This window comes from Paenibacillus illinoisensis NBRC 15959 (genome assembly GCF_004000925.1).
GTDB classification, from domain to species: Bacteria; Bacillota; Bacilli; order Paenibacillales; family Paenibacillaceae; genus Paenibacillus; species Paenibacillus illinoisensis.
Window position 1 is genome coordinate 288,358 of the sequence record NZ_BIME01000002.1, and the last position, 57,671, is coordinate 346,028.

Consider the following 57,671-nt stretch of genomic DNA (forward strand, 5'->3'; position numbering starts at 1 on the left):
TGCTTCAGGCCGTTTCCCTGACGTTGTCAAAGTAAACCCATACCAGCTCAGGCAGTTAAGCAATGCCGGATTAATTGAAGACCTAACCGAAGTGTACCAGACGCAAGCCACTCCTCTTACCAAAAAAATATTGGAGGCTGAGGGTAGAGGTGCGTTCGACGCTGCTACCATAAACGGTAGACTGATGGCCATCCCTGAATCGTCATCTTCCATTGAAACGGCGCAGTATCTGTGGATCAGAAAGGATTGGCTCGAAAAACTGGATCTACAGCCCCCAAGAACGATGGAGGAGGTCCTGATCATATCGGAAGCGTTCACACAAGGAGACCCCGATGGTAACGGGCAAAACGACACCTACGGAATGGCGATGACGAGTTATTTGTGGGATCCCGTCATGGGTGTATCCGGGTTCATGGCCGGTTACGAAGCTTATCCGAATATCTGGATCAAGGATAAGAAGGGGAATCTCGTTTACGGTGGCATACAACCGGAGGTCAAACAAGCGCTTGAAATGCTGCGAAACTTATACCTTAATGGCCAGGTTGATCCCGAGTTTGCCTACAAAAACGGAAGTAAGGAGTATCGACTGGTTCAGGACGGTAAAATAGGCATGCTGTATGGTGAACAGTGGACCCCATTCATGCTGCAGACTACGCGTGATACGGACCCCGCCGCAGAGTGGCAAGCCTACCCTCTTGTGGCCGAGTCTGGAAAAGACATACGGGTCCCGCTGCGTTCCAATACAGGACAATATTTTGCCGTAAAAAAGGGATTTGCGCATCCTGAGGTCATCGTCAAGCTTATGAATCTGCATCTGGACAAAAACTGGGGTGAACAAGCTGAGTATGAAAAGTACTACAATGATGACTCACGCGCCGTCTGGAAGCTTTCACCAGTAACACCGTTTCCAGGAACCAAAAACATAGATGCCTACAGAGATATTCGTGACGCCACAGAAAAAGGGGATTACTCCAGCTTGGAGAGTGAAGCACTAGCGATCCACAAACGAATGGTTGCTTATGACTCCGAAGGCATAAAGAGTGGATGGGGATGGAAACAGACCTATGGCCCTTCGGGTGCTTTTAGCATTGCCGATGCCTATGACTTGAACGGGCAGCTGATGTACGACGAATATACCGGGGGGATAACCGAAACCATGGTAGACCGGCAAATTATTCTTCGAGATCTCCAGCTTGAAGCCTATATGAATATTATCCTTGGCTCGCCCCTCGAAGAGTTTGATCGGTTCGTCGACGATTGGTACAAGCTGGGTGGGGAAGAAATTACATCGGAGGTGAATGCGTGGTTCAGAACCAATGGTGGAGGGGATCACGGCTCGTTGGCATCTTCGAATTAATTCACAATCCTTTCGTGGTTTGGCTTACAGGAGGTGAAAGGGTTGTTTAGGATCCCTGCCCAGTCGTGGCTCAACAGCATATTTGCAAGACTAATCATGACTTATCTGGCTTTTGTCATTCCGCTGATTCTTCTTGGCGTATATCTATATCACTGGAGTTACGATACGGCAAGCCAGGAAATATCCTTGTCGACTGATCGGCGTTTGAACCAATTTGCCATGGAGCTGAACAGGGAGATCGAATGGATGGAACTGCAGCAGTTCGACATCGCGGAAGACCGCAAACTGAACCGGCTTGCCATTCTATGGAACATGATGGATCAAGTGGAGCGACGTGAAACGTTGAATTATTTATCGGAACGATTGGCTGCTTTCAAAAACAGCAGTGCTTACATCAGGAACGTTTACGTACATATCCCTTCAGTCAACAAGAGTGTATCGGCCGTGCAGGGCATTGATGACTTTGATCAGGAATCCTTTAGCTACTTTAGCTCAACCCGAGAAGAAAAAGGGATTCGCTTTACTGTGAAAGGTGACAACCTGAATCTTAGCGCTGTAAGACTAACTGGTCAAAGAGGTGAGGATCCGCTGTTTGTTGTCCAAGTGGAACTGGATAACGCGGAAGTTCAGAATGAATTGTCACAGCTGAATCTTTATCCCGAGAGCACAACATTGCTGGTTGAGGACAAAACGGGGCTTGCCATCTCGGACCAGCGGCGTGATGCCATTCTGTCCAGTCACCGCAAGTCCAGTCCTACAAATTCGCAAAGCAACTTTCAGGTGAGTGTGGACGATACCGTGTATCATGTGAACCAGCTTCATATAAGTACGCTGGGCTTGTCCGTAGCCACCTATTTGCCGGAGGAAATCGTAACCAAACCCCTCAGCAGATTTGTTCAATGGGCCTGGATTTTTGCCATCACTTCATTCATCGCCATTGCGGCGTATCTGTATTCCAGCTACAAGCTGATCCACATGCCGCTGCTGCTGCTTGTCAAAAGGTTCAAGAAAATGGAGGGAGGCGTGCTGGACATCCCAATTAACCATCATCGAAAAGACGAATTCGGTTTCTTGTACAGCCGTTTCAATCTTATGATCGAAAATCTTCAGCAGCTGATTGACCGTGATTTCAAAATGACCATGATGATGCAGCGGGCAGAATTAAGACAGCTTCAATCCCAGATTAATCCGCATTTTCTGTACAATAGCTTCTTTATTTTAAATTCCCTCGCCAGAACAGGAGATACGGATCGCATTGAACAATTTACGAACATGCTTGGCGAGTATTTTCGCTTCATCACCCGAAACGGGACAGATCATGTTCCCATAAAGGAGGAAGTGGAGCATTCGAGAATCTATACGGAAATTCAGCAGCTGCGATTCTCCAGACGTATCAAGGTGGACTTCGGGCAGGTACCCCTGGAGATGGAACAGATTCAGGTGCCCAGGCTGATTATTCAGCCGATTATTGAGAATGCTTACGAGCATAGTCTTGAAAAAAATACAGATATGGGTCTCTTGCGCGTACATTTCTATATGGAGGAATCCTTTATCGAATTTGTCGTGGAAGACAACGGAAACGAGCTGCGCATGGAAGATATTGAGCTCCTCCAGGAACGGCTGCTGAATGAAACAAGTACAGATGAAATGACCGGATTAATGAATATACACCGGCGCCTTAGACTGACCTATGGGGAAAAAAGTGGTCTTTTTCTCTCCAGGAGTGAGCTGCAGGGGCTAAGGGTCGCTGTTCGGATTCAGGCGGAAGGAAGGGGAGTCGAATAACGAATGTATAGACTTTTGATCGTGGACGATGAGGAGATTATCACGGATAGTCTGTATGAGACGTTTGCCAGATATATGCCAGACAATCTTGACGTGTGCAAAGCCTATTCTGCTGCGGAGGCGTTATCTTGGATGCGGCGCTCCAGGATAGACATTGTACTGACGGATATCCGTATGCCGGGAACGAGCGGCCTGGAGCTGACCGAGGAGATTAAGGCCCGATGGCCGCAATGCCGCGTTATTTTCTTGACGGGACACAGTGATTTTGATTACGCCTACAAGGCTTTTCAAATGGGCAACGTAAGGTATCTACTCAAAACGGAGGGCTATGACAAAGTAATGACCGTCGTCGAACAGGTAATCGAAGAGATTCGGCAAAGTCATACCATGAATGAAGTGCTGGAACAGTCTGATGAGATTACTTCCAGATTAGCCGCGCTGCAGCAGGAGGAATATGTGCGTAAGCTTCTTCAGCAGTGTAAGCCGGCCGGTTCAGCAGATGAGATCCAAGCTGAGCTGACCCGAAGAAACATTGAATTGCAAGCCGATTCCCCGGTGTTCCTGGTGCTTGGACGATTCAACACGATGCCTGTAAACCCGGCTGATCTCGAACATGTTCAAGCATCCATTCGAGTGATCGGCTCTTCGCTTATTCGTGAACATGCGATATCTGCCAGCGTAACCGATCATTATGGCGATGCGGTCTGGCTGATTCAACCGAATAGAGAGAAAGTCAGCTCGGACGATCATTTTGTCACCTATGTCGAAGGGACATTGGAACTTGTACAAGAAGCTTGCCAGTCCTCATTAGGTGTATCCATTGCATTCGCATTAAGCGGACAGGGCTGTCCATGGTCCCAAATTCCAAGACAATACGAACGTTTGCGTCTCCTGCAGTGGATGAAGATCGGGGACGGGATATCCATGGTGTTAACAGATAAAACCGAAGAACCTGCAGTAGGGGCTTCCAAGGATTATTTGCGCATTTCAAGCCGGATCGAAATAATGATCGGTTATTTGGAAACCGGCAGGTTCCAGTCTTTTTATGACGTCTTTGAAGAGCTGATCAATGAATTGCTGCATCAGGACATGATCATGGAGCGAGCGATGGAGACGTACTATCACTTGGCACTGATGCTGTACACCACATTCAATCGTTGGGGGCTTCCGCATGAGATCCCTGATCAGCGAAGCCTTCTTCATCTCGGAGATTACCGAAGTATACGGGAGGCCGTACACAACCTGTACCAGGCAGCTGATCAGTTGGTTCAATTCAAACAGGCCAATGAAGCGGAACGGGCTAATTTGGTAACCCAAACGATATGCACATACATCAAAAATAATCTGGAGAAGGATTTATCCTTGGTCCGACTGGCTGAATTGAATCATTTCAACCCATCCTATCTCTCCCGATTCTTCAAGCAGGAAACCGGGATCAACTTATCCGAGTTTATTGACGATTGCCGCATTCGAAGAGCCAAGGAGCTGCTGGCCCATACGGATCTTATGGTACGGGAGATCGCGCTGCAAGTTGGTTATGAAGCAGCTCATTCGTTTACTCGTCTGTTCAAGAAGCTGACAGGTATGACGCCGCAGGAATATCGCGAATCCTTGCTGGTTCGATAGGGGAATGCAATAAAACAGAAATAATTGGCTGACACAGGTTACATGAGTCAAGTATGCTTCCGTACATTTACGATAGGTAAACTGTCTTCATCAGATGTTAAAAGAATCCGGATATGATAAAAACGCAGGAGCAGATGCTCCTGCGTTTTTGGTTTGACTGGAAGAGTTCCAAATAGCAAACAGATTCATTCATCCTATGCCGTATGGGTTTTCTGTCTCCGGTAGGCATTGGGACTTGAACCGGTATACGATTTGAACTTTTTGTAAAACCAATCAATATCCTTATAACCGACCTCTATAGCTATCTCGTATATTCGCAAACGGGTTGAGGATAGAAGCTGCTTGGCTTTTTCCATACGCTGTTGAAGCAAGTAATCCGTGAAAGACATACTTTCCTCCAGCTTGAACTTCTGGCCCAGGTAGGCGCAATTGAAATGCAGCATATCGGAAATTTTCCTTAACGTGATTTCATCCCCCAGATGATCCCGGATATAGGCTTTGACAAGGCGGATGACATGACTCGAGTTCATTGCTTTTCCGTAGATTGGAATAGGGGATTTACTAGGCATACTTTGTTTGACTGGTTCAGAGCTCAGCCTGCTCTGCATTCCAAGTAAACTGTTCAGCAGATCCGAGGGACGGACTGGACCAGACAAATAGTCATTTACCTGATAAGCCAGTGCTTTCCGCACAAGTCGGTAGTGATCTCTTCCACCCAGTAGAAGGATTGGAATATCACTGGTTTTCCGTATGTGGTGACATAACCACAGCCCAGCCGTATCATACTGCTCCGTAAATACAACAACAATGGCAAATAGCCTTTCAGACAAAGCAGTCAGGGCTGCAGGAGCAGAATGGACACATTCACCGATCACATACTGCGATTTGTTATGGTTCAGCAGATGCTGAAGTTCTCTGGACCAACGGCGACTGTAATCGACAAGCAGCATATTGTACAAGAAGCATGACCTCACCTTCCTGAATTTCGTTCGGGCGGTTCATCTCTGGATAAAGGCATATTTTTATTATGGGAATAAAAGAAAGCGCATACAATGTGCAACTTTTTTCAGACAGTGCATTTCTTTACCAATTCACATTAAAAAGAAAGCGTATCTCTTCAAAAGCCTGCCTTTCTATAATTTGACAGGGTAAATATCTAAGTTTCATCAGGTTGTTTGCGCTTTCATCCGAGAGATACACTGTGGGAGCAAACGACAATCAGGGGGGAAGACGATGAGAAAAAACAAGTTTATGCTGCTGAGTCTGGTATTCGCGGTCATGCTACTAATTGCTGCATGCAGTTCTACGCCAACCGCGCAACCTGAACCGGAGAAACCGGCACCTCAGGAGGAACAACAACCTGCCGAAACGGAGCCCGAGAATGCAAACTCCACGCCGGAGATGGATTTTGATATGGGCGGCCGGACCATCAAAGTGGTTGCTTGGTGGGATATGGAGATTCAGGACAATAACCCGGACAATATTCAGCGCCTCGAAAATCTGGAAGCACTGAAGAAAAAACACAACTTTAACATCGAATATATTTCCATCGACTTTGGTGAGTATCAGGAGAAAGTGGTGGCTTCCCTGATGGCAGGTGAACCGCTTGGGGACTTTGTAAGGCTCGGTAAGGATTACGCCATCCCCGCATTGACCAAACAGGATCTTTTGTGGCCAGTGGATGACTATATCAAAAACGACAAGGTATTCAACCAGAAAACGACCAAGGAATACATGCAGTACGAAGGCAAGGGCTACGGGTTTACCGAAGATCAATCTTCATTTATTAACGGCATTTTCTACAATCGGACCCTTATGCAGGAACTGGGCTTGAAGCCATTGCAGGAATATGTGGATGCCGATGAATGGAACTGGGATACATTCCTTAGCGTCGCAAAAGAAGCAAACAAGGATCGAAACAATGATGGCAAGCTGGATACGTGGGGACTTGCTCAGACAGGTCTTCTTGAACCCGTTTTGTATTCCAACGAAGCTTCTCTGACCAAAGAAGATAAGCAGAACCTGGAAGATCCGAAGACCAAAGAAGCGCTGAACTTCCTGTCCAAAATGGCAACCGAGAAAGTCGGCAGAGCTTCAGAAGGCGGCGACTGGACAGAACCATCCACCTTCTTCCGTCAAGGTAATACACTGATGTACGCAGGAGCAATGTACGAGGTGGAAGGCATTATGACGGATATGAAGGATTATGATATCGGCTTTGTACCTTTTCCCAAAGGACCAAGTGCTTCGGCGTATCACTCCGGTGAATCACGCTACCAGGCAATTACAATTCCTAAAGCGGTGGAGAATCCGGAACAACTGATGTACATCTGGGAGAAAATTAACGAGATTGATTCGATCTACGAGTATCCCGGCCAATCCACGCTGGAGACACACCTGACGGATGAGGCGGACATCAATAACGCTAGAGAGGTTGCAGAGGGCATGCTTGTACTCGACCATAATACATTCCCGTCCTTGCCATTCTGGGACTTTGATGCAGAGCTTAAAGAGGGCGTATCCGTATCTACGCTGATTGAGAAATACAAGGCTCCCTTCCAGGCAGCGATTGATGAGGTATATAAATAAGCACCTACACTATTCACGGGCAGAACGCATCCGTATCGGTGCGGTCTGTCCGGGTTAGTTAGTCAACCGTTTTATGGTCGCTACGCTTACAGGAAAGGGGATACATTCGAACATGCGGTCACGTAAGAAAATGGGGCTGATTCTGGTGCTTGTCCTGGCCTTAGTGTTCTCGATCTGGACGATCTATCCATCGCGTGATCAAAGCACAGGAACGGTACATGCGCTCGAAGATTTTGAAGCGGTCTCGAACACGGACGATGAAAGCAGCTATGAACATTATCTGAGTATGCATGCCAGCAGCGCCAAGCCGGATAACGTCATACGAATTGAAGGCGAATCTTATGTTCAGGCGGAAGGCGGGGCGTTCGAAGTTGTACAGGGATATGAAGGATTGGATGGCAAAGCCGTCATTACACCTGAAACCGGAAGCATTCGCTGGGATGTGCCCGTACAAGCGAGTGGTCTGTACCATGTCCGCATCCACTATTATCCCGTTGAAGGCAAGAGTTCAGGGATTGAACGCAGGCTGGAGTTAAACGGGCAGGTTCCATTCAGGGGTGCTGATGTCCTGCTGTTCGACAGGGTGTGGGGCAATCGGGAAGAAGACATCAGGCGGGATGACCGCGGCAACGATCTCAGGCCGAGACAGGTGGAACAGCCCGAGTGGCAGCTCGCTTCCTTCAGGGATAGCGCAGGTTACTTCGAGGAGCCGTTCCAATTTTATTTTGAAAAGGGTACACAGGATCTAACGCTCACCTCGCTAAGAGAGAGCATGGCCATTGATTATTTCGAACTGTATCAGGAAGAGGACGTCCCTTCCTATGCGGATTTGCAGGCAAGTTATGAGACACGTGGCTTGAAGCCGGCTGAGCCTGTCATGTTGAAGGTTCAGGCAGAGCAGGCAGTGAGCAAGTCGTCGCCGACACTGTCACCCATCTCGGATCGATCCAGTCCTTCACTGGAGCCATATCACGTTTCGAAGATTCGGATTAATGCCATTGGAGGGATAAACTGGAAGCTGCCTGGTGAATGGATTGAGTGGGAGGTTGACGTGCCGGAAGACGGGTTATATCAGATCGCGCTGAAGGTGAAGCAGGACCAACTGCGCGGCATTTATGCCACCCGCAGTCTGACCATTGACGGCAAGGTACCGTTCAAGGAAATGAAACGCATTCGTTTTAATTACAGTCCTTCCTGGCAAACGCAAGTCCTTGGAGCCGGAGAAGAACAGCCCTATCAGTTCCATCTTGATAAAGGGAAACACCGCATTCGGATGACGGTCACACTGGGTGATATCGCTCCGCTGCTTCGTACGGTGGAGTCCAGCGTGCTGGAACTGAACGAGATGTACCGCAAAATATTAATGATCACCTCGAACCAGCCCGATCCGCTGCGGGACTATCAGCTCGAACGGCGTATTCCGGAGATGACCGAGGTGTTTGAACGACAGGCGGATACACTTAGCTCGGTAGCAGCCTATCTGGAGCAGGCCACGGGTGAGCAGAGCGATAAAGTTGCGATTCTGAATGCAATGGTCGTTCAGCTTAAGGATATGGTGGCCAGACCCGAGACGGTACCGAAACGATTGGATACATTCAAGATTAACGTGGGCGGACTTGGCACCTGGATTCTGACCGTGCGAGAGCAGCCCATTACGATGGATTACCTTGTCGTATCCCAGCCAGGTGGTTCGCTGCCGGATGCAAATTCTTCGGCCATCCAGCAAGTAAAGCATGAACTGGGTGCCTATGTGGCTTCCTATACGGAAGATTACGACAGTATCGGCAACGTGGAGCAAAAGAAAGACGCAATTACCGTCTGGATTACAACTGGACGGGATCAGGCACAGGTGCTTAAGGGTCTGATCGATGATTCGTTTACCCCGGATACCGATGTCTCTGTACAATTGCGCCTTGTTCCGCCCAACATTCTGCTGCCTGCAACGCTTTCGGGGGAAGGACCGGACGTGGCCATGCAGATGGGTGAGGACATTCCCGTGAACTATGCGATGAGAAATGCAGCAGCGGATCTGAGCAAGTTCCCGGACTTCGAAGAGATTTCCGGTCGGTTCCGTGAAAGCGGACTGACGCCTTACCGTTACAATGACGGGGTCTACGCGTTGCCGGAGCAGCAGCACTTCCCGATGCTTTTTTACCGTAAAGATATCCTGAATGAGCTGGGCCTTGAACCGCCGAAGACATGGCAGGACGTCTATAACGCCATCGCGGTGCTGCAAAAACACAACATGGAGTTCTATCTGCCGATCGAGGATACGCTGAACAATGCAAACCTTGTACCGAATTCCACTTTTGCCATGCTGTTGTATCAGAATGATGGCACCTTCTATACGGAAGATCAGAAGAAGAGTGCACTGGATTCGGAGATTTCAATGGATGCATTTAAACGCTGGACCCAGTTCTATACCAATTACAAATTTCCGCTCAAGGCAGACTTTCCAAACCGGTTCCGTACTGGGGAAATGCCGATTGGCATCGCCGATTATACCACGTACAACATGCTGACGGTTATGGCACCGGAAATTCGCAACCTCTGGGATTTTACCATTGTTCCGGGTACGGAGCTTCCGGACGGTACTATACGGCATGAGGTAGCCAGTGCGACCAGCGCCGTAATGATGCTCGAAAATGCAGGCAACAAGGAAGCTGCATGGAAGTTCATGAAATGGTGGACCGATGAGCAGACCCAGATCGAATACGGAAGAGAAATGGAAGGCCTGATGGGGGCAGCTGCCCGCTATCCGACGGCCAATATTAAGGCACTTCAGCAGCTGCCTTGGCCCGTGAAGGATTATCAAAATCTGGAGAAACAATGGAAATGGGTACAGGGTATCCCGCAGCTGCCGGGAGGTTATTTCACAGGCAGGCATCTGGACAATGCATTCCGTAAAGTAGTCAACGCCAACGAAAACCCGCGTGAGGCCCTGTCGGACTATGTCCTGTATATCGATGATGAAATCGAGTTGAAGCGCAAGGAATTCAATCTGAAGTAGAAGGAAGGGAGGGTAACGGTTGCAAGCCAAAACAGCCAAGACAGCAGCCGCTCCTGCCATCCATACGCGTCCAGCGGGCAGGTGGTCCCTTTTGAAAAGGGATCTGTATCTCAGCAGACACTATTACGTATTGATGGCACCGTTTATGTTGATCTTTTTCATGTTCACTGTCATACCGGTCGGCATTTCGCTTGGGCTCAGCTTTTTCCACTTTAATATGCTGGAGCTGCCGCGTTTTATCGGCTGGCAAAACTATTCACGCCTGTTCCTGGGGGACGATGTCTTTTTAATTGCTCTGAAAAATACGCTACTGTTTGCCGTTATCACCGGCCCAGTCAGTTATATTGCCTGCTTTTTGTTTGCCTGGATCATCAATGAACTGTCTCCCAAAATCCGGGCGGTCATGACGCTGGTATTCTACGCTCCATCCATATCCGGTAACGTGTTTTTCATCTGGCTGATCATCTTCTCCGGTGACAGCTACGGGTACATGAATGGTTTCCTGATGCGCCTGGGCGTCACTCTGGAACCCATCCAATGGCTCGCAGATGAGAGATACGTGCTGGCCATCGTCATTATCGTTCAGCTATGGCTCAGTCTTGGAACCAGCTTCCTGGCTTTTATCGCAGGTCTGCAGACGATTGACCGCTCCCTGGTGGAAGCCGGTACCGTGGATGGGATCAAAAATCGCTGGCAGGAGCTCTGGTATATTACCCTGCCATCGATGAGACCCCAACTCATGTTTGGCGCGGTCATGCAAATTACGGCTTCGTTTGCTGTAGCCGAAATTTCGATTGCCTTGGCCGGTTTCCCAAGTGTTAACTATGCAGCGCATACGGTCGTTACCCACTTGATGGACTTCGGCAACATTCGCTTCGAGATGGGATATGCCTCGGCCATTGCAACGGTGCTGTTTGCACTGATGCTTGGTACGAACGTCTTGACGCAAAAAATGCTGAGAAAGATAGGTGAATGACAATGACCAGCAAAGTACGTGCCGTGTTCGGCATGCCCAAAAGACTGAATCGGTCATTTACCGTCAGCCTGATGCTGTTTGCCCTGCTGGCCGTGTTTGGATCATTTATGGTATTACCTCTCATCTATGCTGTTAACAACGCATTTAAGCCGCTGGATGAATTATTTATTTTTCCACCGCGCTTCTGGGTGAACAATCCGACAACGGAGAATTTCGCGGATCTGATCAATCTGATGGGCAATTCGTGGGTACCGTTATCCCGCTATATTGCCAATACATTGCTCATTACGATCCTGGGAACAGCAGGACATATCCTTCTGGCCTCTGCGGCGGCTTATCCACTGGCGAAATATCGTTTTCCCGGTTCTAAGGTATTGTTCACGATTGTCATTCTGTCCCTCATGTTTTCGCCGCATGTCACTGCCATCCCGAACTACATGGTGATGTCCTGGCTCGGCTGGATTAACAGTCATGCTTCGATTATCGTGCCATCCCTAGCGTTCTCCTTGGGACTGTTCCTGATGAAACAGTTCATGGAACAGATCCCAGATGCACTGCTGGAGGCAGCGAAGATTGATGGCGCGAATGAATACCGGATTTTCTGGAGTATTGTGATGCCTAATGTGAAGCCGGCTTGGCTTACTCTGATGATTTTGCAGTTTCCGGCCCTCTGGGGAACAGACGGTGGAAGTTTTATTTACAGTGAGAATCTTAAAACATTGCATTACGCGCTCAGCCAGATTGTTCAGGGAGGAATAGCGAGAGCGGGGGTTGGTGCAGCGGTTGCACTGCTGCTTATGATCGTACCGATCACCTTGTTCATCATCTCCCAGAGCAGCGTCATGCAGACGATGGCTACTTCGGGCATGAAAGAGTAGAAAGGAGGCAGCGAGGTGCGGATAAGCACATGGAACAAGCAGGGCTGGATCATCATGGGCATGGTCTGCCTCCTGTGGTTCAGCCAGGAGGCAGCACCCGTGAGTGCAGATGGCAAGCAGGATGCTTACCAATATTCCTACTGGGGCGATTCCGTTCCGGCTCCTGCAGCATACGAGGCCACGTCCATCATTACGGGAAAAAAAGTGAACGCTGGTGCATTCAAAGAACCAAGTGACATGCATGTCACAGCGGATCAGCGAGTGTTCGTACTGGATTCCGGCAATGGTCGCATTGTGGAAATGGATCGTAATTTGAAGCTGGTCCGGACGATTGATTCCTTTGAACGTGAGGGAAAGAAGGAGCAATTCAATAATCCACAAGGGCTGTATGTAAGTGAAAAAGGGGATCTTCTCATTGCGGATACCGACAATCAACGGGTCGTTCATCTGAATGAACAAGGCCAATTGGTCAAGGTTGTGGCTGAACCGAAATCGGATCTGTTACAAGCGGATTTTCAATTCAAACCCGTTCGGGTTGTCATGGATAAAGGAGACCGTATTTACGTCATGGCAGCGGGTGTATTTGACGGATACATGGAGTTTAGTGCCGACGGTACATTTTCCTCCTTTATCGGAGCGAACAGGGTTCAAGTTGACCCGGTAGAGTATTTGTGGAAACGGTTTGCCACGCGCGAGCAGCGCAGTCAGATGGTCATGTTCACACCGACGGAATTCACCAACCTGGATATGGATGAAGAGGGATTCATCTATGCCACAAGCGGTGACCGCGGCAAAGATCCAATCAAGAAGCTGAATGCCCAGGGGACCGATATCTTGCGCAGACAAGGCTATCATTACCCACAAGGTGATCTGATGTACACGAATGAAGCAGGGCCATCGCGCCTGATTGATGTAGACGTGGGAGATAGTGACATGTATTCGGTGCTTGACTCCAGCAGAGGGAGAATATTCACCTATAACGGGGATGGGTACCTGCTCCATATTTTTGGGGGGATAGGCAATCGGTTGGGACAGTTTAACACACCAGTTGCACTGGAACGTGCAGGAGACCGAATGCTTGTGCTGGATAAGGCGCTCGGTGAGATTACGGTATTCGAGATCACGGAATACGGGCGCACGCTGCACGAAGCGGTGCGCAGTTATTACAACGGGGATGAAGATCAATCCTCGGTGCTGTTCGCCAAGGCCGCCGAGATGAATGCGAACCTGGAGTATGCCTATGCGGGTATTGGCAAGTCGCTGCTTCGCCAGAAGGATTATGCCGAATCTGCGCAATATTTCAAACGGAGCATGGAGCGGCAGGGTTACTCCAAAGCTTTTCTCTTGTTCCGCAAGGAGCTGATGCGCGAGCATTTTTCTTGGATGATGTCCGGTCTATTCCTTGCTGTTGCTGCGTTTGTTACCGTCGTCATCGTTCGCAGGCAGAAAAGGAGGACAACAAATGCAAGCGCCAAGTAAGCAGCTTTACCAGTATCCGATGCACCTCATCTTTCACCCGTTTGATGGGTACTGGGAACTGAAATATGAACGTAATCAACGAACGACATTGCTGATTGCCTGTATGATTATGCTGCTGCTGACAGTTACCAAGATTTTGCATGCCCAGTACAGCGGATTTCTCATTAATTTTAACAATCCCAAGTATCTGAACAGCCTGCTTGAAGTATTGTATGTCATGATCCCGGTACTGTTCTGGTGTGTGGCCAACTGGTCGTTAACGACCCTGATGGATGGAGAAGGCAAGTTTTCGGAGATTTTCATGTCGACGTGTTTTGCACTGGTGCCGCTGCTCCTGATTCATTTCCCGTGGATCTGGCTGAGTCTGGTCATTTCCGCGCAGGAGACAGCCTTTTATTATTTCTCCAATGCACTTACTGTGGCTTGGACGGTGTATCTGTTATTCGTGGGCAACATGACCGTTCATCAGTACACACCGGCTAAGACAGTGCTTACGATGCTGCTTACCCTCGTAGCCATGGCTTTTATGGCTTTTCTGTGCTTGCTTTTCTTCAGTCTTGTGCAGCAGATCGTATCGTTTGTCGTAACCATCTATCAAGAAATCGTGCTTCGGGGCTAAGGAAGGAGGACATCCAGTGAAATATGCTGTAGCAAAAAAAATAACCGGAATGCTGCTGATTGGCAGTCTGCTTCTAAGTGGCTGCCAGTTCTCGCTATCACCGCAAGCTCGTGAGGCAGCAGCAGCTGTAGATCAGGCCGATCTTCCCTCCCTGCCTCCCGGAGAACAACTGAAATCTTCTTTCAGCAATCCTCGCCTGCAAGGCATGATTGGTATTGCCCGGAATGAAGCCTTGCAGCTGTTTATCGATGAAAAGACGGCAGAGATTGCTGTCCTGGACAGAAAGAGCGGACAGATCTGGCGCAGCAATCCGGCAGATCGAGAGCAGGACGGGATTGCGGCCGGGATTAACAAAGATCTTCTGTCATCCCAGGCCAGACTTAGCTTTTTCAACAGCCAGGGTCAGAGCAGTACGGTGAACTCTTATACGGATAGCATCGGTCACAAGCAGGTTAGCTATGAGGCTATGCCAAGCGGGGTCCGGGTTCACTATCAGTTCGGGAGCACCGAGCGCTCCATTGAAGATTTGCCGGTCAAAATCAGCAAGGAACGATTTGAGCAAAAGTTGTTAGCACAGCTCGACAAGGCAGGAGAACGCGCCTTGAAGATCGGGTATACCGAAGATAAAGATGAGGGTGTCTATGTTCGAATTGACAAGGCCCTGCAGGGACTCCAGTTGTCCCGTGCCCTGAAGGCATTTGACACGGCTGGTTATACGGAAGAAGACCTGGCACAGGATCATGCCGAACACGGGATTGATCAGGAGCGCAGTGGACCGCGGCTCTTCATGATGACTTTGGAATATGAATTGGATGGAGAGAATCTGCTGGTGCGTGTTCCAGCATCCGGCATTCATTTTCCGGAAGAATATCCGATCAACACCATTTCCGTACTGGAATATTTCGGAGCCGGAGGGATGAATGAAGAGGGGGCGATATTTGTACCGGACGGCTCGGGAGCACTGATCCATTTTAACAATGGCAAGCTCCAATATCCAGGGTATCAACAAGATATTTATGGCCCGGATTTGACGATGAAGCTGCGGGAAGCCGGATCGGCGGAAGCCAAAGCCCGGTTTCCAGTCTTTGGTCTAATTCGCAAAGAGGGAGCTTTCCTTGGCATTATCGAGGAAGGGGACGCTGTGGCAGTGGTGAATGCGGATATCAGCGGCAAGCTGAACAGCTATAACAACGTATATCCAAGCTTCTATGTTATGAATAAAAGCGATGTAACGCTTCAGGCAAGTGACATGGTGCGAACACTTCCCAAATTCCAGAAAAAACCGACAGCGTCAGACTTTGTTGTCCGTTACGCCTTTGTCGGCGGGGAGAAGGCTTCCTATTCAGGGCTGGCCGAACTCTATCGGAATTACCTGTTACATACCGGCGGACTGCCCGAGCAGCAAGCGGGTAAAGAACAGGCCGGCATTCCATTTTATCTGAAATTGTTCGGCGGGATGACAACCAGGCAGCATATGCTGGGGATTCCTTATGATTCGACAGAGGCGCTTACGACCTTTGAGGAAGCCAAGCAGATTCTGTCCACGCTGACGGAGAAAAATGTATCCAACATTCAGGTTCGCTACGCCGGATGGTTCAATGATGGACTGCACCATCGGCTGCCGGATTCCATTTCGGTGGACGGAGCCATTGGCGGCAAGAAAGGTATGCGTGACTTTAGTGATTACGCACGGGAAGCGGGTATCGGATTTTATCCGGATATAGCTCTGCTGAATGTGCAGTCGAAGAAAGGATTCAAACCGAATAAAGAGGCTTCACGAACGTTAACCCAGGAACCGGCTGTTGTGTATCCGATGAATCAAGCCTTACAGCGCCGTGACCGGGAAAGGTCACCATCCTATGTACTTTCGCCCAACAAGCTGGATCAGGTTACAACAGAGATGCTGGATGAGATGAAGTCTATTTCAAAAGAAGAGCAAGCGCAATCACTGAGCCTGAAGGATCTGGCTGAACAGCTGAACAGCGACATGAATCCCAAGAAGCAGCTGGATCGAACGGAAGCGTTGGGCGTGGTCACCAAAGCCCTCGAACAGATCAAACAGCAGGCAGGCTCCGTTGTGGTCGAAGGTGGAAATGGCTACGCGCTGCCGTATGTTACCGGACTGACGGATGCTCCAATGAGCAGCAGCCAGTTCAAACTGGAGGATGAGGAAATTCCATTTTTCCAATTGGTGGTTCATGGAAATATTAGTTACACGGGATCTCCATACAATCTTTCGACGTATACGAACCCGAGACAATATGTGCTGAAGCTGATCGAATACGGTGCAAGTCCGTACTTTGCCTGGTTTAATGCGCCTAATCATGTAGTCAAACAGACCGATTATGACGATCTGTACGCGGCAAATTACAAGCAGTGGGTAGATCTGGCTGCCGAGATGTACAACGAGGTCAATCAGACCAACCTTCCATTTGCCGGGCGTTCCATGACGTCGCATGAAGCATTGGCGGAAGGTGTGTACCGAACAACCTATGATGGCGGTGGCTTCGTGATCGTGAATTATAATGATTTTCCTGTAGAGGTTGAGGGCCAATCCGTGGAAGCCCAAGGTTATGTGACTGGTGGTGAGCAGCTCTGAAGACACTCCTGAAATGGAAATCGGGAAGTCGTACGTACGCTCAGCAGAAAGCCATGTGGGGCGTCATCTACGTGCTTCCATGGCTGGTTGGATTTGTATTATTTTTCTTCATCCCGCTGCTCGCGTCGCTGCGTTACAGCATGAGCACGATTCAGGCCAATGCGGAAGGTATTGCCATTCAATTCACCGGGGTTGCCAATTATATTCAGGCACTCACCGTCAATACCAGTTTTAACCGAGCGTTGATCGAGTCGATTACCGATGTGCTTGTCAATGTGCCTCTTATTGTCATATTTAGCCTGTTTCTCGCCGTCATCCTGAACCAGAAGTTCAGAGGCCGGGCAGTGGCACGTTCCATATTCTTCTTGCCCGTTATTTTGGCATCCGGTGTCATCATGTCACTGGAGAGCACCAGCTTGATTGATGCTGTTAACCAGAACAGTACTGGAGGAAGCGCACTAGGTACATTTGAGCTCGAAAATCTGATGTTGGATGCCGGGGTGAGCGAATGGATCGTGACGTATCTGAGCAGTGCCGTGGATCGGATCTATCAGATTGTCAGCCAGTCGGGCGTGCAGATTTTGATCTTTTTGGCTGGCATTCAGACCATTTCGCCTCAGCTCTATGAGGCATCCAAAATGGAAGGTGCTACCGGGTACGAAGCATTTTGGAAGATTACATTCCCGATGGTCAGTCCGCTGATCTTTGTCAATGCGATCTACACCATTATCGACTCGTTTGCCAATAACGCCATGACTGAACTGATCCGGGATACCGGATTTGTGAAATTTGACTTTGGCCTCAGCTCAGCGATGGCATGGGTGTATTTTCTGGCGATTGCCATCATTCTCGTGATTGTATCCATAATTTTCTCGAAACGAGTCTTCTATCAAGATTAGAAAGGAGGACGTTCAGCGTGACGACTTCTCGATTATTATCGCTGGAACACTGGAAAGGCTGGCTCTGGTCTGTGATTCGGTTCGTACTGATTACTGGACTTTCCTTTGTTATCCTCTTTCCAATATTTCAGAAAATCTCAACGTCCATCAAAGATAAGGGTGACCTGTATTCCGCAGTGGTAGTATGGATTCCCCAGAATTTCTCGATCGATAACTTTCAGCAGGCTATCCGGGTTATGGATTACTGGGCGACGCTGTTCAATACCTTCGCGCTGTCAGCGACAACAACACTGTTAACGACTGCGTCCTGTGCCCTTGCAGGGTATGGTTTCGCCCGGTTGAAGTTCAAGGGGAGCAATTTGCTGTTCGCAGGGGTGATTCTCACGATTCTCGTTCCACCCACGACGATTTTGATTCCGGTGTATCTGAATCTGAAAAGCTTCGACCTGATGGGCTTGATGACACTGATTACCGGCAAACCGGTGAACCTGCTGAATACCTACTGGCCGTTCATTCTAACCGCCATTACGGCCAATTCGCTTAAAGCCGGGTTGTATATTTTCATCTTTCGTCAGTTCTTCCGCGGCATTCCGAAGGAAGTGGAAGAGGCTGCATATGTGGACGGGGCAGGCATTGGGCGGACCTTTACCCGAATTATGCTCCCGAATGCAATTCCATCCATGGTGACCGTGATGCTGTTTTCCTTTGTATGGCAGTGGAATGATAGCTTCTACACGACCACGTATCTGACTTCAAGTAAGGTCATGTCAACCCAACTGTCTTCGCTTCCGTATAATCTGGCCCAACAAGTAAGTGATGGAGCCTCCAAGGCGGATCCTTTTTATCTAAGCATGATTCAGGATACGGGAATATTGCTCGCCATTCTGCCTTTGATTGTCATCTATCTCTTCGTGCAGCGCTATTTCGTGGAGAGTGTAGAACGTACAGGAATCGTTGGCTAAAACGGTAGGCTTAACCGTGAAGAAAGATCCGAAACAGATCGATACGATCTGAAGAGAGGAGGAGGAGTCTTGCGCCTGAACGTATGGAACGGGTTGCGGAAGCGTGCGCCAACTGAAGCTTAGTCTACTCGTAGATTTTGCTGCAATCATCGGATATTGCATTGAGGAAAAGCAATCGATCATGACAGGAGGATATAAAGTGAAAAAGATGTGGATGTCTTGTAAACTTTTACTCGTTTTGGCTTTACTGATTACGATTGCTCCATGGGGAGGAAGCCGCGCAGAGGCGTGGGTTGGCATGCCTATGGGCAAGCTTCACGTAAGTGGCAAGAATCTGGTGAACAGCAACAATCAGCCTGTGCTTCTGAACGGTTGGCATCAACCTTCAGGTGCCTACTGGACGTATCAGAACAGCAATTATTATCTTAATCTTCACGGCAACAATCGTCATGCGGCTACCCTGGCTTACCTGAAAGACATTACCGATACATTTGCGGACACAAGTCCGAAATACGGCAGCAATCATGGATGGAACATGAATCAGGTACGTCTGTTCATTGATCGTGAGGACATGGGTGATGTGGCGGCGGGTACATATAATTTTGCCGGTGTGCAGACCGTTACGCAGAACGTCATTATCCCATACATTCAATATGCCAAAACCAAAGGTGTGTATGTAGTCCTGGGACTCGACTTTACGTTGAAGGATGACCAGGCAACTACCGCTTCCAACCTGCAGAAATTTAATCAAATCTGGGGATATCTTGCATCTCGCCCCGAGATTAAAAGTGCCGATAACGTTCACTTTGAGCTCATTAACGAGCCAGTGAAATCGTATGCGAATGGACATTGGGGCGGATACAACGGGGAGAATGATTTTGTGGATCACTGGAATGATCTGCGCAATTTCCAGAACTCCATCATCTCCACGATTCGTAACCAGGGTGCCGATAACGTAATCTGGGCTGCAGGTTTGGGGTATAACCAGTTCTACAGTCTGACGGCAAGCCATCCATTGACGGATCCCCTGAACAACTACGGATATGCGGTTCACTGGTATCCGGGTTACGGCGCGTACGATAACTTCTCCATATTGCAAGATCAGTGGAATACCAATGTGAAAGCAGCTGCAGACAAGTATCCGATCAATATCACGGAAGTAACCTGGTTTAAAAACAAGCCTGGTGATTCGGCCTATTGGAACCTGTTTAATGGCAGCAACGAAGGTTTCGGTACCAATACCAAAACCATCTTCAACGCGGCTGGAAACGTTAGTATTGCGGCTCACATGAACGGCTTCATTCTTGAGCCGGGGCAGCGCAGCTCTTTTGCCGATCCAACGGCTGGACTGAAATGGGATGGCGATGCTTCACGAAGTGCCATGGGACGATTCCTGTTCAACTGGTACCATGAACGTGCTCAATCGTATCCAGGTAGTGGAAATGGTGGTGGACCCACAACCGGGCTAGTGTCAGGTGCAACCTACAAAATTGTGGCCAAACATTCCAATAAGGTCATTGACGTTCCTGGGGGGCAAAATCAAAACAATCTTCAGCTTCAGCAATGGAGCGATCTGGGCGGCAATCCTCAGAAGTGGGTTCTGACCTCCATCGGCGGTGGCAGCTATACACTAACCAGCGTGAACTCACCGGACAAAGTGATTGATATTCGCAACGGTACTCTCACGAACGGTGAAGCGGTTCAGCTCATGAGCAATCTGAACACGACCGCACAGCATTTCAAAGTCAACGATCTGGGGAATGGATATTGGAGTATCATTAACGTGAACAGCAACAAAGCGATTGAAGTGGAAAACGCTTCCACATCCGATGGCGCCAAGTTGCAGCAGAATACGTACACGGGTGCAACGAATCAACAATGGAAATTTATCGCGGTTAGCAATTAACATTATTGCACAAGAGGACCTCCACGGCTGTTATTGCCGGAAAGGTCCTCTTTACGTTGAGATTTCAGTCTGTGCGATGCGCTGTGATGCATATGAACTCGTTTGTTCGATGACTCATTGTAGAGTGATTAATATATCCGATATCTGCCGCTTAAAGCCAGCAAGCTGAAAAAATACAGACAGTTATCATAATAGCGGCGCTCACCCTGGCGCAGGGGGGTGTTCCAAAAGAGGCGTACGAAATGTTCCACATGTGGACCATCTGCAGCCAGTGAGGCCATGGCGTTGGTAGCGAGCAGACCGATCGGATGCAAGGAAGGTTCATCGAACGGTTCACCCTCAATGGTATATCTGCGATATTCTGCGACATCAATGCTGCTGAAGAAGGACTGAATTCGATTCGATTGTTCCACCTGCCAGGGATCCTTGCGGAACCATTCCCAGTCCAGAGCAATATTCGCGGCAACCCGGTAAGCATCGCTGTAAAAGTGTCTAAAATCTCCATGCGGCTGAACAGGGGCGGGTGACCCGTCATAGTTCGCATATTCAGGCGAAAGCCCGGTTACAGGATGACAGGCGGTATGCAAGTAAGCTCGACTTGCCGCCGCTGCTTCTCTCCAGAAGGCTTGATCATCATCATCCGCGTATAATGCAAACAGCTCATAGAAATGGGGGAGATGATAGGATGGATCACTGAATGGTGATTCTGGTACAAATTTGATCAGCTTGGTTTCCGGGTCCCACATGGGATCTCCCTCGCCATTTTCACCTTGATGAATGCATGCGCGGAGGATTCTTCTGGCTTGTTCCTTATAGTTAAAAGGCGCATCCCCATCACCCCAGCGGTTAGAAGCAAAGAACAGAGCCATCGCGAAAAACTCCTCACCATCAGGTGCAGGACCTTGAGATAAGCGGCTTCCATCAGGTTTGCAGTGCCAGGCAAAATAATCCTTGTATCGACCTTCAGCATGCTGCATGAATGTATGGGAATAATTCCAGAGCCGATCGAATTCTTCTTTTTTGTCCATCTGCACAGCCATCATCATGCCATAAGACATGCCTTCGGAGCGAACATCGCTATTACCGGTGTCGAGTAAATAGCCTTTGTCCTCACCCATCGGGTAATAGATTCGCGTATTCTCTTCTCCATAAAACAGCTCGTTCCACGACGCCTCCAGCCGTGCGGTTATTTCCTGTTCATCATAACCAAATTTGTGGAAGAGATTGATATATGTATTGGTATCATAGGCGCCTTGACCGGTGATATTCATGGGTTTTCCTCCTTTTATTGCAAACGTTAATCCAATTATATCATGGTAAATGTGTATAAATTAAAGCGTTTACATTGGAAATCTTAGTTCTTTCCTTCTTCGGATTATCATGGCTAAATTGAAATGATATGATTGCTGCAAGTCCTATACTTTATCGGGTATCTGTTAAATTATGTAAGTGTTACACTCGTGAGGAAGGACCCACTCAAGCATAAAGTTCTACCGGTTTGGATTCCTTCAAATGACCATGAAACTTAATGATCGAGGAAAGGATGGTGGTATAACATGGTTCGCGATGCAGGAGATACACCAAAAGCAGATATACACCAAGGGATAACTGCACCGCGCGATCCCGTTGGAGTGAAGGAGACGAATGACGAAAAAGTGTTCGATTACAGCTCCCCTGAATATCACAAAATGATTAGCCAATCACTTTTGAACAAAGGTCACAATGCCAGATTAAAACGGGCAATTCAGAAGGCTGGGCAGGGTGAACCTGTCGTTATGGCTTATATCGGTGGTTCTATCACCCACGGCGCTGGCGCAATTCCTATTCATCTCCGTAGTTACGCCTATCGATCGTATGAGCGGTTCAAGGCGATGTTTGCTCCATCGGACAGCAGTTCCATTCAGCTGGTTAAAGCCGGAGTAGGCGGAACGCCTTCCGAACTGGGAATGATACGCTATGATCGTGATGTGCTTGGAGATGGCCAACTTCAACCGGATATCGTCGTTATTGAGTTTGCCGTTAATGATGCGGACGATGAAACCCGGGGGAACTGTTACGAAAGTTTAATATTGAAAGCGCTTGCTGCAGATAACAAGCCTGCAGTCATCCTTTTGTTCAGTGTCTTTGAGAACGACTGGAATCTACAGGATCGCCTGGCTCCGGTGGGCTGGTATTACAATCTGCCCATGGTGAGCATGAAGGATGCTCTTGTCGAGCAATTCCACAAGACCAAGCACGAAGGTAACGTCGTAACCAAAGAGCAATATTTTCATGATATATATCATCCGACCAACCTGGGACATCAGATCATGGCCGATGCACTGGGTCACCTGTTTGATGCAGTGGATCATGCCGAACTGGACCAGGAAGATCATGATCTGAGAAGGCCGCCTCTGATTGGGGATGATTTCGTCCACGTGAAACTGCTGGATCGAAAAAACGGCAATCAACTTGCCAAAATCAACCCGGGGTGCTTCGCGCAGACGGATACCGACCTGCAGATGGCCGAGATGGATGATCACGATTATGCTACGCCGCTCTTCCCGCACAATTGGAAGTATACCCGCGGTGAGAGGGCCGAAACGCAAAAGTTCAAGCTGCAAATGCGTTGCAGATGTCTTCTGTTAATCTTCAAAGACTCCGGAAGCGACGAGTTCGGAACAGCCCTTATCAAAGTGGATGGTGTTCTCACGAAACAAGCCAATCCGCGTGAAGTAAATTGGACACGCTGTCATGCCATGCTCCTGATTCAAGATAAGCATGCCAGAGAGCATACGATCGAGATTGAAATGGCAGAAGGGCACGAGGATAAACACTTCACGATTCTTGGTTTTGGCTATGTCAGTTAACAAAACAAAGGCCGGAGATTAATCCAATAGCTAAATGCACCTATGAAGGGAGTACTGTACATGATATCTTCAGCACCGGCTGGATTTGACCAATACCGCAATGATATACCTCGCGGAGCAATAGAGACGATAGAGTATGATTCCACTACGGTAGGGAATACCCGGAAAGCACTGGTGTACACACCTCCAGGATTTTCTTCCGAAAAGACATACCCTGTACTTTATCTGCTTCACGGGATCGGTGGAGATGAGTTGGAATGGCAGCAGCATGGTAGCCCACAGATCATCTTGGACAATCTGTACAACGATAACCTGCTGGAGCCCATGATTGTTGTTTTGCCCAACGGTCGCGCCATGCCCAACGATCGAGCCGAGGGAGATCTATTTGACCCGGAGAAAATAAAAGCCTTTGAGCGATTTGAATCCGACTTGATTCATGACCTTATTCCTTATATTGAAGCCAATTATTCCGCAAGTACAACCAGGGATAAAAGGGCAATTGCCGGCTTATCCATGGGCGGAGGACAGTCCTTAAACATCGGGCTGGGCAATCTCAACCTTTTCGCTTGGGTCGGGGCCTTCTCTCCCGCTCCAAACACCAAAGCGCCAGAGCTGCTCCTTCCTAATCCGCAGGAAGCAATCTCGCTTTTGTCGCTTCTTTGGATCTCCTGTGGCGATCAGGATAATCTTATCCAAATTAGCGTTGACGTACATCAATATTTGGAGCAACAGGGCGTACCGCACATCTGGTATGAAGAGAGCGGAGGTCATGACTGGCCAGTGTGGAAAAATGATTTGTATCTGTTTTCCAAACGTCTTTTTAAATAAATACCAACTCAACTCCAACTCCAGTGTCTACCCGAAAAAGTACCGAATTATTCAAAACCTAATCCAAATATCAGGAGGTTTTTACCATGTTTAAATTCGGAAAAAAATTGTTAACTGTTGTCCTTGCCGCTTCCATGAGCTTCGGAGTATTTGCCGCTACATCCAGCGCAGCAACAGATTATTGGCAGAACTGGACAGATGGAGGGGGTACTGTTAATGCCGTGAACGGTTCGGGAGGAAATTACAGTGTAAACTGGCAGAACACGGGGAACTTTGTTGTTGGTAAAGGGTGGACTTACGGTACACCTAATCGTGTAGTGAATTATAATGCGGGTGTATTCTCTCCATCCGGCAACGGATATTTGACGTTTTACGGGTGGACACGGAATGCACTTATTGAATACTACGTGGTGGACAACTGGGGAACATACCGTCCAACCGGAACATACAAAGGCACAGTAAACAGTGATGGCGGCACATATGACATCTATACCACCATGAGATACAACGCACCTTCCATTGATGGCACGCAGACCTTCCCTCAATATTGGAGTGTGAGACAAACCAAGCGTCCCATTGGTGTGAACTCCACGATTACGTTCAGCAATCACGTGAATGCATGGGCAAGCAAAGGCATGTATCTGGGCAACAGCTGGTCTTATCAGGTGATGGCAACTGAAGGATATCAAAGCAGCGGAAGCTCCAACGTGACCGTTTGGTAACGTCCTAGCTTCTGGTCATCATTCCTAGGGAATGGTTCAATCGTAATTTCTGAACAGGAGATCTAGCAAGACAGGTCCAAGGCCTGTCTTGCTTACAATCCAGGAACCAGAAGGAGACATAAAATGAAAAAGTGGATGCTATTTCTGTTCATTACAGCTGTGGCTTGCCTAAGCGCTTGTACATCAACGAATGCTGATGTAGGGGATCATTTTGTTTACGTGGAGGGTGGAACCTTTAAGAGCACCAAGTCGACTTTTAGCGGTAAGGACGTAACCGTTTCTGATTTTTACATTGGGAAATACGAAGTTACGCAGAAGGAATGGATGGAGATCATGGGAGAGAATCCATCCGGTTTCAAGGGAGATGACCTGCCCGTTGAAATGGTGAGCTGGTACGATGCCGTGGAATACTGCAATCAGCGCAGCATCAAGGAAAACCTGAAACCCTACTATAATATCGACAAGAATACGACCGATCCAAGCAACAAAAACGAAAACGACAATCTCAAATGGACGATTACTGTAAATGAAGGCGCAGACGGTTACCGCTTGCCGACTGAAGCAGAGTGGGAGTATGCTGCAAGCGGAGGCCAAAAAAGCATGAACTACGTCTATAGTGGAAGCAGCAATCCTGATGAAGTAGCCTGGTACTGGATCAATGCAGGGGACAAGATATTGACTGGCGACTGGAGCTGGCCTGCGATTGAGAGCAACCGAAATCAAACCCAAAAAGTGGGTACCATGAAGGCCAATGAACTGGGTATCCATGATATGTCAGGGAATGTGAGAGAGTGGTGCTGGGACTGGTACAGCCATCCCGAGAGCCCGGAGAATACCTGGCGTGTGGTCAAGGGGGGCGGCTGGATTGGCGGTGTTAACAACAATGAGATTTCCTTTCCGGGTAAATTTGATGCCAATGGATTTGGCCCCGATCAGGGGTTTCGAGTCGTACGTGGAATATAAGAGGTCCCTTCCTAACAGAAGGGCCTTTTTTATAGAAGACGACAGAGAACATGATCTTAAAAAATGAATATGTTTTCTTTAAACTTTGCTATAGTTCACCGATTATGAACCATATAAAATGGAAATACCAACCAATGTAAGCGCTTTTATGAAATAATTAAATCAAGCACTGGCTGTTGAATCTAGGATCGAAGGGAGTTTCAAAAATTCGTTTACATGGTTGGAATAAGAAATGGAGGTGTATTGATGAAGAGGAAGACTTGGTTCACATTAATGGTATCTGGAGTGGTTTCATTATTTATTTCGGTAAGCGCTTTTGCTGGGTGGGTGTTTTGGGAACCGCTGACGTATCACAATGCAAGTACCTGGCAGAAGGCAGATGGGTATTCCAACGGTTCCATGTTCAACTGCACGTGGCGGGCGAATAATGCTAATTTTACGAGTGATGGCAAGCTGCGCTTGAGTCTGACAAGTCCTTCAAACAACAAGTTTGATTGTGGAGAATATCGGTCAACGAATACTTACGGCTATGGTCTCTATGAAGTAAGTATGAAGCCTGCTAAAAATACAGGAATTGTATCCTCTTTTTTCACCTATACCGGTCCTTCTGATGGCACACAATGGGATGAGATTGATATCGAGTTCCTTGGCAAAGACACAACGAAAGTACAATTCAATTATTATACAAACGGCGTTGGAAATCATGAGAAGATCGTAAATCTGGGCTTCGATGCGTCCCAGGGATTCCACACGTATGCGTTTGATTGGCAACCCGGTTATATCAAATGGTATGTGGATGGTGTGCTGAAACATACGGCCACCGCTAACATTCCCAGCACACCTGGGAAGATTATGATGAACTTGTGGAACGGAACCGGCGTTGACAGCTGGTTAGGGGCATATAATGGAGCTAATCCGCTATACGCAGAATATGATTGGGTGAAATATACGAGTAATTAACTGAAACTCACGAACGGGTCCAACTAGTGCAATAAACTGCAAGAAACAGAGGAGCGGATTACTTCCGCAATCCTCTGTTTTTTTATGATCATTTTCAACCTTTACAGAACAATCGAAACGTAAGATGATGAGGGAAAAGGGTGGAAATGAACTCGACATAGAGTGGACGGAAAACCATGAGTATGAGTAACAGCAGCGATACCAATAACAACTGATCACCCGAGCAGTTTATTGAACCGTTAGGCCAACCATAGGATGCCAAGCAGATATAAACCTTGCTGGAACCTTTCGGTCACCCTGATAAACAAGAGAGACAAGAGTAAGACGTTGTACTAATACAACATCCATATTCACTTTTTAATATCCTAAATTAATACAATAAATGTTGCAATATTAGTATGGGCATTCATATGGTTCATTCATTATGATGGACTCTGTAGACAACATCACTACATACAGGGGGACTCACAAATTGAAAACAATCAAGAAAAGAAAGATTGGCGGTTTGGCTTTGGCAGGAATGTTGGCGCTTACAGCAGTTCTTAGCGGATGTAACAGTGGAGCGAGCAAAGAGGCTGCACCGAGCACACCGAGTACTGCACTGGAATTGAAGGACGGGAAGTATGATCCGCCCGTAACACTTACTTATTTACGTCCCTGGGGACCCGAAATCAAATTCAAATCTGGTGAAGATCAGGACAATAACGTGCACACCAAATGGGCAAAAGACAAGCTCGGCATTGAATTAAAAAATCAGTGGGTATCACCGTCCACCAACAATGCGTTTGAAACGAAGCTGCGCTTGTCGCTGGCTTCCAATGCAGAAATGCCGGACATTATTTCGTATCGCGGCGATTTCAATCTGGCACGTGAGTTGATTGAAACAGGCAAGTTCGTTGATGCTGGTGAATTGTTTGATCAATATGCAAGTGATACCTGGAAAGCTGCCGTGAATGAAGATCCTTCCGTATGGTATCCGTACATGCAGGATGGTAAACGGATTGGTATTCCGATTCTGGATTACTCCTACAATAGTGATCCGGTGATGTGGATTCGCGAGGATTGGATGAAGAAGTTTAATTTGAAAGCACCTGAAACGCTGGCTGATCTTGAAGTGATTATGGAAACGTTTACGAATAAAGACCCGGATGGCAATGGTAAAAAAGACACCTACGGTTTGACCATCGGATTCAAAAACTGGCTCAGCACATGGATGTCTGATGCTGGTTGGGTCTTCGGAGCCTACGGCACGATGCCAAATCAGTGGAATCTGAACGCAGAAGGCAAACTGGAGTACGGTTCTGTAAATCCAGGAGCTAAACAAGCTTTGGCAACACTGGCTGACTGGATGAAAAAAGGGTATATTCCAGAAGAAGCTGGGGTATATGATGAAACCAAAGCAGCAGAAGAGTTTACAGCAGGTAAAGCCGGGATTGTTGTAGGCCCTCACTGGATGCCGTCATGGCCGCTCGAAGATGTGAAGAAAAACAATACGGAAGCGGAGTACAAAGCTTACCCGATTCCATCTGGACCTGATGGAAAGGCAGGCAGACGAGGTACCGCGAACGACAACGGTGTAATTCTGATTAACAAAGATATGAAAAACCCAGAAGTCTTTTTCACTTATCAAAACTATCTGTTTGATCACTATGCTAATCCAAAAGCAGGTGATGAATTCGAAAATGGCTTCGCTGAAGGATATGACTGGGCAATGAAAGACGGCAAAGTAACAACGGATGCTAGTGTGACAGGCGGTTATGCACCTGAGAAATACACATTAACGTTTGATGGTGCACGTATCCCAAGTCTGAACATGGCTACGCTTGCGAAGTTTGCTAACGGTGAAGAAGCAACAACACCTTTCGAGAAAAAACTTAAGTCTGGTGTACCGGTACCCATGGTGGAAGCGGCCAAGATTGTTCAGGATCAAAAAGATATCGCTTTAAAACAGATGTTCACAGGTGCACCAACGATGTCAATGCAAATGAACAACGACATCTTAACCAAAATGGAGAAGGACCTGTTCTCGCAAATCATCTATGGTAAAGCTCCGATTGATGCGTTTGATACGTTTGTAGAGAAGTGGAAGTCTTCCGGTGGAGATCAAAATACGAAGGAAGTTAATGAGTGGTACCAATCCGTTACGAGCGGAAAGTAAGTACGAGCTAAGCAACGAAATCTTATCCGTTATTTCGTTCTAACCAAGCTGCTAAAGCAGGTGGGAAAGTACAAAGAAAAGGCCTTGCTGGAAATCATTCCAGCAAGGCCTTTTTGCTTCAAACCGGCAGATTCTCTCTATATTCCTGCGGTGTCAGATCGTAAAACTTTTTAAATACCCGAATAAAATACGCCGTGTTGTTGTAGCCGACAAGCTCCGCAATTTCGAATACCTTGGCACTTGAGGATCTCAAATAGTAAGCTGCTTTTTCCATCCGCAAACGATAGACATAAGCTGTCAGCGCTTCTCCAGTCTCCGTCTTATACACTTTGGAAAGATACACAGGGTGCAGGTGGACATGTTCGGCAATAGCCGGTAAGGAAACATCGGAAGCCAGATGCAGGTCCACAAAGCTTTTGACACTGCGAACGATGGTACTGTGATTGTCCTTCAGCTCCTGTTCCGCGTCTTCACTGATGGAATAAAGTGTGCGGATCGACCAGTCTTTCAACTGCTGGGCAGTAGCATAGCTTGGTGCCTGGAAGTATTTGTACGTTTCGGCAGGCAGGACAGAAGAGATCTGTTTTCCGTTTTTGTGGATGATATAAGCAAAAGCCCCTGCCAAGGCATGATACACCTCAATCGTCGTTTCCGCGATATCATGATGCTGCGCGGATTCGAGCAATTCCTCGAAAATGACCTCAATCTTCTGTTCCACATCGTCAAAGCGGCCAGCTTCCAGAAGACTGATTAGGGTTGGAGGCTTGTACAGAGAACGGATGGCAGGAAGGGGGTGTACATCCTTATCGTCTGAAGCCGTGATGAACAAACCCTGCGCATGTCCCATACGCTTCCGCATGGATCTGACAGCACTCTCATAAATCTCACCAATCTCATTAGGGAATTTGCCCCAGTGAGAGACTGCGATTGAAATAGCCCCTTTTAAATATAATTGAACGTTTGTCTGAATTTGGGCAGCGTAATGTTCCAGCAGCACTTGAGGTTTTTCCTCTTTGCTCACACTTGGTGTGCCGCCTTTTTTGACACTAACCAGCACAACCAGATAATCATGGACATCCCGCGTATGCCAAATATGAAAATGCTGCTGCGTCACCTCGCTGATAATGTTGCTAATGGCATACTGCATCAGCGAAAGATCATGGTCAGCCATCTCGGATAGATGCTCTTCCATTCGAATAACAAGCATGCCCAGCTCCTCACCAACCGAGTAGGGCAGATTTAGTAATTCGAGCTTGTCTGCGAGCATTGAGGGAGAATAGGTTTTGCCTGTCAGCAATTCATGGAGCATCGTAGATTGCAATAAAGGTAAGTTATCCTGGAATGCATGTAAGGCACGTTGATAGGAGGCCGCCGCTTCCCATTTTTGTTTGATCCGGTCAACAAGCCGCTGTACGGTTTCGATTAGATCCTCATCACTTACAGGCTTCAGCAAATAATCAAAGCTTTCTTGAGCCATCGCTTGTTTGGCGTATTCGAAGTCAGCAAAGCCCGAGAGTAAAATGGTCTGCACATGCGACCATTTCTCGTGAATTGCCGTGATTAACTCAATACCAGACATCTCCGGCATGCGAATATCAGTGATTACAATATCAATATCATGATTCTCCATAATCTCCAGCGCTACGGCACCTGACAAGGCTTCGTGTACAGTGCCGATTCCGCAGCTTTCCCACGGAATGGTTTCCGCCAGCGTTTCTACAACGGAACGTTCATCATCAACTAACAAAATTTGTAACATGTACTTCACCTACTCATTGATATTGTTGTGCCATGTAATGCTTACCTTAACGCCTCCGCCAGGCGTATGTTCATAGCTTAGACCCGCGTCTTCACCATACAAAAAAGACAAACGCTGATGAACATTCCAAGTTCCGCATCCCATATTGCCATCGAGCGGTTTGTTAAGATTATCAACCAATTCTTGCATCTGATTCTCCGTCATACCCAGCCCGCTGTCCTCGACGGTTATCGTACACAATTCATCCGTATGATAACCTGTTATGTTGATATGACCGTCTTCAGTACGGGGTTCAATGCCATGAATGATAGCGTTCTCAACGATAGGTTGTAAGCTTAAACGCGGTAACGTTTTATGAAGCATATCGTCCGGTACATCGATGGTAAAATGCATGCGTTCCAGCCGGAGTGCCTGGATTTCCAGGTAATTTTTTACCATGTTCAACTCTTCTTTGATGGAGGCCTGATCATTCTCGGATCTGGTGATGTACCGATAATACTCACCTAAATTAAGCGCCATTGCCACAACGGCTTTCTCATTTTTCATCCTCGCCATATTTTTGATGTAGAAGAGGCAATTGTATAGGAAATGCGGATTAATCTGTGATTGTAGCTGCTTTAGTGTGGCCTCACGTCTTCGGAGTTGTTCTTCGTACACGTTCTCAATCAACTCCTGAATTCGCTGTGCCATGATGTTAAATCGTGCAAACAATAAACTGAATTCATTACGTGAAGAATGATGTAATCGAACAGAGAAATCTCCAGTCGACAAACGGTTCGTTCCCTTTACGAGCTGAAGCAATGGAAGCTGCACACTTCGATAAAGCACATACAACACCACAACACTCATAGCAATCAAAACGGCTATGGAAGCGTAGAAGAGATTACGACTATTCGTGATCGGCCCTAGAATTTGCTGCATAGGCACGTAGTCTACGTAGTACCATCCCAGACTGTCTGAATGTATGTAAGAGACATAGTATTCTGTACGGTCAAGCGTCGTGGTGAATCCGCCTTTCCCCTGCAAAGTCATCTCTTTCAGCTTGGACTGAATCGCAGTCAATGTGCCATTTCCACTAGTGTTGCTTATTAAGCCAAACTCGGGATGGAACATAAAAGGGTCACCTTTGTTATTCAATTTGTTCTGATCCAGCATGCTGGTCAGATGATACACTGGAAAGCTGATCTTGGTAATCAGTCTCGACTTCCCAGGAGTGTCGATCGCTGTCGTTGGATCGGTCGTGTACCACTCAAATTGATTATGCTTATATGCCCATGATTTCGAAAGTGGCTTGGAAAATTCATCCTCTTCATACGGGATATAAGCATAATAATCCGTGGAAATGACTTTTTGCAACCTAGGAAAATAGAGTGTGATGGTCGAATGCCATTTGCTGGCTGCGTTATACAGATTCATTTTTTCAAGAATGGCACTTCCAACTTTGACCCGTTCATATGGCACATCTTTGTAATCCGGGCGCTGATATTCCTGTATGCTGGAATCTTGCCCAATGGACATCCCATAGAGAGATAATTGGTAAATGTTGGATTCTACAGAGTCGGCAAAAGTGGACAAATGATTCATGGTATTGTTCTGAATTTCGTGTTCGATCACCCGTACACTTTCCCGGTTTGAATAGGTGTACAGAAACAAAACCAGGACAAGCAATGCTACAAACAACAGTGTAATTTTGGTAAAGACATTCAGACGAGCGAACAATGCGGGGCCTCCTAAACTCATTAAAATATTGTTATCGTTGTTGCAATATTAGGATATAGATTGCTTATAACCGTTGCTATAATTTTAATATACAAGTTCATATGCACTTGTAAAATACAAATTTTAGAACATGGGGGATGTAGGGGTGAAGGAACATACGTTAGAAACGCCTCGCAAGGGGCGTGCCATCAAGGCGAGACAGCGCTGGAACATGCAACGAAATTGGTCCTTGCATTTGATGCTCGTACCAGCGGTTTTGCTGGCAATTGTTTTTCAGTACATACCGATGGGCGGGATTGTGATTGCTTTCCAGGATTTTAAACCATACCTCGGATTTACCGAATCCAAATGGGTAGGTTGGGATAATTTCAAGTATTTATTCTTATACCCGGACGTAGGGCAGGTCATCTGGAATACACTGGTGATTGCATTTTTCAAAATAATCGCAGGTTTAATTGCTCCATTCCTGTTTGCGATTTTGTTGAACGAAGTTCGTTTATCTGCTTTTAAAAGGGTCAGTCAAACACTGGTGTATCTGCCGCACTTTCTGTCATGGGTTATCCTGGGCGGAATATTGCTTGATATTCTTTCGCCGCAGGGCGGTATGGTGAACAAACTGGTCGTTGCACTAGGCGGAGATCCGATCTTTTTCCTGGGGGATGGAACTTGGTTTCGGATAACACTGATTGTTAGTGATGTGTGGAAAGAATTTGGCTTTGGCACGATTGTATTTCTGGCTTCTCTGTCCGGTATTAACCCGGCACTGTACGAAGCTGCGGAAGTGGACGGTGCAAACCGGTTCAAACAAACACTGCACATTACAATTCCAGCCCTGATGCCGATCACGATTGTACTCATGACACTCTCCATCGGAAACATTTTGAATGCAGGGTTCGATCAGGTGTTCAATCTGTACAATCCGCTAGTTTATGACAAAGGTGATATTATCGATACCTTCGTATATCGTCTTGGTATCTTGAACGGCAAAATGAGCTTCGCAACGGCTGTAGGATTGTTCAAATCGGTCGTGGCAACCATTCTGATCGTTATCTCATATCGCATGGCTTACAAATTGGCGAATTACCGCGTGTTCTAGTAGAGAGGAGAAAAGGGCTTGTATTACAAAACAAAAGGCTATCGAATATTCAGCGTTGCGAATTATATTTTTCTAGGCGTACTATCACTGCTTTGCATTCTACCTATCATTCATATTTTAGCTGTTTCGTTCAGCAGCATGGCACCGGCCTCAGCCAATCTTGTCGGCTTCTGGCCGATTGGCTTTACGACAGATGCATATGTCAAAACGTTCGGAAATTCAAATTTCATTAATTCCTTGCTGGTTTCGGTTAAACGAACCGTCATTGCTACCGTGATCGGTATGGTGATTATGTTACTTACCGCTTTCCCGCTGTCGAAGGAAGATCTCAATTTCAAAGGCCGCTCGATCTACACCTGGTTCTTTGTATTTACGATTTTGTTCAGCGGAGGTTTGATTCCGAGTTATATCTTGGTCCAGAAACTAGGACTGATGGATACGATCTGGGCACTGGTGCTGCCAGGTGCATTGTCCGTGTGGAATGTTATCCTGATGATGAACTTCTTCCGTGGTCTGCCTAAAGAGCTGGAGGAAGCAGCTTATCTGGATGGAGCAGGTCACATTAAAACACTGGCACTGGTATATGTACCGCTATCCATGCCTGCGATTGCAACCTTGTCCTTGTTTACCATGGTAGGTCAGTGGAACTCTTGGTTCGATGGCATGATCTATATGTCAGATGTCAAAAATTACCCACTGGCTTCCTTGCTACAAACCATTATCGTGCAGCAAGACCTCAGTAAAATCAACGTGGACCCATCCATGCTGGAGAATGTTTCTCAGCGTACGGTTCGCGCAGCACAGATTTTCATCGGGGCATTGCCGATTTTGGTCATATATCCATTCTTACAACGCTTTTTCGTTAAAGGTATCGTCATTGGGGCAGTAAAAGAGTAGTACTGCCCTGAAAGTGACCACACATTCTAGGGAGGAATATGAGTGAAAAAAGGGTTGGCTTGTCTCGTAGCAGGAAGCATGATCGTTTCACTGGCAGCTCCGGCCGTAGTCGGGGCAGAACAGATGAAGCAGCAAATGGTAACGGAGCAGGAGCAGGCGTCAAGCCTGCTTCGGGCACCGTACAAAGATTTGCAGGGACATTGGGCTGAAAATGCAGTGATGCGTATGCAGGATATGGCGCTCACTAAAGGTTATACGGACGGCACATTCAGACCGAGTGAACGTATCAGCCGTGCCGAATTTGTTGTAATGCTCGATCGGGTGTTCGGATTCGCTGGAGGCCCCCGAGCGGCGTCATACACAGATATTAGTGAAAAAGACTGGTACTATGATGCGATCACACGAGCAAGTGGATCTGGCATTATTCAGGGAACTGATGTAACACATCTGTCCCCCCAGCTTCCGATTACCCGGCAGGATGCTGTCGTAATGGCAGATCGTGCGTTTCAGTTATCGACAGGCAGTGAGAATAAATCGCTCGGTTCTGCGTTTAAAGACGACAAAGATGTAGCTGACTATGCTAGGAATGCGATGAACTACTTTGTAAACAATAAAATTGTAAACGGATACAACGGAAATCTTGCACCTGAATCCAACATTACGAGAGCAGAAGCTGCTACCATCATGTCTACCTTGATAGCAGATATTAAAAGTTACCCAGGTACCTATGAATCCAATGTAGATGGAAATCTGATCGTTCGCTCAACCGATGTGACGCTGAAAAATACAACAATTAACGGCAACTTGCTCCTTACAGAAGCCATTGGAGAAGGTACAGTGGCGCTCGACGGAGTAACGGTCACTGGAAGTGTAATCGTGAAAGGCGGAGGAAGCCACTCTATCGATATTCATAACTCCAAACTAAATCGAGTCGTGGTAGACAAAAACACCAGTCCGGTACATGTGAAGATCACAGGGACAACTCAAATTGAAAACATGTTTGTTGAACGCAGAGCTACCGTTGAGTTGTCTGCCGAGAGTACGATTAATACATTAAAAGTAAGCAGCAAAGCCCGTAATACCATGATTGACAGCAAAGGTAAAATCAATCTGCTGGACGTAGATGCAGACAACGTATTGCTTAATGGGAAAGCGGTTGCACCAGGACAATACAAGGATAGCATTACGCCTGGGACAGGACAGTCCGAGCAACCAAATGCTGCTACACCAGGTACTTCTAACGGTGGCAATAATTCTAGTACAGGTGGGGGCGGCTCTTCCAATTCAGGCGGAACGACACCATCCGTACCGGGCAATCCTTCAGGAGAAAAACCGATTCCTGCAACGACGATTCCGGATGAGCATTGGGAAATGGTCTGGAATGATGAATTCAATGCGCCTTCCGTGGATGCATCCAAATGGACCGTTCAGGATACGGAGCTTGTGTACAACAATGAGTTACAATATTACAGCCCGAATAACACACGTATTGTTAAGGATGGCAACCGCAATGTATTGCAGATTGAAGCAAAGCGGGAGCAGAAGGGCAGCAAAAATTATACTTCTGGTAAACTGATTACGAAAGAGAAGGGTGACTGGACGTACGGAAAAGTGGTCGTACGAGCGAAATTGCCCGCGCAGCAGGGCATGTGGCCAGCAATCTGGATGATGCCTACAGATGAAGCACATTACGGAGGATGGCCCGCTTCCGGGGAGATCGACATTATGGAGTTGATTGGCGGTAAAAACAAAGATCATGAAATATACAGTACGATCCATTACGATTCCCCAAAAACAGACGGTTCACACGGGCATGACCAAGGCAAGTTTAGCTTGCCACAAGGTGAATCGTTCGCAGATGATTATCATGATTTTCAGGTGGAATGGCTGCCTGGCATGATTCGTTTCTATGTTGACGGCAAACTGCATCATCAGGTAAATAACTGGGAGACGACCGCAGCCGGACAACCGGAAAGTTATACCTTTCCTGCTCCGTTTGATCGTCCGTTCTATCTGATTCTCAATCTAGCCGTTGGAGGAGACTGGCCGGGATCGCCGGAAAGTGATTTTGTCTCTGAGAAGATGAGTGTTGATTTCGTTCGGGTTTACGAGTACAAGAAACTGAGCGAATGGCCGGACGTAACTTCTAATCCTATCGAACCTGAATGGCAGCGGGAACCGCAAGCGGATGGAAACCAGATCTACAATGATCGCTTTTCTGAAGGTGTGGATGTAGATGGTGTGCCGAACGAATGGAACTTCATCACGAATGCAGGCGGGGCTGGTAAGGTAGAGGTTATTGATGATGTGCAGAAGGGTAAGGCAGCGAAAGTAACGATCTCACAAGCCGGAACCGAAAGTTATTCCCTACAACTTACACAAATGCCAATCTATATGAAGAAAAACAGAAAATACAAAGTGCAGTTCGATGCCAAGGCATCTGCGGATCGAGTCATCCGTTCGAAAGTGACGCAGTTTGAAAAAAGCTGGACAAATTACTCCGAGGATAAGAGCTTCTCATTAACTACAGATTGGCAACCGTATGAATACACCTTCAACATGCTGAATGGGGCAGACAACAATGCAAGGTTTGAATTCAATCTGGGATTGAATGAAGGGGAAGTTACGGTGACCAATGTGCGGTTGACAGATATCGGTGAAGCCGACTCTCTTCCAGTGGAACGCAAAGCACTGCCGGATGGAAATTATGTCTTTAATGGCACATTTGATCAAGGGAAGGATCGCCTCGGCTTCTGGTCCAAACAGGTTCAGTCTGATGCTGAAGCGCAGATTACCGTGAACAACTTCCTGAAGTTCCCGATCATGGAACGGCAGCTCGTGATCGACGTTCTACGAACGAACGGCCATTCTGATCAGGTGGCTGTGGTACAGCCGGGAATGAAGCTGGATGCGGGCACTACCTACGGATTCTCTTTTGATGCAAAGGCAGATACGCCACGTACGATGGATTTGGATTTGTCTACCGCAGAGGGGCATGATGTGCAGGTGAATCAAGGGCAGCAGATTCAACTTGGGCAGGAACTCAAGAATTATTCGGGTGAAATTGTGATCGGACAGAACGCAACGACAGCAGCAACGGTAACAGCCGAACTGAAGCTTTTATTCGGCAGTTCCGAAGGGAAGGTCTACATCGACAATGTGAAGCTGACCAAACGAGGTAAGCCGGTAACAGTTCAAGGCTATACTCATATTCCTGCTACGGATGCATGGATGATGCAAGGTCTGCAGCTCGAAAATTCCGATGAAGGCGGCAAACATGTCAGCTACATGGACGAAGGTGATCTGCTGCAATTCAAAATCGATGCAGCAAATGATGGCGTTTATGCACTCTCCACAAGGATGGCAAGTGCCAAAGCCGATTCAAAAGTCCGATTCAGTGTGCAGGATGAACAAGGCACAACGGTTGCAAGCTCCGAACTTCTGCTTGGAGATACGGGGGGATGGCAATCCTATAAGACGGTATATCTGCCAGCAGTTTCTCTGAAATCCGGAACATCGTATTATGTGAATTTTGAAGGAAACGAATATAATACACGTTGGTTGGACGTTTCACAGAATAAAGTAAGGAATGGCGAACTGACCGCAGATGGAACGGATTGGACGCTAATTCCCGACGTGCTCTCGGCTACGTATGGGAAAGACCATGGAATTAGTATTACGTTGCCGGCTGCAACCGACGATGGGTGGGATTCGTTTTTCCAGCAGGGTTCAATTGCTCTTGAGGCTGACAAGACCTATCGTCTGAGCTTTGAAGCTTCAGCATCTGCATCTAAATCAATACAGGCTGTGGTCTCGCAAGGTAATGGCGGCGAAGCCAAGTATATGGATGAAAAGGTAGATCTAACTGAAATTAAGCAGCCATACACCTTCACATTTACAATGGGAGAAACAGCGGATGCGGCGGCCTTACTGAACTTTGATCTTGGCAGACCGCTAGCGGAAGAGCACAGTGTATCCATTCAAAATGTGATGTTGTTCGAGGTGAACCCGGGTGCGGATCAGGGGGGACAGCCGGTACACGTCAATCTGATCCCGAATGGTGACTTTGCCAAAGGAAGTGAAGGCTGGTTCAAATATGCAGCCGGTGTTGAATCTGACCTTGCGATTCATGTTGAGAATCAGCAGCTGCAAGCTGTGATCGGTCAGGCGGGAACGAATCCGTGGGATCGGCAGGTTATTAATGAAGGTTTTGCAATGCAGCAGGGAACCAAGTATAAGCTGACCTTCAAGGCCAAAGCGGATAAAGCGCGCAAAATGGGGGTTGGTATCGGCTGGGTGGATGTTCCGGCTGGATACGCGTGGCATGGATTTTATGGGCAGCAAGTGAACTTATCCACGGAAGAGCAAGAGTACACCTTCACATTCGATACAACCGAGCCAAGCTATGCAAACAGCCGTATCGTGTTTGACATGGGTAATATTACAGGTGCCGCCGAAGATGGTAACACCACAATTACGTTGTCTGGTGTCAGCCTGACCAATCTTGGCCCTGTGCAGACAGCAGTAGCTGATTAAATCATCATTAATGGAAGATGGGTAAAGATGAAGAAGGCAGCCGGGTGAATCCCGCTGCCTTTTTGTCATGAATTTTTTCTGTTCTTAACCACCGTAAAGAGGTCAGCATTCAATTCATAATACATAGAGATAAAATCACGAAAATGTTGAACCGAAGGAGACAATGATTTTTGTTTGGTCCAGGATAAGCTAATCGGGTAGATCGCTGAATCATCAGCAATTTTTATATAGTGCAACCCCAGCTTTCTACATACGGAAACAGGTAACAAAGCAACTCCCTGATCAAGCTTGATGATTTCAAGCAGTGTGTGTGAATCCACTTCAAAGGCCTGATTGGGTACGAAGCCTGCTTTCCCGCAGAGCATGGTGGTAAAGTTGCTGTACTCCACATTATCGGCAAGAGATATGAAGGGTTCGTTTGCAACAAGATGTAACGAGATGTTTGTCTTTCCAGCGTACGGATGATGGGAAGGTACAACAAGAACAATATCCTCATTAACCAGCACACAACTCTCAATCTCCTCATCCTGGATCGGATGACCTGTTATTCCTACATCGATGTCCCCTTTTTGCAAGCTTGTGATGATTTCGTTCTTCGTTCCAATGCCTTGATGAATCTGGGTTTGCGGGTTGCTTTTAATATATTCGCTAATTAGCCCGGTAAGGAATCTTGGATTCGTGATCGAGATTCGAATGGTGTTAGAAACGTGTTGTTCTTCCGATTGGATCTCCAGTTGTGCATTTTCAATTTCGGTAAAGATCCGATTAACATGCTTCAACAGAATTTTCCCTGACGCATTTAATTGAATGTTTCTTCCTTTTCGATCAAACAAGGTTGTACCGAGCTCATCCTCCAGTCTTTTGATCGTCAGGCTTAAGGAGGGCTGAGCAATATTCAGTTGTTGAGCTGCTTTGGAGATATGTTCGGTATAGGCAACAGTTTGAAAATATTTGAGCTGCAGCAATTCCATTCGTTTCGCACTCCTTATTTATTTCAATAAATATATATAGTACTTATTATGTATTATATTAAATTTAATTATTAATGTAGAATTTTATTTGTGAGAGAGATAAAAACATAACCTAAAAGGTAGGTGTCCTTCATGAAAATCGATGTGAATAACATAGCCAAAAATCTGAATACACCCCTAACGGCACCGGCTTACCCCATGCCGCCCTATAAATTTGTGAATCGGGAATACTTAAATATTATTTATCGAACGGATGAAAAAGCTTTACGGGCAGCGGTGCCAGAACCACTGGAAATTGTTGAGCCGCTGGTTAAATTTGAAGTGATGTGGATGCCGGATGTCTCCGGATTAGGTGCATATACCGAAGCTGGGCAGGTTATCCCTGTGCGATTCAATGGTGAGGATGGTGACTATGTGCATTCCATGTACGTGGATAACTTTCCTGCGATTGCAAGTGGCAGAGAGCTCACGGCGTATCCCAAAAAGTTAGGCGCACCCAAACTATATATTGATTCAGATACACTTGTGGGTACGCTTGATTACGGAACGCTTCGTGTTGCAACTGCAACGATGGGATATAAGCATGCTGCGATGGATAAGGAACTCGCCAGAAATGAAATCTGCCGGCCTAACTTTATGATGAAAATTGCTACGGATTACAGTGGGAATTTAAGAATATGTGATTTGATTCGAACCCAAATTACGGATATCGAAGTGAAGGAAGCATGGACGGGACCAGCACGGCTTCAGCTTTTTGAACATGCACTCGCACCCCTTGCCGACTTGCCTGTATTGGAAGTTGTTTCAGCTTCACATATCCTGACAGACCTGACCTTGAACGCAGCACAGCCTGTATATAACTATCTTGAGCAGAAATAAGGAGGAAATTATAATGAGAATCGCAATCTTAGGAGCAGGATCTCTAGGAACCATCGTAGGAGCATACCTGGCGGATGGTGGCATGGATGTGGAGTTAATTGATGCATATCAGGAGCATGTCGATGCCTTGAATCAAACGGGAGCTAAAGTGGTCGGTACAACGGAGTTTCATGCAAAGGTTAAAGCCATCACTCCTGACCAAAAATCAGGGACATATGATCTTGTACTGCTATTGACCAAACAATTATCCAATGGTACTATCCTTCGGGAATTGCTTCCGTTCTTACATGAGGAGAGTATCGTGTGTTCCTTGCAGAACGGGATTCCTGAAGAGAACGTGGCTTCCATTGTGGGCGCAGAGCGCGTTATTGCCGGGTCCGTTGAATTTGGGGCCACGTTTATGGAACCAGGTGTATCAAGCCTCACAACGGAGTACACCCAATTCAAGAAGTATGCTTTTCAGATTGGCGAATTAAATGGAGAAACGTCCGAACGCATTCAGCGTGTAAAATCGGTTTTGGACCTGGTGGGTGGAACACACATTTCCGACAACTTAGTGGGAACCAAATGGTCCAAGCTGCTGATCAATAATGCATTCAGTGGTCTGTCTGCGGCATTGAACGGAGAATACGGAGATATTCTGGATGATGAAGTCGGTATTGTAAGTGCCGTTCATATCGCAGACGAAACGATCAAGGTCGGACATGCGAGTGGGGTTGAATTTGTCAAAATGAACGGATTCGATATCGCATCCCTTGAACTCCAAAGTGAACAAGATATTCCTGAACGGATTAAAACGTTACGATATGTGATGGAACCTTCCCGGCTGCTCAAAGCAAGCATGCTTCAAGATCTGGAGAAAAAACGCAAAACCGAGATTGATTACATTAATGGAGTCGTTTCGAGCAAAGCGGAAGGTACAGGAATTGCGACACCGTATAATGACTTGGTTGTGAAGCTGGTCCAAGCTGCTGAAGAGACACAAACGGTTCCTGATTTTCAGACAAACATTGAAGAATTTAAACATCTGGTAGACAGACGTTAATTTTTTGATATAAATTCCTTGCCTGATAGAGAATAGAATTCCATGAAAAGCCGCGATTTGCGGCTTTTTTTGTTGAGCCTGTTCAACTCTAGTTAATCGAGAAAGAGTACTATCGTTAACTTTCCATTTACTTAGGGAGCGCACTCTCCTAACAAATCCCACTTATGATAAAACAATGTTTGTCAAAGTGGAGCAAGCAAAAATGGAATAAAAGGAGATGCGGGTTAAATTGAACAGAAGAAGGATTCTTCAGCGAAGTATTGCAATCGCTTTATTAAGCAGCATGATCTTGACAACTGGGATGCCTCTCACATCACTGCCAGCAGTTTATGCAGAAAGCCTGCCGCAGGGAGACAGCCAGGAACAGACACAAGTCACTCAAGCTGAAAACGTTCAGGTAGACCACACCCCGGCGGATTGGATTTACGAAATGCAGGATTACACGGTTACTGCAATGGTATATGGCACTGACCAGTCATGGACCGGGCGTATCTCTTATTCGGTAGACGGACAAATGTATGCTCCGGTGGAGCTTGTACCCTTAGAGCAGAGTCCGGAAACCTATGTGGGGAACATTCCTGGTGAGAATTTGATCGGCAGTGAGTTAAACTATGCCATTGACATCATGGATGAGGAAGGAAAAATCATTCAATCGACAGGATACTCGGCGGCCATTCGACCTTCCATATCTATAATGCAGCAGTCCACTGGACCAGAGCTGCTTATTACTGAGATGGTACCGGATACGACCAATTTGCCTAACGTCAGCTCTGACGCGTACGAGTTCGTTGAGGTCTACAATAATACGGATCATGACATTAACTTCAAAGATTATTATTTCTTCTACAATAATAAGGATAATTGGAAGACAGAAGAAGATACGGATATCATCATTCCTGCTCGAAGTCCGGCCGTATTCTGGATTTTGAACGGAAGCAACAACGATCTTACGGCAGAGCAATTCAATGACAATTACGGAACAACCCTAATCGAAGGGGAGCGCTTATTCCGTATTCAGGGCGGAGGTGGTATGGCGAACGGAAGCGCCAGGTCACTTGTGATTAAAAATCAAATGAGCGAAAGTATTGTTGCCGCAGCTTATGAACCAGCTCAGGTTAAAGCGAATATGGGGATCTTTTTCAAGCATCCGGCTGCCGGAAACATGCAGATGAGCGTCTTGGAGAATTCCGGGAAAGTTGCTGCCACACCAGGAGTCATTGATCCTGAACAAACCGTTCCGCCTGTTGTGGATGAAGGGTTTCAAATCGAAATTCTGCATACGGCCCCAACTGATGCCTTGGCCATTCAGGATGTTGAGATCAAGGCGCAGATCAAGAATCTGGGTACAAATGCAGATGGGAGCAAGCCTGCGGTCAAGCTATTGTACAAGACGCCTTCCCAGAACAGATACAGTGTTACAGTCATGACGAATATAGTTGAAACAGACGAGTATACAGCAGCAATTCCGGCGTCGGCACTTACAGAGCCTGAGCTGCAATACCGGATACAAGCAGGTAATCTGGACAAGCCATATTCTGCAGAGGTTCAATGGGATGCATTCGATCCGTCCAAAGCACCAACGCTGCTTATTACTGAGCTTGTGCCGAATACGGCGAACGTACCGGGGACGTCCACGGATGCCTATGAGTATATCGAGGTATATAACAATACGGACCAACCGGTTAATTTTAAAAACTACAGCCTGTACTATCGTTATCCTGACAAGGGACCAAGCGCGGATGTGGAATGGGGGGCAGTTCGTCCCGATTTTGTTATTCCTGCGCAGCAATCGGTTGCATTTTGGATTAAAAATAGTACCAACACTGCTTATACCGAGGAAGATTTCAACGCATTTTATCAAACCAACCTCATCCCCAATGTTATGCTGCACTCGATCCAGAGTGATGGCATGGCGAATTCCGGCCGCAGAGCACTCGTGATCAAAACGAATACCGGCAAGGAAATATCCTCTGCCTATTACGATGCTGATCAGACTTATGAAAATGGAACCAAAGGTGATGAAACGAAGGAAGATAAAGCGATCACTTACACCTATCCTAGAAACGGCAGCACAATGATGATCAAATCAAGCTCCGGAATGGAAACACCATCCCCAGGCAGCATCTTGCCGGAACAAGTTCCTACCGTGCCCATCCATATCGAGTTGGATACCGTTCCGCCAAACGTTCAGGATATGACGAAAGCGACCGAAGCGGATCAATCAAACGGATTAGAGCTGATCGTCGATGCCAAAGATGACCGTGAAGTAACATCCGTGGAGGTATTCGTTCGTTCAGATAAACAGGCTGAATTTACGGCACATCGTTTGACGGAAGATTACGATGACCTGAGGTATCACTATAACATGTCACCGGCCGATCTCATCGGACGCAAAACTATGGAGTATTATTTCGTTGCTTCGGACGGTAATAACGAAACGAGAACCGAGCCAGCTGTTATATCCGTGACCGGAGGAGTAAGCGATGAACCGCTTCGACTAAATGTGAAGGAACTGGATACCATTCGTGGTGTGCACACTATTAAAGGAACCTCGCAAGCGGTGGGAATGGACGCCAGCCTCAGTATAGACGGTGAAGTTCTGCCTGATGGCAGTACTTATGCTGCGCTTGAGCATGATGCATATTTCGTATTTGAAGCCGTTAATGTCGATTATTATTTTAAAAACGCAGTAACCATGGGTCCGTCGGAACTGGGGGACGAATCGATTCTCTATACGTTCATGAACCCAATTACAAGCTATACGACATTATCCTTTCCTATTGATTCGGAACGTTTGCTTCAGGGGAATAATGTGATCTACATCCGGGCAGGTTCCAAAACCTCGCCGTTTGATCAGCGACCGGAGGAGAACAAAGATGACTTTGAAGTCAAAAACGTTCGCTTGCTTTTGGCTGACGGGACTGAAATATGGGATCCGGCCTACGCTGAAAAAGAACAACAGATTAAAATGGGCGATTCTACCGGGAAAAGCGAATCAATCGGCTTCCATTTTGAGTTGAAACCGGAACATCTTACGGCTAAAGCCTATGAATGGGACACCACCCGCATCAGCGATGGAGCACATCAAGTCGCTCTAACCGATGGTCAAGAGCAGTTAACGGCCAAAGTCATGGTGGACAATACGGCACCTGACATTAAGCCGACCGTTGAAGATGGTAAGACATATCGTGGAGAATTCGTCATTGATGCCGAAATCGAGGATGCGATAGCTGGCGTGGACAAGGTTAGTGTGAAGCTGGATGACAAAGTAATTACTCTTCCGTTAAGAACCTCGTCGGGAGAGATGCAGGGCGTGAAGCATGTCCTGCATATTCAGGCAACGGATAAGGTGGGTAACTTTGCGGAGAGAACAGTAAAGTTTGAAGTACCCGATGAGAACCCGCTACCACCGGAATTGGTGGCGCCTAAGCAAAATCAAACAAATGTTGGCACAGATGCCAACCTGACAGTTACAGTTCAGGACCCAAGCAAAGACGACATGAATGTGACCTTTTACAAAGGTTATAAATACGATGCAACCCGAGCCGAAGGTTTTGCAGGATACCTGAATACTTCCGTTACGGAGCCGCCTAGAGAAATGGTTCCTTCCGGAGAAAAAGCCATGAATGCTGAGGATTACAAAAAAATTGCTGCGCTAGACGGAACATATCTCGTCAATGATTCGGTTGAGCAGTTTCCTTACCAACGCTTCGAAGTGAAGCTTGATCCAACCGTGAAAAGTACAGATCGTGTTGAAATCGAATGGCAGGGCATGTCACTTGAAGGAAGGAAAGTAAGCTTGTATGCGTGGAGCATAAGCGAGCAAAAATGGAATCAGCTGGATCAGGTTATTGCTGGAACAGAAGATTTTGAATTAAATGCTGTGGTCCAGGCGGGGGATTATGAAAACGAAGATGTCATCCAGATTATGGTGCAGGACGAATTAGCGGAAACAGCTGCTGCTGCAGGCAATAAGCCTACACCGGAGTCACAGGACCCGTACGATTTTTCATTTGTTTGGATGTCGGATACACAGTACTATTCCCAGAGCTATCCACTAATTTATCAAAACATCGTCAACTGGATCGCCGGGCAAAAAGAAAATATGAACATCAAATACGTTATTCATACCGGGGATGTCGTTGATAAGGCAGATCAGGAATACCAGTGGATTGAAGCAGATAAAAACATGAAAGTACTTGAGGATGCTTCGATACCTTATGGAGTATTGGCAGGAAATCACGACGTGGGTCACCAGGATAACGATTATGCGAAGTTCCAGCAGTATTTTGGAGCGAAGCGGTTCATCAATAATCAGGTATATAGCGGTTCATACGAGAATAACCGTGGACACTATGATTTGGTTTCAGCGAACGGTAATGATTTTGTCATTGTGTATATGGGATGGGGACTCGGTGAAAAAGAGATTGAATGGATGAACGACATCGTTTCCAAATACCCGGAACGTAAAGCAATTCTCTGTTTGCATGAGTATTTGCTCGTATCCAATAACCGTTCACCGATTGCCGATCAGATTTTTGAGAAGGTTGTAAAACCGAACAAAAACGTGATTGCTGCCCTTTCCGGGCACTATCACGATGCCGAGCTTAAGGTCGATCAGCTGGATGATAACGGAGATGGCATTCCTGACCGTAACGTTTATCAAATGCTGGCAGATTATCAAGGTGCTCCGGAAGGAGGACTTGGTTATATCCGGCTTATGCAGTTTGACATGGCAAACAACAAGCTTCACATCAAAACGTATTCACCTTATCTAGATGACTACAACTATTACGATCCAGAGACCGAACAAGGCAAAGATGAGTTTAGCCTGGATCTTGGTTTGGCACCAACAACAAAGCGAGTAGCCACGGATTACATCGGGGTTAATGTTTACACGGATGAGAAAATAGCCTCAAAAACGAACGTAGCGAGTGGACGCGAAGCCTCTGTGGTATGGAAGGGACTATCAGACGAAAGCTACTATCAATGGTACGCCAAAGCTGAAGATCAGCATAGTGGAAGTGCACTATCCGATATTTGGGGATTCTCTACAGGGGCCACTGCTCCAGGGGGACAGACTCCGGGTAATGGAGGAGGTACAGGTAACAGTAATCCGGCAGCTCCTGCCGAAAATAATAGTGTGACGAAGCCAGCAGCGCCGATCAGCAATGGTCAAATTACGCTTAATCCATCTTCGGATGGTAGTTATCGTGCTGAAGCACAAGCGCTGGAGCAAGCCGCCAGTTCAGCGAGTGGAGGGGAAGTAGTCATTACACTTGCTGGCATACAAGAGCAGAACAAGAACGGGGAGTTTGATGTATATCTACCTGCCAGTGCGGTGAAAAAGGTGAAAGCAGACGGGCTCTCCATAGAGATCTCATCACCTGTATTAAAAGTCACTCTCCCGGCTGGTTCCCTGCCGCAAGAATGGGGAGAGACAGACCAGCTGCTGTTGCGTCTCAGTACTGTATATGACAATAATGCGAAGCAGGTATTGGATAACAATCTATTGGAGGAGCAGCATTATTCCCGCACGGAGTTTGTGCAATCGCTTCGTATGTTCTTGATCCAAGGAGAGAACGAGACGGAGGTTACGAAGTTCGGCAGTCCGGTCGAGATGGATCGAGTGTTGACGGCTGAACAGCAAAAACAGATTCAATCTGAATATGCAGGCGTATATTTGCTTGGGCAAGGAATGGAATATCAAGGTGGTCGCTTCGTAGCTGGAACGGTGACGTTTGAGGCGGAGCAGCCAGGCTTGTACGCAATCCTAGAATATCATAAACCTTTTAAGGATATGAAAGACTCCTGGGCTGAACGTTACGTTCATACTTTGGCTGCAAAACATCTGATTCAGGGGATGCACAGTGAGAACTACGGTCCTGCCCTGCAGGTAAGTCGAAGCGACTTCATTACCCTGATCATGCGTGCTGCAGGGGTGAATTCTTCGGGGAAAACCGAGGTATATGCAGATGTACCAGCGAATGCATATTATGCAGCAGCCGTTGCTCAGGCGACCGAACTTGGTATTGTACAAGGAAACGGTAATCTCTTCAGGCCGAAGGATTCAATCAGCCGCGAAGAGGCAGCCGTGATGCTGATGAAAGCTCAGCAAGTGTTGTTTATGGAGAAGCAGGAATCCACGGTAAGAGCAGAATTCTCTGACCAAGGCCAGGTATCTGCTTGGGCTCAAGATGCTGTAGAGCATGTGAATGCTCTTGGACTGATGACAGGCAAAGCGAACCTACGCTTTGATCCGAAAGGTAAAGTCACACGGGCAGAAATGGCTAAAATAGTGTATATGCTGATTCATGAATAAACATCGTGCAAAGCAACTCACACATGTAATTCACACAGAGGAAGTCGCCTGAATGGCGGCTTTTTTTGTTTTATCTGAACAATTATTTACCCTCACTCAGCCTCTAGTCGGGGAGCTTTAAAATCAAACGAGCGATAGGCAAGCCCAGTTCATCTTCTGTTCATCATCACGTCATATTCAATACATTTTTATAGAATATACTTGCAGGTGATCCAATTGGAAGTAGTGATCTTATCTAACCAGACAGGAGATGATGTGATTGACATTGAAACAGAGAACTTCCATAGCCGTCATTACGCTCGCGATGACCATGCTGGCCCCCATGTCCGCAATGGCAGCACCAGCCTCCGGCACCGGAAGTGATTTAACGTACGATGCGACCAAGGCCGCCGTAATGGAAAAAGCCAAAATATTGACCGCAGAGTATGGCGTGACAAGTGTGCAGTATGCGCTTATGGATGAGGGTGAGATCGTAATTTCCGGACAGACAGGGAAAAACGACCTAAACGATGAGGTGCCTCTTACGGCAAACACGATTTACGGTATCGGTTCCACCAGCAAAATGATGGTTACAGCTTCCGTGATGAAGCTGGTTGATGAAGGCAAGCTCGATTTGGATAAGCCTGTGGTGAGCTACATTCCTGAATTCAAAATGAAGGACGAGCGTTACAAACAAATCACACCACGAATGCTGCTGAATCATTCCTCCGGACTTCTTGGAACCTCCGGTCATAATGCCACTTTGTACGGAGATAACGATACAGAGGCGCATGATACCTTTTTGGACCGATTGGCGACTCAAAACCTGAAGGCAGACCCCGGAGCATTCTCCGTGTACTCCAACGATAGTTTTACGTTAGCCGAGATTTTGGTTGAGAAGGTTAGCGGCATGACTTTTACCGCTTTTATTCATCAACATTTCACTGAACCGCTCGGAATGGAGCATACCAAAACACCGCAGGATAACGTGGACCCTGCCCAAATGGCCGCAGTGTACTCTCCACAGGTAGATGGGCAGCTTCCGCAAGAAAATTACAACATCATTGCGTCAGGTGGCATTTACTCTACTGCCGAAGATTTGGTCAAGTTCTCGCAGATTTTCACTGGAGAAGTGGAAGGCATTCTTTCGCCTGAGTCGGTCGAAGCCATGGCACAAGAAGAATACAGAAGAGGCATGTGGCCCAGTGAGGCTGATTCCTCCATTGCTTACGGGATCGGCTGGGATAGTGTAAACCTGTTTCCTTTCAATGATTACGGCATCCAGGCTGTAACCAAAGGCGGAGACACGTTATCGTATCATTCCTCGCTCGTTGTGCTTCCGGAATACAATATGGCAGCGGCAGTAACCTCTTCTGGAGGTTCGAGCTCAACGGATCAATTGATTGCAAGAGAGCTCTTGCTCGGTGCGCTTGAGGAGAAGCAGATCATTGCAGAGCGTAATCCGGAGAAGTCGTTCGGTACTCCTGTACAAGCAAACATGCCTGAGGAAATGATGCATTTTGCAGGAAACTATGGTGCCAGGGACAGGGCCATATTGAAGTTGAACATAAAGGAAGAAGGACAATTAACCCTTTCGAGCGTTACGGCGCCGAACAGTCAGGAACAGTCGTATGTGTATACCTCCGATGGTTCATTTGTAAATGAAGCAGGAACGGAGAAGTTATCATTCATTAAGGAGGAGAATGGAAAAACCTACTTATGGTCCCGTTCTTATTTATCAGCGAAAGGCCTGGGACAGCTAGCGACCTCTGAATACAAGGCCGTAAAGCTGGATACGCCCGAAGTGCCCGCAGATGTAACAGCTTCATGGCAAGCACGTGAAGGGAAAAAATATGTTTTGATGAACGAGAAGTACACATCCATGCTGTATATGAATGCATTGCCGATTGTCTCTCTGCAAATGTTCAATGAGGCACCGGGCCGTGTGTACACCAACCCCATCATGGATGCTAATCTGGCTGTAGGAGATCTGCAGATTCCGGGTATGGCCGGCAGGGACTTAATGAACTTCGAAGTGTCAGAGGTAGGCGGCGTGGAGTACATTTCCGCAGGAGGCAGCATCTATGCCAGTGAAGACATCGTGAAACCGCTCTATGTGGGAACCCAATCGAAGACCACGATTCAGGCGAGTGGCTATGCGACATGGTATTCAGTTCCGAATTTAGTGGCAGGAAAACGCATGACGGTCAAACTGCCATCACATGGCGCTTTTGCTGTGTATGATCAGGCTGGTCGCTGTATTAACCACTCTGTGGTCAGCGGTACCAATGAAGTTATTCTTCCGGAGAATGGGAGAGTTGTTTTTGCAGGAGATACTGATTCACAATTTGAAATTACATTAACTAGCAAGGCAGATTGAGTCGTGGGAAGCTTAAGATAGACAAGAAGTCGCGAGAAAACCAATAATATAAGCTGCATATTTCTTCTTATAACCATTCTTTTACTAAGGTAACTTAGAATAAAACAGAAAAGCCCTCTCCTTTTCCTGTGGGATAAAGAGGAGGGCTACTGGTGAAAGGCAGATTATTATTTATGCTTCTTTAAGATATCAAAAATGATCTCTGCATTATTCGTATTATCAATCAGGCCGGAGAATCGATGACTTGCCGGACCGTAAGCGTAGACTGGCACGTCATCTCCCGTATGTCCGCCTGTCGTCCAGCCAGTGAACGAGCGATTATCAATAATCGCTTCGATGGCATTGTCGATCGTCGTGACATCTGCGTCTTTAGCTGCGGTTTTTACCGATTGAATCTCCTCGGAAGTTAACTCAAGTTTGAGATAGCTCTTAAGTGTTTCTTCCACCGAAGCCCCTTTAGCGATTTGAGCTGCCATGAAGTCTGGAGTGCGTACAGCGGCTTTGATCGGATCCACGAAAAAGTTATATTCTCCGTCTTTCCCGAGCGTAAGTCCACCAGTGGAATGGTCAGCCGTTGCTACGACAAGTGTCTCTCCATCTTCTTTGGCAAAATCAATAGCCGCCTCGAATGCTGCAGCAAAATCCTCCATTTCGCTCATAGCCCCAACGATGTCATTATCATGACCCGCCCAGTCGATCTGGCTTCCTTCAACCATAAGGAAAAACCCATTTTCGTTTGAGCTCAGGCGGTCAATAGCTGTATTGGTCATCTCGGCCAGCGAAGGCGTTTCGCTAGTACGGTCAATCAACTTGTCCATACCTCCGTCAGCAAATAGTCCGAGAATCTGTTTATTTGTATCCTTGAGAAGTGCACTGCGATCAGTCACGTAGCTATAACTGGCTTTTTCAAACTCATTGGTCAAGTCACGATCTTCACGTACAAAATTGGTTTTTCCTCCGCCTAAAAGCACATCAACTTTGTGCTCCCCATTGATCAATTCATCATAATAATCATCTGCGATTGCATCCATGTTCTTCCGGCTTATATCATGAGCACCGAAGGCAGCAGGTGTAGCATGAGTGATCTCAGACGTAGCTACAAGTCCGGTGGACTTTCCATTTTCCTTGGCTTGCTCCAAAACCGTTTTCACTTCAGTATGGTCATTATCAACAGCAATAGCTGCGTTATACGTTTTCACACCAGCAGACATTGCGGTCGCCGCGGAAGCCGAGTCAGTTACGTTTTGTGTGTCGTCATCCGGATAGGTCATTTGAGCGCCCACAAGATAATGATCAAATACCGTTTTCTCCATGATCTTAGTCGAAGGGTCATCCTTCATATAACGGTAAGCGGAAGTATAAGCCGTTCCCATGCCGTCACCGATGAGGAAGATGATATTCTTGATTTTTTTTGTCTCTACACTAACGGCTTGTACCGCGTGGGCTTGACCAGCAGACAAGACGGTAGAAGCGGCAAAGACGAGGCTGAGTGCAGCTGCAGGTAGTACTTTTTTGGATAATTTCATGATAATTCCTCCTTTTATTATCAAACATGAACATATGTATCTTTATTCATTTGTCCGTCAATATGAACATTATCATTCGACTGTAAAAGAAGTCCCAGTCCTCTGTAATCGTTGTGTAAAAAGTTTACAAAAAAAGAGGACCAGCAAGTGCAGACAGGGAGTGGAAGGAAGCCCTGTGGATAAATGCTGTGAGTGTGATGCCTGAAGTATACTCATAATTTGCTATCAAACCGGAGGTGAATGGTTTATGATCAATTCATTACGATGACAAGCGGCGAGGGCAGAAGATGAAACAAATAAAATGGATCGATAAAGTAAAAGCCATGGCGAGGGAGATCAAACGAAATATATTCGTCTTGTACCTGGCGTACAAGGATCCTCGGGTATCTTGGTATGCAAAATTATTTGCGGTCGGCGTAGTAGCTTATGCCTTCAGTCCAATAGACCTGATCCCTGATTTTATACCTGTACTTGGGTATCTTGATGACCTGATTATAGTGCCCCTCGGCATTACAATAGCTTTGAAGCTGATTCCTCAAGAAGTCATCCGGGATTGCAGGGATAAAGCGGAGGAGATCCGAAAGAAAGGTAAACCCACGAATTGGATTACAGGAGGATTGTTTATCCTTGTGTGGATCGTCCTTGCCGTCTGGATTGGTTCGATCTGCTATAAACTTTTCATTTAAATGAAGAGGCCCACCTGAACCAGCAGATTCAGATGGGCCTCTTTTTTTATAGAATATTAAACAATCGATATGCTATTTGGAGTCGATGTGAAAGATGCCAATTTCGTTATAATGCTCCAGCTTATAGTCAATTGTACCAAGACTGCAGTTCAGCATATCCAGTTGTTTCAGTATATTTTGTCGATGCTGCTCCAGCATAACCTTTCGCTGTTCACTCGTGGAAGAACCCTCCAGGCATAACAACATAAATGCTTTGATATCTTCCAGGGACATGCCGCTGTCCTTAAGGCAGCGGACTAACTCCAGCCAGCAGATATCCATCTCGGAATATTGGCGGGTACCGTATTTTGTCTTTTTCAACAAAGGCATTAAACCTGCCCTGTCGTAGAAGCGTAACGTGGAAGGCGGTAATTGGATGCGTTCCGCGACTTGTTTAATCGTAAATTCCAAGCAAATCTTCCTTTCAAAAAAATCGATTGAATGGCTTGACTTAAACCTAAGTTTAACCACTATCCTAAGATTGTTCAATAGAGCGTTTTCAGGAGATAAGCTCTCATTTTAACATTCAATGAAGGAGTGATTTGGTTGAAGTACAGAAGACTGGGCAGAAGCGGATTGAAAGTAAGCGAAATCGGATTGGGGAGCTGGCTGACCTACGGATCGGCTACATCGGAGGAAGCAGCGCGTGCCTGCATGCATCAGGCATATGAACGGGGCATCAACTTTTTCGATACATCCAATTCCTATCCCGGTGCGGAGGAGGTAATGGGCAGTACGTTGAAACGCTATCCACGCAGCAGTTACGTACTGGCCACTAAGCTCTTTTTCCCACAAGGACCGGGTCCAAACGATCGTGGATTGTCCCGCAAACACATTATGGAGCAGTGCGAAGCGAGCTTAAAGCGATTAGGTACCGATTACATTGATTTGTATCAATGCCACCGCTTTGATTCCGAAACACCTATTGATGAAACGCTTAGGGCATTAGATGACTTGCAGGCACAGGGCAAAATTTTGTATGCGGGTGTCAGCGAATGGACCGCAGCACAGATTGCGGAAGCCTCCGGGATCGGCAAACGCCTGAATCTACGTCCATTCATATCCAATCAGCCGATTTACAACATGTTTGAACGTTATATCGAGAGAGAAGGTATTATTGAACAATGTGAGCAGGAAGGAAAGGGACTTATTGTGTTTTCTCCATTAGCACAAGGTGTTTTGACGGGCAAATACAAACCTGGACAGCAGATTCCAGAAGGAACAAGGGCTTCCAATAATCAAACCAATGGGGTTATCAACAGTTACTTGCGTGAAGACGTGCTCCAATGTACTGCACAGCTGTCGGAACTGGCTTATGAGCTCGGGGCAACGTTATCCCAGTTTGCTCTGGCATGGATTCTGCGTCAGCCTGCTGTAAGTTCGGCCATCATCGGCTCCAGTAGACCGGCACAAATTGAAGAAAACATCAAAGCGACCGAACTGGTACTTACTTCTGAGGTCATCGAACGAACGGAGAAGATTCTATCGTCAATCAGCCATTTCGCACCGTTGAGATAGACATCTTGTACAGATGGCGGGTGAAATTCACACTGAACGCTAATTATAAGCGGCTTGGAATAGATCATCTGACTGCTTTTTGCTCCTGAAGGCACTCTCTTATGTGTTAACCCTGTCGAAGAAATTGTTGAATTTGTTGTCATAGGGATCGAAGCATCAATACAGGTCACGTCGCTCGTTATGACTGGATTATTTCTGTTTGGATGTGGTTTTGGTGCAGCTGAAGTCGGTCTGAACATGGAAGGTTCTGCAGTCGAGAAGGCGTTAAATAAAGTTTTATTGCCTGCTTTTCATGGTCTTTTTAGTGTTGGTACACTTGCTGGAGCAGCAATCGGAATTGGCTCAGAAGCCATTGGGCTTCCAATTATCGTTGGTGTCTTGAGAATACCTTACATATGCCCCATTCGCACAGGCAAGCAGTCCATTTATTGCGTAAACTACAGGAGATTCAGTAGAGCGAGGTGAATTCTATGGCTAAAATCAACGATATACGCCTAAAGGCAAAGCGATATAAAGCCAAACCCGTCTGCGTGACTCTTCATAATGGTGAAACATACATTGGTTATATCGCTGAAGTGAATAACGGTGGAGTGGTGCTAACTGGTGGAGGAACCGTATTGGGCACACCGACACCAGGAGACAGCTCCCATCGTTCCAACGGGAACCGTAAGGCTGTTTCAGGCAGTAAGGGAGGCTCCTCTCACAAAAGAAAACAGGGCAAAGGCACACGTAAGCCGTCTACGCGTTCGCGCCAAATGTCGCAAGCGCAGGTTTCGTCCTTTCTACCCATGATGGGTTCCTTGTTTGGCGGGCTCGGTGGCGGGGCTGCAGCTGGAGGTGCTGGAGGATTACTTGGCGGAGGAATGCGGTTATTCGGCATGATTCAGCAATTCGTGCCCGTCGTGAAAATGGGCTACGGTATGATCAAGTCCATCAAGCCGTTCATGGGTGCTGTCCAAGGTCTCATGGCCGGGCCTAGTCAGGCCGAACAGGAAGAAGCATAATCAACTCACAGCCCCTTAGACAGATGTAAGGGGCTTTTCCTTTTTGACATAGAGGATTGGTGTTCCGGGTGACAAGAAATCAGAAATGGCGATGGCTGACATGTAAAATCTCTTCTTATAGTTCTGAATGTATGAACAGCTTTCTGAAAAGAAGGCCGTAACCGTAAGCTATAGCTAAAGGCAGAAGGTAGGAAACGGCAGTCCAGTAGATGTTCCATCCATTGAAGTACACTACTCTGCCCAATTCTTTGGCCAGCCATTCAATGAGGGTAAGAACCACGGATGTAATGACTATGGCGAGCCAGGGTTTTGTGCCTTTTTTGATAATGGCATACATCATAAGACATCCTGAGATCGGGTAGATGCCCAGATCCATTGGAAGAGCGGTATAGGACTGATTATTGGAGTTAGGGAGTATGTTCCAGAAAAAGTTGAAACCCACACTGTTGATGCAAGCAGAGGCAGCTACTCCTAGCGGATAAAAAAGGAGAAGAATTTTGGGCTGTCTCCGTAAAATCCATCCACCAATTAGAACAGGAATCATAAAACCAAAAATAATATTTCCCAACATGTTGATCATTCCTCCTGTTCAACGACCATTAGCACAAAGCCGGTTTATCCATTAGTTCCTCTTATTTTTATCCTCAAGTAGGGTATTAAGCTTCTGGTTTAAGATTGTTAATTGTTTATCATAATGCTTATATGTAATAAACCCGATTACGGCTTTAACTGCAAAAAATAATATTGCCGCAATAACAATCAGTACGTAATTATGTGCGATCTGCTTGAGCCACTCATTTATCCCATTCAATCTCGAATCCCCTTCTCTCTGGAAAGTACTTTGATCCCTCTTTATAGGATGAACCAATTTGAAGAAATTATGATGTTTTGGCATTAAATTTCGTATTGACAGGATAGTTAATATCGCTTATTTGCGTTATTATAAATAAATGTGGTCACAAATGGCCGAGTGTTCCACTTCTGAACACCGATGATTTTGGAGAGATTATAATAAGGCTCATCCAACAACCTGTCAGGTAAGTTTAGTTAGAGGTATGGTTACTCATTTACATGGTTTGAGTTATTCGAGAGAATAGCATTAATGAAATGCCCTGATGATAAAAGATAGTGAGGTAGAAAAAATGATTGCAAAGACAGAAGAAGACTTTAATGGTTTGAAGGAAATTGGTAAGATCGTAGCCGCCATACGCGATGAATTGGTACAGCGGACCGTTCCGGGTATAACGACGAAAGAACTCGATGACATAGCCGGAGAGCTTTTTGCCAAAGAAGGGGCCGTGTCAGCTCCAAAAAGTGAATATGATTTTCCGGGGTACACTTGTATCAGTGTTAATGATGAAGTAGCGCATGGGATTCCTGGACAGCGCGTTATTCAGGAAGGTGATATCGTAAACATAGATGTATCCGGCTCCAAGAATAGCTATTTTGCAGATACGGGAATCTCCTTTGTAGTTGGCGAGGGAGAAGAAGTATTAACCAAAATATGCGACGTTGCAAAAAAAGCATTTGAAGCAGGGCTTAAAAAAGCAAAACCCGGTTCCAAAAAAAGCGGCATCGGAAAAGCAGTGTTTCAAACTGCAAAGCAGCATGAATTAACGGTTATCAAAAATCTTACAGGACATGGTATTGGACGTACAATCCATGAAGCACCCGATCATATTTATAATTACAACGATACATCGGATGATGAATTGCTAAAAGATGGAATGGTTATTGCATTTGAACCGTTTATTTCAACTTCTGAAGAAGAAGTATTCCAAAAAAATGACGGCTGGACCTTTGCTACCAAAAACAGCTATGTGGCTCAAATCGAACATACGATTATCCTGACCAAAAATGGTCCGATTATTATCACGGAGTAACGGGAACAAGAGCGTTGTCGAAGGTCGATTTCCATTGTGAAATCGGCTTTTTTGTGTCTCAGGTTCTTGTTCCAGGGGAACGAGAACCTGAGCATGTTACTGCAGACCTGTACCCATACATTTGCCGTGAAGGTCGTTTTTATCTTGGATTACCTGGAAATAAGCGGTCTGGTTTGCAGGTAGATATCGAGATCCGAACTCGATCCAGTAAGAATCTGATCCGAAACAATTTTGGCTAGGACACCGTTATACACCGTTCCGTTATCT

Annotated in this window: 40 protein-coding genes (2 of these 40 only partly in view); 31 read left to right on the forward strand and 9 right to left on the reverse strand. The window is 46.7% G+C overall.

Annotated elements, in window-relative coordinates; all coding sequences use genetic code 11:
* The 3 genes in view from PIL01S_RS06755 to PIL01S_RS06765 are tightly spaced (at most 42 nt apart) and all read left to right on the forward strand, a layout consistent with a single transcriptional unit that may run on beyond the window.
* A protein-coding gene (locus PIL01S_RS06755; protein ID WP_246058106.1) for an extracellular solute-binding protein crosses the window boundary here: on the forward strand, positions 1–1,357 show its 3' portion. It extends 344 nt beyond the left edge of the window; 1,357 of the gene's 1,701 nt are visible here — the last part of the coding sequence; the start codon falls outside the window, past its left edge; its stop codon occupies positions 1,355–1,357.
* 42 nt (positions 1,358–1,399) lie between these two features.
* Positions 1,400–3,142 carry a sensor histidine kinase gene (locus PIL01S_RS06760; RefSeq protein ID WP_307720978.1) on the forward strand — a complete coding sequence of 581 codons (1,743 nt, stop codon included), beginning with the start codon at positions 1,400–1,402 and terminating at the stop codon, positions 3,140–3,142.
* A 3-nt stretch (positions 3,143–3,145) separates the two neighbouring features.
* The gene (locus tag PIL01S_RS06765) at positions 3,146–4,768 is read left to right on the forward strand and encodes a response regulator (RefSeq protein ID WP_127536842.1); all 1,623 of its coding nucleotides are present in this window, start codon (positions 3,146–3,148) and stop codon (positions 4,766–4,768) included.
* A 194-nt stretch (positions 4,769–4,962) separates the two neighbouring features.
* Here the strand turns inward: PIL01S_RS06765 and PIL01S_RS06770 are convergent, their stop codons facing one another.
* On the reverse strand, positions 4,963–5,718 hold the full coding sequence (locus PIL01S_RS06770) for a helix-turn-helix domain-containing protein (protein ID WP_246058140.1): 756 nt from the start codon (positions 5,716–5,718) through the stop codon (positions 4,963–4,965).
* A gap of 283 nt (positions 5,719–6,001) precedes the next feature.
* On the opposite strand from PIL01S_RS06770, the gene PIL01S_RS06775 reads away from it, so the two are divergent.
* From PIL01S_RS06775 to PIL01S_RS06820, 10 genes are all read left to right on the forward strand, one after another.
* The gene (locus tag PIL01S_RS06775) at positions 6,002–7,357 is read left to right on the forward strand and encodes an extracellular solute-binding protein (RefSeq protein ID WP_127536844.1); all 1,356 of its coding nucleotides are present in this window, start codon (positions 6,002–6,004) and stop codon (positions 7,355–7,357) included.
* Positions 7,358–7,469: 112 nt separating this feature from the next.
* Positions 7,470–10,367, forward strand: coding sequence for an extracellular solute-binding protein (locus PIL01S_RS06780; protein ID WP_127536845.1), 2,898 nt, complete (start codon positions 7,470–7,472; stop codon positions 10,365–10,367).
* 58 nt (positions 10,368–10,425) lie between these two features.
* Positions 10,426–11,343, forward strand: coding sequence for a carbohydrate ABC transporter permease (locus PIL01S_RS06785; protein WP_371859934.1), 918 nt, complete (start codon positions 10,426–10,428; stop codon positions 11,341–11,343).
* Between the two features lie 2 nt (positions 11,344–11,345).
* Complete coding sequence (locus PIL01S_RS06790; RefSeq protein WP_076288847.1) at positions 11,346–12,221, forward strand: carbohydrate ABC transporter permease; 876 nt, start codon at positions 11,346–11,348, stop codon at positions 12,219–12,221.
* A 15-nt stretch (positions 12,222–12,236) separates the two neighbouring features.
* Positions 12,237–13,700, forward strand: coding sequence for a hypothetical protein (locus tag PIL01S_RS06795; RefSeq protein WP_371859923.1), 1,464 nt, complete (start codon positions 12,237–12,239; stop codon positions 13,698–13,700).
* The gene (locus PIL01S_RS06800; protein ID WP_127536847.1) at positions 13,684–14,319 is read left to right on the forward strand and encodes a Yip1 family protein; all 636 of its coding nucleotides are present in this window, start codon (positions 13,684–13,686) and stop codon (positions 14,317–14,319) included. The genes PIL01S_RS06795 and PIL01S_RS06800 overlap by 17 nt, the downstream gene beginning before the upstream one ends.
* Before the next feature lie 16 nt (positions 14,320–14,335).
* On the forward strand, positions 14,336–16,918 hold the full coding sequence (locus PIL01S_RS06805; RefSeq protein WP_127536848.1) for a DUF5696 domain-containing protein: 2,583 nt from the start codon (positions 14,336–14,338) through the stop codon (positions 16,916–16,918).
* Between the two features lie 53 nt (positions 16,919–16,971).
* Positions 16,972–17,817, forward strand: coding sequence for a carbohydrate ABC transporter permease (locus PIL01S_RS06810; protein WP_095357516.1), 846 nt, complete (start codon positions 16,972–16,974; stop codon positions 17,815–17,817).
* Between the two features lie 17 nt (positions 17,818–17,834).
* On the forward strand, positions 17,835–18,779 hold the full coding sequence (locus PIL01S_RS06815) for a carbohydrate ABC transporter permease (protein ID WP_127536849.1): 945 nt from the start codon (positions 17,835–17,837) through the stop codon (positions 18,777–18,779).
* Between the two features lie 208 nt (positions 18,780–18,987).
* Positions 18,988–20,685 (forward strand): RICIN domain-containing protein, encoded by a 1,698-nt coding sequence (locus PIL01S_RS06820; protein WP_246058141.1) that lies wholly within the window; start codon positions 18,988–18,990, stop codon positions 20,683–20,685.
* 128 nt (positions 20,686–20,813) lie between these two features.
* Here the strand turns inward: PIL01S_RS06820 and PIL01S_RS06825 are convergent, their stop codons facing one another.
* The gene (locus PIL01S_RS06825) at positions 20,814–21,956 is read right to left on the reverse strand and encodes a glycosyl hydrolase family 8 (RefSeq protein WP_127536851.1); all 1,143 of its coding nucleotides are present in this window, start codon (positions 21,954–21,956) and stop codon (positions 20,814–20,816) included.
* A gap of 285 nt (positions 21,957–22,241) precedes the next feature.
* On the opposite strand from PIL01S_RS06825, the gene PIL01S_RS06830 reads away from it, so the two are divergent.
* The 6 genes from PIL01S_RS06830 (at position 22,242) to PIL01S_RS06855 (ending at position 29,165) form a co-directional block, all read left to right on the forward strand.
* Positions 22,242–23,534 (forward strand): SGNH/GDSL hydrolase family protein, encoded by a 1,293-nt coding sequence (locus tag PIL01S_RS06830; protein ID WP_127536852.1) that lies wholly within the window; start codon positions 22,242–22,244, stop codon positions 23,532–23,534.
* A 60-nt stretch (positions 23,535–23,594) separates the two neighbouring features.
* Positions 23,595–24,362, forward strand: a complete 768-nt coding sequence (locus PIL01S_RS06835; RefSeq protein WP_127536853.1) for an alpha/beta hydrolase — start codon at positions 23,595–23,597, stop codon at positions 24,360–24,362.
* Positions 24,363–24,448: 86 nt separating this feature from the next.
* On the forward strand, positions 24,449–25,084 hold the full coding sequence (locus PIL01S_RS06840) for a glycoside hydrolase family 11 protein (protein ID WP_095357522.1): 636 nt from the start codon (positions 24,449–24,451) through the stop codon (positions 25,082–25,084).
* Between the two features lie 123 nt (positions 25,085–25,207).
* Positions 25,208–26,047: a formylglycine-generating enzyme family protein gene (locus tag PIL01S_RS06845; protein WP_127536854.1), complete on the forward strand. Its 840-nt coding sequence runs from the start codon at positions 25,208–25,210 to the stop codon at positions 26,045–26,047.
* Between the two features lie 246 nt (positions 26,048–26,293).
* A complete protein-coding gene (gene bglS, locus PIL01S_RS06850) occupies positions 26,294–27,007 on the forward strand; it encodes a beta-glucanase (protein ID WP_127536855.1) in 714 nt (237 codons plus the stop codon).
* Between the two features lie 520 nt (positions 27,008–27,527).
* Entirely contained in the window at positions 27,528–29,165 is a 1,638-nt protein-coding gene (locus PIL01S_RS06855; protein WP_371859935.1) for an extracellular solute-binding protein, read from the forward strand.
* Positions 29,166–29,283: 118 nt separating this feature from the next.
* Here the strand turns inward: PIL01S_RS06855 and PIL01S_RS06860 are convergent, their stop codons facing one another.
* The gene (locus tag PIL01S_RS06860; protein WP_127536857.1) at positions 29,284–30,924 is read right to left on the reverse strand and encodes a response regulator; all 1,641 of its coding nucleotides are present in this window, start codon (positions 30,922–30,924) and stop codon (positions 29,284–29,286) included.
* Between the two features lie 9 nt (positions 30,925–30,933).
* Positions 30,934–32,643 carry a sensor histidine kinase gene (locus PIL01S_RS06865; RefSeq protein WP_127536858.1) on the reverse strand — a complete coding sequence of 570 codons (1,710 nt, stop codon included), beginning with the start codon at positions 32,641–32,643 and terminating at the stop codon, positions 30,934–30,936.
* A gap of 145 nt (positions 32,644–32,788) precedes the next feature.
* Here PIL01S_RS06865 and PIL01S_RS06870 point away from each other — a divergent pair, with 145 nt between their 5' ends.
* Genes PIL01S_RS06870 through PIL01S_RS06880 form a run of 3 tightly spaced genes read left to right on the forward strand, consistent with a single transcriptional unit; the run spans position 32,789 to position 39,172 of the window.
* Positions 32,789–33,739: an ABC transporter permease gene (locus PIL01S_RS06870; RefSeq protein WP_371859924.1), complete on the forward strand. Its 951-nt coding sequence runs from the start codon at positions 32,789–32,791 to the stop codon at positions 33,737–33,739.
* Positions 33,740–33,757: 18 nt separating this feature from the next.
* Positions 33,758–34,636, forward strand: coding sequence for a carbohydrate ABC transporter permease (locus PIL01S_RS06875; protein WP_127536859.1), 879 nt, complete (start codon positions 33,758–33,760; stop codon positions 34,634–34,636).
* Positions 34,637–34,678: 42 nt separating this feature from the next.
* On the forward strand, positions 34,679–39,172 hold the full coding sequence (locus tag PIL01S_RS06880; RefSeq protein WP_127536860.1) for a carbohydrate binding domain-containing protein: 4,494 nt from the start codon (positions 34,679–34,681) through the stop codon (positions 39,170–39,172).
* A gap of 65 nt (positions 39,173–39,237) precedes the next feature.
* Here PIL01S_RS06880 and PIL01S_RS06885 read toward each other — a convergent pair whose 3' ends face one another.
* Positions 39,238–40,143 carry a LysR family transcriptional regulator gene (locus PIL01S_RS06885; protein ID WP_127536861.1) on the reverse strand — a complete coding sequence of 302 codons (906 nt, stop codon included), beginning with the start codon at positions 40,141–40,143 and terminating at the stop codon, positions 39,238–39,240.
* A gap of 132 nt (positions 40,144–40,275) precedes the next feature.
* Here PIL01S_RS06885 and PIL01S_RS06890 point away from each other — a divergent pair, with 132 nt between their 5' ends.
* The 4 genes from PIL01S_RS06890 to PIL01S_RS06905 all read left to right on the forward strand — a co-directional run bounded on the left by PIL01S_RS06890 (position 40,276) and on the right by PIL01S_RS06905 (position 50,748).
* A complete protein-coding gene (locus tag PIL01S_RS06890; RefSeq protein WP_127536862.1) occupies positions 40,276–41,022 on the forward strand; it encodes an acetoacetate decarboxylase in 747 nt (248 codons plus the stop codon).
* Positions 41,023–41,035: 13 nt separating this feature from the next.
* Positions 41,036–42,067: a ketopantoate reductase family protein gene (locus PIL01S_RS06895; RefSeq protein ID WP_127536863.1), complete on the forward strand. Its 1,032-nt coding sequence runs from the start codon at positions 41,036–41,038 to the stop codon at positions 42,065–42,067.
* 229 nt (positions 42,068–42,296) lie between these two features.
* The gene (locus tag PIL01S_RS06900; protein WP_164764180.1) at positions 42,297–48,389 is read left to right on the forward strand and encodes an S-layer homology domain-containing protein; all 6,093 of its coding nucleotides are present in this window, start codon (positions 42,297–42,299) and stop codon (positions 48,387–48,389) included.
* 304 nt (positions 48,390–48,693) lie between these two features.
* Positions 48,694–50,748 carry a serine hydrolase domain-containing protein gene (locus PIL01S_RS06905; protein ID WP_174818678.1) on the forward strand — a complete coding sequence of 685 codons (2,055 nt, stop codon included), beginning with the start codon at positions 48,694–48,696 and terminating at the stop codon, positions 50,746–50,748.
* Positions 50,749–50,915: 167 nt separating this feature from the next.
* Here the strand turns inward: PIL01S_RS06905 and PIL01S_RS06910 are convergent, their stop codons facing one another.
* Positions 50,916–52,274 carry an alkaline phosphatase gene (locus tag PIL01S_RS06910; protein ID WP_127536865.1) on the reverse strand — a complete coding sequence of 453 codons (1,359 nt, stop codon included), beginning with the start codon at positions 52,272–52,274 and terminating at the stop codon, positions 50,916–50,918.
* 287 nt (positions 52,275–52,561) lie between these two features.
* Between PIL01S_RS06910 and PIL01S_RS06915 the strand changes: the two genes are divergently transcribed.
* Complete coding sequence (locus tag PIL01S_RS06915; protein ID WP_127536866.1) at positions 52,562–52,960, forward strand: YkvA family protein; 399 nt, start codon at positions 52,562–52,564, stop codon at positions 52,958–52,960.
* A gap of 72 nt (positions 52,961–53,032) precedes the next feature.
* Here the strand turns inward: PIL01S_RS06915 and PIL01S_RS06920 are convergent, their stop codons facing one another.
* Entirely contained in the window at positions 53,033–53,410 is a 378-nt protein-coding gene (locus PIL01S_RS06920) for a MerR family transcriptional regulator (RefSeq protein ID WP_127536867.1), read from the reverse strand.
* Between the two features lie 135 nt (positions 53,411–53,545).
* Between PIL01S_RS06920 and PIL01S_RS06925 the strand changes: the two genes are divergently transcribed.
* The 3 genes from PIL01S_RS06925 (at position 53,546) to PIL01S_RS06935 (ending at position 55,521) form a co-directional block, all read left to right on the forward strand.
* The gene (locus PIL01S_RS06925; protein ID WP_127536868.1) at positions 53,546–54,517 is read left to right on the forward strand and encodes an aldo/keto reductase family protein; all 972 of its coding nucleotides are present in this window, start codon (positions 53,546–53,548) and stop codon (positions 54,515–54,517) included.
* A gap of 180 nt (positions 54,518–54,697) precedes the next feature.
* Positions 54,698–54,982: a hypothetical protein gene (locus PIL01S_RS06930; protein ID WP_127536869.1), complete on the forward strand. Its 285-nt coding sequence runs from the start codon at positions 54,698–54,700 to the stop codon at positions 54,980–54,982.
* A gap of 5 nt (positions 54,983–54,987) precedes the next feature.
* Positions 54,988–55,521: a hypothetical protein gene (locus tag PIL01S_RS06935; protein WP_127536870.1), complete on the forward strand. Its 534-nt coding sequence runs from the start codon at positions 54,988–54,990 to the stop codon at positions 55,519–55,521.
* 115 nt (positions 55,522–55,636) lie between these two features.
* On the opposite strand, the gene PIL01S_RS06940 is transcribed toward PIL01S_RS06935, so the two are convergent.
* A complete protein-coding gene (locus PIL01S_RS06940) occupies positions 55,637–56,092 on the reverse strand; it encodes a CBO0543 family protein (RefSeq protein WP_127536871.1) in 456 nt (151 codons plus the stop codon).
* A 571-nt stretch (positions 56,093–56,663) separates the two neighbouring features.
* Here PIL01S_RS06940 and map point away from each other — a divergent pair.
* On the forward strand, positions 56,664–57,404 hold the full coding sequence (map, locus tag PIL01S_RS06950; protein WP_095286620.1) for a type I methionyl aminopeptidase: 741 nt from the start codon (positions 56,664–56,666) through the stop codon (positions 57,402–57,404).
* A 149-nt stretch (positions 57,405–57,553) separates the two neighbouring features.
* Here map and PIL01S_RS06955 read toward each other — a convergent pair whose 3' ends face one another.
* On the reverse strand, positions 57,554–57,671 hold the 3' portion of the coding sequence (locus tag PIL01S_RS06955; protein ID WP_127536873.1) for an NAD(P)/FAD-dependent oxidoreductase. Its footprint extends 1,100 nt past the window's final position; only the last 118 of its 1,218 coding nucleotides appear in the window; its start codon lies beyond the right edge, outside the window — the gene reads right to left on this strand; its stop codon occupies positions 57,554–57,556.

Excerpts from the sequence above, each read along its gene's own strand:
- PIL01S_RS06765 (WP_127536842.1), top strand. The coding sequence starts at position 3,146 with ATGTATAGACTTTTGATCGTGGACGATGAGGAGATTATCACGGATAGT.
- PIL01S_RS06770 (WP_246058140.1), bottom strand. The coding sequence starts at position 5,718 with ATGCTGCTTGTCGATTACAGTCGCCGTTGGTCCAGAGAACTTCAGCAT.
- PIL01S_RS06775 (WP_127536844.1), top strand. The coding sequence starts at position 6,002 with ATGAGAAAAAACAAGTTTATGCTGCTGAGTCTGGTATTCGCGGTCATG.
- PIL01S_RS06780 (WP_127536845.1), top strand. The coding sequence starts at position 7,470 with ATGCGGTCACGTAAGAAAATGGGGCTGATTCTGGTGCTTGTCCTGGCC.
- PIL01S_RS06790 (WP_076288847.1), top strand. The coding sequence starts at position 11,346 with ATGACCAGCAAAGTACGTGCCGTGTTCGGCATGCCCAAAAGACTGAAT.
- PIL01S_RS06800 (WP_127536847.1), top strand. The coding sequence starts at position 13,684 with ATGCAAGCGCCAAGTAAGCAGCTTTACCAGTATCCGATGCACCTCATC.
- PIL01S_RS06810 (WP_095357516.1), top strand. The coding sequence starts at position 16,972 with ATGTGGGGCGTCATCTACGTGCTTCCATGGCTGGTTGGATTTGTATTA.
- PIL01S_RS06820 (WP_246058141.1), top strand. The coding sequence starts at position 18,988 with ATGTGGATGTCTTGTAAACTTTTACTCGTTTTGGCTTTACTGATTACG.
- PIL01S_RS06825 (WP_127536851.1), bottom strand. The coding sequence starts at position 21,956 with ATGAATATCACCGGTCAAGGCGCCTATGATACCAATACATATATCAAT.
- PIL01S_RS06830 (WP_127536852.1), top strand. The coding sequence starts at position 22,242 with ATGGTTCGCGATGCAGGAGATACACCAAAAGCAGATATACACCAAGGG.
- PIL01S_RS06835 (WP_127536853.1), top strand. The coding sequence starts at position 23,595 with ATGATATCTTCAGCACCGGCTGGATTTGACCAATACCGCAATGATATA.
- PIL01S_RS06840 (WP_095357522.1), top strand. The coding sequence starts at position 24,449 with ATGTTTAAATTCGGAAAAAAATTGTTAACTGTTGTCCTTGCCGCTTCC.
- PIL01S_RS06845 (WP_127536854.1), top strand. The coding sequence starts at position 25,208 with ATGAAAAAGTGGATGCTATTTCTGTTCATTACAGCTGTGGCTTGCCTA.
- bglS (WP_127536855.1), top strand. The coding sequence starts at position 26,294 with ATGAAGAGGAAGACTTGGTTCACATTAATGGTATCTGGAGTGGTTTCA.
- PIL01S_RS06855 (WP_371859935.1), top strand. The coding sequence starts at position 27,528 with ATGTTGGCGCTTACAGCAGTTCTTAGCGGATGTAACAGTGGAGCGAGC.
- PIL01S_RS06860 (WP_127536857.1), bottom strand. The coding sequence starts at position 30,924 with ATGTTACAAATTTTGTTAGTTGATGATGAACGTTCCGTTGTAGAAACG.
- PIL01S_RS06885 (WP_127536861.1), bottom strand. The coding sequence starts at position 40,143 with ATGGAATTGCTGCAGCTCAAATATTTTCAAACTGTTGCCTATACCGAA.
- PIL01S_RS06890 (WP_127536862.1), top strand. The coding sequence starts at position 40,276 with ATGAAAATCGATGTGAATAACATAGCCAAAAATCTGAATACACCCCTA.
- PIL01S_RS06895 (WP_127536863.1), top strand. The coding sequence starts at position 41,036 with ATGAGAATCGCAATCTTAGGAGCAGGATCTCTAGGAACCATCGTAGGA.
- PIL01S_RS06905 (WP_174818678.1), top strand. The coding sequence starts at position 48,694 with ATGACCATGCTGGCCCCCATGTCCGCAATGGCAGCACCAGCCTCCGGC.
- PIL01S_RS06910 (WP_127536865.1), bottom strand. The coding sequence starts at position 52,274 with ATGAAATTATCCAAAAAAGTACTACCTGCAGCTGCACTCAGCCTCGTC.
- PIL01S_RS06915 (WP_127536866.1), top strand. The coding sequence starts at position 52,562 with ATGAAACAAATAAAATGGATCGATAAAGTAAAAGCCATGGCGAGGGAG.
- PIL01S_RS06930 (WP_127536869.1), top strand. The coding sequence starts at position 54,698 with ATGACTGGATTATTTCTGTTTGGATGTGGTTTTGGTGCAGCTGAAGTC.
- PIL01S_RS06935 (WP_127536870.1), top strand. The coding sequence starts at position 54,988 with ATGGCTAAAATCAACGATATACGCCTAAAGGCAAAGCGATATAAAGCC.
- PIL01S_RS06940 (WP_127536871.1), bottom strand. The coding sequence starts at position 56,092 with ATGTTGGGAAATATTATTTTTGGTTTTATGATTCCTGTTCTAATTGGT.
- map (WP_095286620.1), top strand. The coding sequence starts at position 56,664 with ATGATTGCAAAGACAGAAGAAGACTTTAATGGTTTGAAGGAAATTGGT.